The sequence below is a fragment of the Streptomyces sp. S.PB5 genome (genome assembly GCF_030403745.1).
Lineage (GTDB): Bacteria > Actinomycetota > Actinomycetes > Streptomycetales > Streptomycetaceae > Streptomyces.
In genome coordinates this window covers 223897-280012 of sequence record NZ_JAQMWP010000015.1, presented here as the reverse complement: position 1 = coordinate 280012, position 56116 = coordinate 223897, and the positions used below count along the sequence as shown (strand labels likewise).

The window sequence follows — 56116 nt, the reverse complement described above, 5'->3', positions numbered from 1 at the left end:
CTGGCCGACGACGGCAGCGGTGACGTGGTGGTCCGGCTGCACGAGGCGCACGGAGGCCGGGCCAGGGCCACCCTGACCGCGGGCTTCGAGGTCGCGGACGTGGTGGCGACGGACCTGCTGGAGCGCCCCCTGGCCGAGGAGGCCGTGACACGCGACGGCGACCGGGTGGCCCTGCGCCTGCGCCCCTTCGAGCTGGCGACGCTCCGCTTCCGGAGGGCAGAATCCGGGGCGTGACCATCACCGCACGGGAACTCAACCGAGCCACGCTCGCCCGACAGCTGCTCCTGCGCCGGGAGCCGCTGTCGGTCGGCGACGCGACGAGGCGCATCCTCGCCCTCCAGGCGCAGCAGCCCGCCTCGCCGTATCTCGCGCTGTGGAACCGGATCGACGGCTTCGACCCGGCCGACCTGGACGCCGCCTTCACCGACGGCACGCTGGTGAAGGCGACCCTGCTGCGGATCACCCTGCACGCGGTCCACTCGGACGACTACCGGATGGTCAGGGAGGCGATGCGCCCCACCCTGTACGCCTCCCGCCTGGGCAACCGCTTCGCCGCCGCGGGCCTCACCCCGGCGGACGCGGCCGAACTGGAGCCGGGGCTCATGGAATTCGCCGGCCGGCCCCGCTCGAACGGCGACATGACGGCGTGGCTCGCCGAGCGGGTGGGCGAGGAGAAGAAGGACGGGGCCTGGTGGGGCCTGCGGTCGTACACACCACTGGTGCACGTCCCTACGGGCGGCCCCTGGTCGTTCGGGTACGCACCGGCGTACGTCGCGTCGGCCGCGGGCCGCTTCACCGGCGAGCCCCCGGCCGAGGAGGAGGCACTGCAGGCTCTGATTCTGCGCTACCTGGAGGGGTTCGGGCCCGGGTCGGTCGCGGACGTGGCGCAGTTCGCGACGGTGCAACGGGCGCGGGCGAGGACGGCGTTGCGTGCGCTCGGGCCGACGGTGGAGGAACTGAAGGGCCCGGGCGGCACGACGCTGTACGACCTCCCCGGCGCCCCGCGCCCACCGGCCGACACCCCGGCCCCGCCTCGCCTCATGCCGATGTGGGACAGCACCCTGCTCGCCCACCACGACCGCGGCCGGGTGATCCCGTCCGACTACCGCCGTCTGGTCACCCGCACCAACGGCGACGTACTGCCGACGCTGCTCGTGGACGGGTACGTGGCCGGGGTGTGGCGCCCTGTGGAGGGCGGCATCGAGGCAACGGCCTTCCACGACCTGTCCGATGAGGCATGGGAGGGCCTGGCACGGGAGGCCCGTGCACTGGGGGCGCTGCTGGCCGGCCGTGAACCGACCGTCTACAGCCGCTACGCCCACTGGTGGAAGAAGCTGCCGGAGGCGGCGGTGCGTACGCTTCAGCTCTAGCCGCCCAGCCGGCTTCGGAGCCACTGCTCCACTTCCCCCACGTGCGCCGCCGCGGCCGCCCGGGCCGCCTCCGGATCACGCGCCGCCAACGCCCGGTGGATCGCCGTGTGTTCGCGCCGCGTCCGCTCGAACGCCCCCTCTTCCTGATACGCCCGCCACACCCGGGCGCGGAACGTACGAGACGACAGCCCCTCCAGAACCGCCGCCATCGTCTCGTTGCCCGCCGCCGTCACGATCTCCCGATGGAAGGCGAGGTCGTGGGCGAGGATCTCCTCGGGATCGTCCGTGGCGTTCATCGCCGTCAGATGCTTCTCCACCTCGGCCAGCTGATCCGGAGTGATCCGGGCCGCCGCCATGGCCGTCGCCGTCGACTCCAGGATCCGCCGCACCTCCAGCAGTTCCACCAGCTGAGGCCCCCGGGACAGATCGGCGACGACACCGAACGTCTCCAGCAGATCCCCGGCCTCCAACTGCGTGACATAGATGCCCGAGCCGTGCCGGGCCTCCAGCACCCCCATCACGGTGAGCGCCCGGATCGCCTCCCGCATCGAGCTGCGCGAGATCCCGAGCTGCACCGCGAGATCCCGCTCGGTCGGCAGCCGCTGCCCCGGCTCCAGCCGCCCCTCGCCGATCATCGCCTTGATCTGTTCGATGGCGCGCTGCGTCACGGTGCCCTTCTGCGGGGCTGTCTCGTCGTCCACGCCATTCCTCCACTCACCGGTGGCGGAAGTCTAGCCAGCGATGTGGTCGGACCACTATGGCCCAAACTCCGGAAAAATCGGCGCCGGAGGGTGTTCTTCCGGCAGAGTGGTCTGATAAGTATGCGGTCATCTGCTCGAACACGTTCAACGAGGAGCCGCCTGATGCCCGGCAGGACCGCCCGCGAGCACGGCACCGCGGTCCGCGTCGTCGCGGCACCCTCGCCGCGGGCGGCGGGATCGTGCAGACCGGGTACGTCGGCGCCATCAGCGCCGACCAGGGCGACAACATGGTCATCGCCCGCGTGACGACCGGCCGAGCCCAGGACTGACGAGCCCGTTCCCATGCCCCCGACCGAAAGGCCCTCAGTGTCACCGACCCCCGGCGCCGCCTCTCGCGTCATCGCGCTCGACACCTACGACATCCGATTCCCCACCTCGCGCGAGCTCGACGGCTCCGACGCGATGAACCCGGACCCCGACTACTCGGCCGCGTACGCCGTCCTGCGCACCGACGGGGCCGACGGACACGAGGGGCACGGCTTCAGCTTCACCATCGGGCGGGGCAACGAGGTCCAGGTGGCCGCCATCCACGCGCTCAGGCACCACGTGGTCGGACGGTCCGTCGACGAGCTGTGCGCGGATCCGGGGACCCTCAACCGCGACCTGACCGGCGACAGCCAGCTGCGCTGGCTCGGACCCGAGAAGGGGGTGATACACATGGCGATCGGCGCCGTCATGAACGCCGTATGGGATCTGGCGGCCAAGCGCGCCGGCAAGCCCCTGTGGCGGCTGCTCGCCGAGGCCGACCCGGAGTGGCTGGTCGCCCAGATCGACTTCCGCTATCTCACGGACGCCCTCACACCCGAGGAGGCGCTGGAGATCCTGCGCAAGGGAAGGGCGGGCGCGGAGGAACGCACGGCCCGGCTGCTGGAGCGCGGCTACCCCGCCTACACCACCTCCCCCGGCTGGCTCGGCTACAGCGACGAGAAGCTGACCCGCCTCGCCACCCAGGCCGTCACCGACGGCTTCCGGCAGATCAAGCTCAAGGTCGGCGCGGACCTGGAGGACGACCTACGGCGCTGCCGCGTCGCCCGTTCCGTCGTCGGCCCGGACATCCGCGTCGCCATCGACGCCAACCAGCGCTGGGACGTCGACGAGGCCATCCGCTGGACCAAGGCCCTCGCCGAGTTCGACCCGTACTGGATCGAGGAGCCCACCAGCCCCGACGACGTCCTCGGCCACGCCGCGATCCGCGAGGCCGTCGCCCCCGTGAAGGTCGCCACCGGCGAGCACGTCCAGAACCGGGTCGTCTTCAAACAGCTCCTGAAGGCCGGCGCCCTCGACGTCCTCCAGATCGACGCGGCCCGTGTCGGCGGCGTCAACGAGAACCTCGCGATCCTGCTGCTCGCCGCCAAGTACGGCGTACCGGTCTGCCCCCACGCGGGCGGAGTCGGCCTGTGCGAACTCGTCCAGCACCTGTCGATGTTCGACTACATCGCGGTCACCGGCACCACCGAGGACCGGGTCATCGAGTACGTCGACCATCTGCACGACCACTTCCTCGATCCGGTGGTGATCAGGGAGGGGCACTACACGGCACCCACCGCGCCGGGCTTCTCGGCCGCCATGAAGGCCGAGTCGATCGCGCGGTACACGTTCCCGGACGGCGCCTTCTGGGCCGCCGACCTCAAGACCTCGGACAAGAAGGGGCATGCGGCATGAGTGACTTCGAGGGTCTCAAGGCGCTGGTGACGGGAGGCGCCTCCGGCATCGGCCGGTCCACCGCCGAACTCCTCGCGGCACGCGGCGCCCGGGTCGCCGTCCTCGACCTGGACCCCTCGTCGGTGACGGAACCGCTGCTCGCGTTCAAGGCCGACGTCACGGACGACGCCTCGGTGCGCGCGGCGGTCGCCGCGGCCGTCGCGGAGCTCGGCGGTCTCGACGTACTGGTCAACAACGCGGGCATCGGGGCGCAGGGCACCGTCGAGGACAACGACGACGCGGAATGGCACCGGGTCCTCGACGTCAACGTCGTGGGCATGGTCCGCACGGCCCGCGCCGCCCTTCCGCACCTGCGGGAGTCCTCGCACGCCGCGATCGTCAACACCTGCTCGATCGCCGCCACCGCGGGCCTGCCGCAGCGCGCCCTGTACAGCGCGACCAAGGGTGCCGTGTACTCGCTGACCCTCGCGATGGCCGCCGACCACGTCCGTGAGGGCATCCGCGTGAACTGCGTCAACCCCGGCACCGCGGACACCCCCTGGATCGGCCGTCTCCTCGACAAGGCCCCCGACCCCGCCGCCGAACGCGCCGCCCTGGAGGCCCGCCAGCCCACCGGCCGCCTGGTCTCGGCCGACGAGGTCGCCGGCGCCATCGCGTATCTGGCGAGCCCTCTCTCCGGCGCCACCACCGGCACCTCCCTCGCCGTCGACGGCGGCATGCAGGGCCTGCGCCTGCGCCCGGCGGGCCGGTGAGCACCCCGGCCGGCCTGGGCTTCGGCGCGGCAGGCATAGGCAACCTGTTCACCGAGGTCGGCGAGGAGCAGGCGTACGAGGCCGTGGCCGCCGCCTGGCACCGCGGCATCCGCTACTACGACACCGCCCCGCACTACGGCCTCGGCCTCTCCGAACGCCGCCTCGGCGCCGCCCTGCGCGAGCATCCACGCGAGGAGTACACGATCTCGACGAAGGTCGGCCGCCGCCTGGAGCCGACCGACGCCGGCGGCGACGACCTGGCGAACGCCTTCGCGGTCCCCGCCACGCACCATCGCGTCTGGGACTTCACCGAGGACGGCATACGACGCACCCTCGACGCCAGCCTGGAACGGCTCGGCCTCGACCGTGTCGACGTCGTCTACCTCCACGACCCCGACGAACACGCCGAAGCCGCCTTCCGCGAGGGCTACCCGGCCCTGGAGAAGCTCCGCGCGGAGGGCGTGGTCGGGGCGATCGGCGCCGGCATGAACCAGACGGAGATGCTCACCCGCTTCGTCCGCGACACCGACGTCGACGTGGTGCTGTGCGCGGGCCGCTACACCCTGCTGGACCACAGCGCGCTGACGGATCTGCTGCCGGCGGCCGTGGCACGCGGTACGGCGGTGGTCGTCGGCGGTGCCTTCAACTCGGGCCTGCTGGCGGACCCGCGCCCGGGGGCGACGTACGACTACGCCCGGGTCCCGGCCGAACTGCTGGACCGCGCGCTGCACCTGAAGTCGGTGGCCGACCGCCACGGCACGACCCTGCGGGCCGTCGCCCTGGCCTTCTGCGCGGCGCATCCGGCGGTGACGAGCGTCCTCGTCGGCGCCCGCTCGGCGGCCGAAGTACACGACTGCGCCGACCAGTTCACGGCCGAGGTGCCCGCCGCCCTCTGGCAGGAGCTGCGGGACACGGGATCACTGCCGCCTGGGGAGCCGTCATGAGAGTCGCCCTGCACACCAAGGTCCGCGCCGACCGCGTCGCTGAGTACGACGCCGCCCATCGCGAGGTCCCGAAGGAACTGACGGACGCGATCCGCGCGGCCGGCGCGAGCTCGTGGACGATCTGGCGCAGCGGCACCGACCTTTTCCATGTCCTGGAGTGCGAGGACTACGCCCGTCTGCTCGCCGAGTTGGAGAAACTCCCGGTCAACGTGGCGTGGCAGGCCCGTATGGCGGAGCTGCTGGAGGTGGTCCACGACTACTCGGACGAGGGCGCGGAGGCGGGCCTGCCGGTCGTATGGGAGCTGCCGTGACGGTCGACGCGCACCACCACGTCTGGGACCTGTCCGTCCGGGACCAGGACTGGATCGAGGAGGGCAGTCCGATCCGGCGCGACTTCACGGTGGCGGACCTCGCCGCCGAGGCGCGGGCGGCCGGGGTCGACCGCACGGTGCTCGTCCAGACGATCACCGTCCCCGAGGAGACCCCGAAACTCCTGTCCCTCGCCGCCGGCCACGACCTCATCGTCCTGCCCCACCAGTTGCCGGTGAGCGTCAAGGCGGCCGCGTCTCTGCCTCAACTCGCCTTCGTCCTCGACCACGTGGGCAAGCCGCCCATCGCCTCCGGAGCCCTCGAACCCTGGTCCACCGACATCCACGCCCTCGCCGCGCACCCCGACACCGTCTGCGAACTCTCCGGCATGGTCACCGAGGCCGACCCCGCGGGCTGGACGGTCGACGACCTGCGCCCTTACGCGGACGTCGTGTTGGACGCCTTCGGCCCGGACCGGCTGATGTTCGGCTCGGACTGGCCGGTCTGCACGTTGGGGGTGTCCTACGGTGAAGTGCTGTCCACGGCAAAGGAGTTGACCAGAGGTACCGGCGCGGTCGGACAGGCTGACCTCTTCGATGGCACGGCCACCCGGGTTTACGGCCTTTGAACGTCCCCGCCCTGGCCGCACGGACCTGAAATCTACGTCTCGTTCCGCCAAGCCTCGTGCTTTACGGAACCCGGCCGCGAAGTTAGCTTCCACCCCAACACCGGGGAATCGGGGGCGAGATGGCAGACGGGCAGCCCATCATTCAGGGCTCGGGCGCGAACAAGAACAACACCGAGGACAGCGCGACGCAGCTGATCAACCAAGCCCAGGGGAACGCGGACGGCACAGGCCTGTATCTCTTCGGCGCTCCGTCCGACCGGGAGTCCCGGGGCGGAGACGGTCTCTACAGCGTCTCCTTCAGGGGCAGTGCCGTGCGAGGGTACAGCTACGACGGCGACGGGGTGTACGGGGCGTCGGGCAGGAACGGGGCCGGTGTGCACGGCGTGTCCTCCAGGGGGACCGCGGTGTTCGGCGAGGACAGGGGCAGCGGTACCGGTGTCCAGGGGAACTCCCCAGGCGGCGTCGGGGTCCGTGGGTCCGGCTCGGGAGCCGGTGTGATCGGTGAAGCCTCCGATGCCGGCGGCTTCGGGGTCGAAGGCATCAACCGGCAAGGCCTGAACGGGGGGTACGGCGTCCTCGGCTACGCACGCACCGGAGTCTGGGGCGACGGAGCGATCGGCGTCATCGGCCGGGGCCTCACCCAGTACGGCATCGGCGTGGAGGGCGACGCGCTCGGCGAGGGCGGCATCGGCGTGTTCGGCGCCACGTCGGCGAACGCGGGCGGCATCGGCGTGTACGCCACCGCGCCGAACCCCGGATCGACCGCGCTGCAGGTCCGCGGTTCCGCGGTGTTCAGCTCCGGGGGCCGCGCCACGATCCCGGCGGGCAGCGACCGCGTCACCGTGACGGGGCCGACGCTCGGACCGGCGAGCATGGTCCTCGCCACCGTTCAGCAGGACAAGCCGGGTATCGCGGTACGCGCCGCCGTCCCCGACCCGGCAGCCGGTTCTTTCACCGTTCTCCTCACCCAGGCATCCACCACAGAAACGGCAGTGGCATGGTTCGTGATCAACTAGACGGCGTGCCGGAACCCATCGGTCCCGGCCAGACCCGTTCCGGGCCGGAGCCCGTTTCCGCACCGGCGGAGGCGCTTCCTCCCGCGGACATCCCGACGGCGCTGGTACCGCTGTCGGACACCCTCCACCCCGTAGACGTCAAACCCTCCGCGCCTTCTCCGTCAACCGGGTAGGCGGCAGATACTCCCGCACATACGCCCGCTCCCAACACGCCCCCGTCTCCCGCAGTTCGCGCCAGCTCGTGTACCGGTACCGGAACAGACGGGCGCGGATGTACCGGGGCGGTGCGTCGGGTGGGAACGGTGAGCGACGCAGGAGCCTCAGGGTGGCTCGGTCGTTCTCCAGCAGGCGTTCCACGAACGTCCCGAACCATGATCCCGCATAGGCGGGCGACAGCGCGGCGAACCACATCAGCCAGTCCAGGCGCAGATGGTACGGCGCGAACTGGCGCGGCCAGCGCCGGGGATCGCCGGGCTTGCCCTTGAACTCGTACTCGCGCCAGTCCGAGTCCTCGCGCGGCACCTCGTCGGCCGTGCCCTCGACCACCACCTCGTACCGGTAGCGGCTGACGCTGCCGAAGGCGCCGTAGGTGTTGACCAGGTGGAGCGGGTCGAAGGAGCGGTTCATGATCTGGCGGCGGGAGATCATGTTCGTGACGGGGCGGTAGCTGAGGCAGACGATCAGCGCGGCGACGGCGAGGACGACGGCCTCGTACCAGAGCGGGGCGTCGGCCGTGTCCGGCGCCTCGCCCGGGAGGTCCAGCGCCGGGACCGCGAGCACGATGGTGATCCAGTTCAGCCAGGAGAAGTTGCCCGACAGGACCAGCCACAGCTGGGTGAGGATCATCAGGGACGCGGCGGCCGTGGCGATCGGCTGGGGGGTGAACAGCAGGACGGGGACCACGAGTTGGGTGAAGTGGTTCGCGGCCGCCTCCACCCGGTGCAGCGGCCGGGGCAGATGGTGGAAGAACCAGCTCAACGGGCCCGGCATCGGCTGCGTCTCGTGGTGGTAGTAGAGGCACGTCAGCTTCCGCCAGCACGCGTCGCCCCGCATCTTGATCAGCCCCGCCCCGAACTCCACCCGGAACAGGATCCAGCGCAGCAGGAACAGCACGACGATCGGCGGGGCCACCTCGTCGTTGCCGAGGAAGACCGCGAGGAAGCCGACCTCCAGCAGCAGGGACTCCCAGCCGAAGCCGTACCAGGTCTGGCCGGCGTTGACGATCGACAGATACAGCACCCACGGCACCACCCACAGCAACATCCCCGCCCACAGCGGCAGTTGTGAGTCGACGCCCACCAGCAGCGCCGCCGACACCGCGCAGCCCGACCATGCGCAGACCGCGAAGAAGCGGTCCGAGTAGTGCAGTTGGAACAGGCTCGGCGCCGCCCTGAACGGCGTGCGCTCCACATGGCGGGGAATCGGCAGCATGCCGCGCGAACCGAGCAGCGCCCGGAACTGCAGCGCCGCGGTCAGGAACGCGACGAGGTACACGCCGGCCAGAGCCCGCTGGAAGACCAGCCGGCTCAGCCAGTACTCGGGTGCGGTGAACCAGTCCACGGCCAGGTGCTCCTCCCTCCAGTGTCGCGCCGGAACCCTATGTCACGCTCCGTGTACCGTGCCTCCGCTTGCGTAACCCGAGTGAGTGACGCAGACAATGGTGGCGAACGGCCCGGCACGAGGCGGGAGAACACGGTGCGTCCATCCACCGGAACCTTCGTCACGGCCTGCACGCTCTCGGCGGCACTGATCGTCGCCGCCTGCGGCGGCAACGGCGACGAGAGCACGGCATCCAGCGGAGAACTCCTCCTCCAGCCCGTCGCGGCCCAGGGACCCGACCCCTTCACGGACTCGACGGCCACCCGGACGACGACGGCCGCGGCCACACCCTCGCCCGTCACCCGGACGCAGCAACCGGCGCGACCGCGCGTGCGGTCCGTCTCCGGCGGGACGCCCGGGCTGTACGGCGGCACCGTCCGGTCCGGCAGCTGCGATGTGAACCGGCAGATCGAACACCTGGCCGCCGACCGCGCCAAGGAGGCGGCCTTCGCGCGGGTCGAGGGCATCCGGCGGGACCAGGTCTCCGCCTATCTGCGCTCCCTCACCTCCGTCGTACTGCGCGCCGACACCCGCGTCACCAACCACGGCTACCGGGACGGACACGCCACGGCCTTCCAGTCCGTCCTGCAGACCGGCACCGCCGTCCTCGTCGACAACCGGGGCGTCCCGCGCGTGCGCTGCGCCTGCGGCAACCCGCTGACGCCCGCCCGGGCGACGGGCGACGGGCCGGCGACGAGGGGGCGGCCGTGGGCCGGGTACCGGCACGGGCAGGTGGTCGTGGTGGCCCCGACGGTCCGGGTGATCACCCACATCACGATCATCGACGTCGTCGACAACACCTGGATCGAGCGGCGCTGCGGGCACGACACGCGACACGACCACGTCGTACCACGACCGGTCCCGGTGTCACCGACGCCGACGCCGACGCCGAATCCGACAGCGACACCCGCATGGACGGTGAGCCCGTCCGCGAGCGAGTCCGGCGTGAGCCCGAGCACGGGCGAGAGCACTTCCCCGGCCCCGCAGAGCTCGGCACCGGACAGGCTCTCGACGGTCACGGCACCGCCCCCGACGACCGCACCGGAGACCGCGACCGTGCCCGACGGGCCCACGGTCGAGGACCCGTCGGGCGCCGAGGAGGAGCCCGTCCCCGACAGCGGCTCCGAAACTGGCTCCGACATCGGACCCGAGACCGTCCCCGACACCCCCGACGTACCCGACGGCGGCGGCCTGATCCCGGACAGTCCCGACGGCCCCGACGAGCCGACGACCACCGGCAGCATCTTCGACAGCCCCACCGACGTACGGGAAAGCTGACCCCCACCAGTCGAAGAATCATACAAATCCTGGCAAGGTGGCCCCATGGTTGATCGGGGAGCGAGCGCCTCGTCACTCCCGGACGACTGGCCCGCCCAACCGGACCCGATCCTGGCGCTCAACCGCATGGGCAGCTTCGACTGGGACCTGGACACCGGTCTGTTCCACATGGACGCCCAGGCCCACGAGGTCTTCGACCTGCGCCCCGACGAATACGACGGCCACCCCGAGACCCTCGCGATCCGGGTGCCGCCCCCGGAGGGGTACCGGCTGGACGCCCTGGTCTCCCAGGCGATGAAGGACGGCAGCGAGAACTACGGCACGTACTTCCGCATCCGCTGCCGCAACGGCACGCTGCGCTGGACCCACACCCAGGGCTACATCCGGCGCGACGAGACGGGCCGGCCACGCCGGATCGTCGGCATCGTGCGCGACGCCACCCAGGAACTCGACGACCTCAAGGCCCGCCGCGACCAGGCCGGCCAGGACGCCGCCCGGCAGGAGCAGACCAACGTCGTCCAGCTCACCACGGCCGCCCTGGCGTACGCCCGCACGGTCGAGGACGTCATCGACGTGCTCAAGGACACCCACGGCCTCACCCACCTCGGCGCTACGAGCCTGGTGATGGGCTTGGTCGAGGCGGGCCGCATCCGGCTGATCGCCGAGGGCCCGGCGGGCAGCTTCGTGCCCGGCACCGATGTCACCCGGATCGACGAGCCGTACCCGATGAGCGAGGTCGTGCGCACCCTGACCCCGCGGTTCATCGAGTCGCCGGAGGAGTTCGCCGCCGGCTATCCGCTGCTGTGGCCCCACATCACCGGCCTGAACATCACCTCGGCCGCCTACCTGCCGCTGATCGCCCAGGCCAGACCCATCGGCGCCATGGGCCTGCTCTACAGCGACCGGCACGGCTTCTCGCCCGAGGACCGCAACGTCCTGGTCGCCCTCGGCTCCAGCATCGCCCAGAGCCTGCAGCGGGCCATGTTCTACGAACAGGAGAAGGACCTCGCCAGCGGCCTCCAGCAGGCCATGCTGCCCCGCAGCATCCCCAGCGTGCGCGGCGCCGACGTCGCCGTCCGCTACCGCGCCGGTTCTGCCGCGGGCTCCCTCGGGCGGGACATCGGCGGCGACTGGTACGACCTCATCCCGCTGCCGGGCGGGCGGGTCGGTGCCGTCATCGGTGACGTCCAGGGCCACGACACCCACGCCGCCGCCGTCATGGGCCAGCTGCGGATCGTCCTGCGCGCGTACGCCGCCGAGGGCCACACCCCGGCCACCGTGATGGCCCGCGCCTCCGTCTTCCTCCACGAACTGGACACCGACCGCTTCGCGACCTGCCTGTACGCCGAGGCCGACCTCGCGACCGGAGTGGTCCAGGTGGTCCGGGCGGGCCACATCGACCCGCTCGTACGGCAGCCCGACGGCAGCTGCCGCCGCGTCCCCGTCGAGGGCGGACTGCCGCTCGGTCTGTCCGCGGAGTTCGGGAGCCTCGAATACCCCGTCGGCACGGTCGAGCTCGACCCCGGCAACACCCTGCTGCTGTGCACCGACGGGCTCGTCGAACAGCCCGGCGCCGACCTCGACGACGGCATGCAGACCCTCACCGCGCTGATCGCCGCGGGCCCGGCCGACGTCCGCGACCTCGCCGACCTGCTCATCGAGGTCGCCGAGGAACGCGGCGGCGACGACGATGTCGCCCTGCTCCTGCTGCGCCGCCGCAGCCTGGACACCCCGCAGTCCGGCGGCCGGCTCCAGCAGCACGTCGCCTCGGGCGACCCGGACGCGCTGTCCGAGGCCCGCCACATGATCCGCGCCGCGGTCCGCGCCTGGGGCGCCCGGGACCGGGCCGACGAGATCGAGCTGGTCGCCGACGAACTGATCACCAACGCCCTCATGCACACCGAGGGCGCCGCCATCGTCACCCTGCGGGTCCTGGCCGGCTCCGACCGCCGCCTGCGCGTCGAGGTCGAGGACTCCTCCAGCGCCCTGCCCCGCCGGCGCGAGGCGGGGGAGTCGGGCGTCTCGGGCCGCGGCCTGCTCCTCGTCGACCTGCTCACCGACGTGTGGGGCGTGGAGGCGCGCGGCGGGGGCAAGTGCGTGTGGTGCGAGTTCACGGTCCCGGACCGGGGCTGAACCCGCCCGCCTCAGGTGGCACTCTGGACGTATGCCGGAACTCCCCGAGGTCGAAGCGCTCAAGGACTTCCTCACCGAGAACCTGGTCGGCCATGAGATCGTCCGGGTACTGCCCGTCGCGATCAGCGTCCTGAAGACGTACGACCCGCCCCTCACCGCCGTAGAGGGCCGCGAGGTCGTCGCCGTGCACCGGCACGGCAAGTTCCTCGACCTTCAGACGGACGGCGGCCCGCATCTCGTGACCCACCTCGCCCGGGCGGGCTGGCTGCACTGGAGGGACCGGCTCCCCGACGGCCCGCCCAAGCCCGGCAAGGGCCCCCTCGCGATGCGGGTGGCCCTGGAGACGGGCGAGGGCTTCGACCTCACCGAGGCCGGCACGCAAAAGCGCCTCGCCGTGTACGTCGTCCAGGACCCGCAGGAGGTCCCGGGCGTGGCCCGCCTGGGCCCGGATCCGCTCGCGGACGGCTTCGACGAGGCGGCCCTCGCGGCGCTCCTCAAGCCCGAGAGGCGGCAGCTGAAGGGCGCCCTGCGCGACCAGAGCCTGATCGCCGGGGTGGGCAACGCCTACAGCGACGAGATCCTGCACGCGGCGAGGATGTCCCCCTTCAAACTCGCCGCGTCCCTCACCCCGGAGGAGACCGCACGCCTCTACGAGGCCCTGCGCGCCACCCTCACCGAAGCCGTGGAGCGCTCCCGCGGGGTGGCGGCCGGCCGCCTGAAGGCGGAGAAGAAGAGCGGTCTGCGCGTCCACGGCCGCACCGGCGAGCCCTGCCCCGTGTGCGGCGACACCGTCCGCGAGGTCTCCTTCAGCGACTCCTCCCTCCAGTACTGCCCGACCTGCCAGACGGGCGGCAAGCCGCTCGCCGACCGCCGGCTGTCGCGGCTGCTCAAGTAGCGGGGTCAGCCGTGCTCGGTGCGGTGCCCGAACGTCACCGGCGCCCCCGTGAACGCGTCCAGCAGGACCCGGTCGCCGAGCTCGCGATCCAGCTTCACCGTCACCTTCTCCATGAGCAGTTGGGAGGTGCACGAACCGTCGTTCGCTCCGGTGATCGCCGCGGACAGCACCACACTGCCGGCGGTCTCCAGCGCGCGCACGACGGGCCCGTCGTCGCAGGCCCCGTGCCCGGCGAGGACGGTGACGGACCGGCCGTCCGCGCCGGTCCTGACGAACTGTTCGAGCGGCATCAGCCAGTCCGTCGGGGTCTCCCGGGCGGGCCCGATCGGTGACTTGGGCAGTTCCGAGGGGGCGAGGGCGACCCGCTTGAGCGGAGTGTCGTAGCCCTTCAGCGTGAACAGCCAGGCCGGGACGGTGGCCGGACCCCGGCTGGTGACGAGGGTCGTCCTGCCCAACTCCACCTTGGTCACGGTCAGGTGGGGCCCCTTGTGGCCACCGGGCGCGATGGTGTCGTACGCCTCCTGCGCACCCATGAGCGGCAGGGTGAGTGAACCGCCGCTCCGCCATTCGACCTTGCCCGTTTCCGGGGAAGTGGTGGGCAGTTCACCGTCGAGGACGAAGCTGTGGTTGCCGTAGGCCATCTTGTCGGCCTCGTTGCGGAAGGCGTTGTCCGGGAGCTGGACCACGTCCGCCATGGGGTAGTAGCCCTCGCGCCAGACCTCGGCGGCCCGGGAGCCGTCCCAGGCGTCGGCCACCTTCTGGGCGCGGGATTCGGAGTCGCCGATCCGGGCCCGTGAGCCGTGCTCGCTGCCGCAGCCGGCCATGGCCAGGGCGAGTGGTACCAGCAGCAGAGCGACCGTGCGTGTGATGCGTGTGCGCATGTGTTCCCCCAGGACCGAGCGATTGTCGCTCCTGAGACGCGGGGACCGTGCCGCGCGTTCGTTCTCAGCGGGAGTTCAGTGTCACCAGGTGCTCGCCGTCGGTGGTGCGGACCTCGTAACGGGCGATCTGGTCGGGGTGGTAGGACGAGGCGCCGTTCATGGTGAGCGCGCGGGCGTCGTGGCGCGGGACGTTCCAGGTGGCGACCGTCTCCTCGGAGCCGTCGTGGCCGACGATCACCAGGAGACAGGTACGGGGGCCCGCTCCGTCCTTGACCTTCAGCTCCACCTGGGTGCCCGCGGTCTCGTCCTCGGCCGTGACCTGGGCCCAGACGCCGGAGCGGGCGTCGGTCGCCTCGATCTGCAGCGCGCTGTCACCGCTCCGGGCGACCATCACGATCCCGGGGCCGGCCACCGCGAACGCCACGGTGGCCGCCACGGCGCACAGGAACCGCCTGCGGCCGGCCCGATGACGCGCCCCCACCTCGGAGAGCAGCCGGTCCAGCATCCGGGGGCCGGGCTTGGCCAGCGGGCTGACGAACTGCGGGGTGGAGCGCCGGTACAGCATCAACTGCCGGGTGATGGGGCCGAACTCGGTGACGTCTGCCGCGCACCGAGGGCACTCCATGAGGTGATCCTCGAAGCGGAAGGCGTCCGCCTCGTCCAGCACGCCGAGCGCGTACGCGGCGACGTCGCGATGCCTCTCCTGGGACCTCATGCGGAATCCTCGTGCCGTTGGGTGCGGATGGGGTTACTCCTTGCTCCCACCGGTACGCACCGGACCGCCGAATCACTCAAGGCACACACAGAATCGCAACCTATGGATTCGGAGCGGCCCGGCACGAGGATTGGTCCCGTTCGAAAAAAGTCCGGGACCGCCCGTCCGAGGGCCGCACGCGGCTAGAAGAGATGGATGGCGAGGTGCCCCAGCGGCAGCCCGAGCTGCCACGCCTTCGTCCACACCTGCGGCCCCTCGTCCTCGCCGAGGCCCGCGCCACCGCCCGGTACGGCGTTGAGATCGGGGGCGAGGAGCTCGGTCTCCTCCAGCCACTGCCAGGCGATCTCGGCCAGGTCCAAGTCGGGCGCGGGCGCCCCGGATTCGATCGCCTCGGCCGCGAGCCGCGCCATGCGCTCGCGCACCCAGTCCTGCCAGGGCTGGTCGTACGCCGTCAGCGACAGCCAGGTCTCCAGCTGCGAGACGACCCGGATCCCGGAGAGCTCGCCGTCGGTGTCGGACAGGAAGATGGTCAGTGCCAGGGCGTCGCGCCCGGCACGGAACTCGAAGGACGTCGGCGGCATCAGGTCGCCGGTCCGCAGCAGCTCGTCGGCGATGTACTCGGCGTACAACCAGGCCATGGGGACGGTGAGTTCCCCGCCGCCGGCGCCGTCCGTGCTCTCTTGACCTCTGTGCTGCATCCCTTCCTGCCTTCCTCCGGTGCGTGCGCGTCGCCCGTTACCGGGCCCCAGTGCGGAACACGGATGAAGACAGCCGATTACTCAACCATGGTCGTCAGCAAGGCGCTTTACGAAGCCTTTGCTGCATCATGAGTTTCATCGCAGGTCGGCCGCGTATCCGGGCAGTACCCGGCGCAGGGCGCGCAGCGCGTAGTACGCGCGGGACTTCACGGTACCGGGCGGAATCCCGAGGGTTTCCGCGGCCTCCGCCACACTCGCCCCCTGGAAATACACCAGCACCAGGACTTCACGGTGCTCCGGAGTGAGAGTCTTCACAGCCTCGCGGACATCGAGGGCCGCGGCCGCCCGCTCGGCGTGATCGGCGCAGACCCGCGCGTTCTCCAGGATCGCGTCCCCGACCTCCGGCGGCCGCGCCTGCCGGGCCCGCCGCGCGTCGATGGCGAGCCGCCGTCCCACGGTCAGCAGCCAGGGGCGTACGGAGTCGAAGTCGTCGGCGCGCAGGGCCTCAGGATGCTGCCAGGCCCGTACGAGGGTCTCCTGGACGAGGTCCTCGGCGCGCTGTCGGTCGCCGTCGCAGAGCCTCAGCAGCAATGCGAAGAGCGGCCGGCCGTGCTCCCGCTGCAGTGCGGCGAGCTCGTGCTCGGCGGTCGTCCCGTTGGTGATCGTGGTTCCGGCCGTCATGGCCGTATGGCATCGCAGGGCGACCGTGAGGGACAGGGCACGTACCCGGATCTGCGGCGGACGGTCGATCGCGTCGACGAACGGTACGACGAACGGTTCCCTCCACATCGTCCATCGGGCGAATGAAGGTGCCCGGACCGTTTGCGGCTGTGTTCATCTTCGTACTTATTTGTGCGTAAATATGATCACAGTGGGGTGAGCTGATGATTGCACGCAGACGACAGGTGGCCCTGGCCCTCACGGCCCTCCTGGCCGCGGGCGCCGCCTGCCAGGCCCAGCACAGGGAACCACCCGAGCGTCCCGGCCGCCCGGCCCCGTCCGCCGACGGGCCCCGCGGCTTCACACTCGTCGCCTCCGGCGACGTCCTTCCGCACAGCTCCGTCATCGACCGCGCCCGCTACGACGCGGGCGGCACCGGCTACGACTTCCGCCCGATGCTCTCCGGCGTCGAACCGCTCGTCTCCCGTGCCGACCTGGCGCTGTGTCACATGGAGACGGTCTACGGCGCGAACGGCGACTACACCGGATACCCGGCCTTCAAGTCCCCGCCCGAGGTCGCGAAGGGCCTCGCCGCCACCGGCTACGACGGCTGCTCCACCGCCTCCAACCACAGCCTCGACGACGGCGCCGACGGCATCCGCCGCACCCTGGACGCCCTCGACCGTGAGGGCGTCCGGCACGCCGGGACCGCCCGCACCGAGCAGGAGGCGCGCACCGTCACGGTCCTGCGCGCGGGCGACGCCGAGGTGGCGCACCTCTCCTACACCTACGACACCAACGGCTACCCCCTGCCGCAGGGGCAGCCCTGGGCCGTCAACCTCATCGACGAGAACAGGATCCTCGCCGACGCCCGCGCCGCCCGGCGGGCCGGTGCCGACGTGGTCGTCGTCTCCGTGCACTGGGGCACCGAATGGCAGGACGCCCCCGACGACCGGCAGCTCACGCTCGCCCGCTCGCTCACCGCGTCCCGCACGAACGGCCGCCCCGACATCGACCTGATCCTCGGCACCCACGCCCATGTCCCGCAGGCGTACGAGAAGGTCAACGGCACCTGGGTCGTCTACGGCATGGGTGACCAGATCGCCGGCGAGATGTACAACCACCAGGGCGTCCAGGACCCGCGCGGCAACCGGTCGAGCATCGGACGCTTCACCTTCGTGCCGCCCGCGAAACCGGGCGGCCGGTGGGAGGTGGGGAAGGCCGAGTTCATCCCGCAGCTCTTCGACATCGACGCGGGCCGGGTGGTGAACCTCAACCGGGCGATCGCCGACGGCGCCGAGTTGAGCGGGGTGCGCGACCGGATCCGGGACGTGGTGCTGAGCCGGGGTGCGGCCAAGGACGGTCTGACGATGGGGAAGTAGTCACTCCACATCGACGTGGTCGAACGTCCGCAGCATCTCCTTCAGCACGCGCGTGCACGCTCTGAGCTCGGCCTCGGTCAGCTCTCCGCCGACCTGGCGGTTCAGGGCGTGCTCGCGCGCGAGGATCGCGGTGATGACGGCCTCGCCGTCCTCCGTGATGCGGATGAGCGAGGACCGCTGGTGCGCGGGGTTGGGGGTGGCCTCGGCCCAGCCGCGGTCCATCGCCTCGTTGGCCATCCGCTGGACGAACTGCCGGGTCAGAGCCATGATCCGGCCCATCTGAGGCACCGTCATGGGCCCGTAGCGGTGCAGCAGGACCAGCACGGAGCGCACCCCCACGGACACCCCCTCGACCTCCTCGCTCTGCTCCAGCTTGCGCAGACCGCGCCGGTAGAGCGCGCCGATCAGGTCGAACACCTCGCTGACCCGATGGCCGAGCTCGTCGGGCGGCAGTGGTTCCTCGATGTCGTTCACCAGGTCATCATGCACCGGACCATCATGACAACCGGGTTGTCAAAGTCTCCAGAAGATGACACCTTGGTTGTCATGACAGTTGCTTCGGAACTGAGTTACTTCTCGTCCCCCGACGGCGAACTCGCCTACCGCGACACCGGCAGCGGCGACCTCGTGGTCCTGCTCCACTCCGGCTACACCGATCACCGCGTCTTCGAGGCGCAGACACCGGCCCTGGTCGCCGCCGGGTACCGGGTGGTCGCGGCGGACATCCGCGGCCACGGCTGGTCCGCCAACGCGAGCGGGCCCTTCCGCTGGGCCGACGACCTCGCGGGCCTGCTCCGGCACCTCGACGCCGGCCCCGCGGTCCTGGTCGGCGTGTCGATGGGCGCGGCCGTCGCGAGCGACACCGTGCTGGAGTACCCGGAGCTGGTCCGGGGGGTCGTCCTCGGCGGCGCCACGGTCAGTGAGTTCCGGTACTCGGACCCGCGGACCCTGCACTTCGTGGCCGAGTCGGCGCGCACCCTGAACGCCGGTGACATCGAGGGCTGGACGAAGGTGTTCCTGGGGGCGGTGGCCGGCGTGAACCGCACCGTCGACGAGGTCGACCCCGCCCTCCTGGACCGGGTGCGGGAGATGGCCCTGCACACCGTCGCCAAGCACACGCCGGGCGAGCGCAACTGGCACGTGCCGATGACCGACACCTGGCCCCGGGTGCCGAAGATCGACGTCCCGGTGCTCATGGTCAACGGCGCCCTCGACTCGCCCGACCTGCTGGCGGACGCCGAGAGGTTCGCCCGCACCGTCCCCGGCGGGCGCTCGGTGCTCATCGAGGACACCTCGCACTACCCGAACATGGAGAAGCCCGAGGAGTTCAACGCGCTCCTGCTGGACTTCCTCCGCGCCCTGGGACCCTCCCATGAGCAAGCAGGCGGGGACCGCCTACGCCGATGACGGTCGGCCGTCACGGTCCCTGCGACCAGGCGGTCCGGTGCTCCCCGCCGACGTCCGTCTCCACGCGGCGCCGGGCGGCTTTGCGGCGGAGAACGCCCCGGGCGACGCCCTCAACCGCCCGGGGAGCGGCCGTGGGGCTCTCCCTTTTTCCGTCCGGCAAACGACGTCACGGAATACGTGGCGAGGCCACGTGGACTGAATGACTGTTCAGGAAGAAGGGGGCGGCAGTAGTTTGACGCGCAACCACTCGTATCGCTCTCGGAGTATCCGGCATGAGCAGCGACAGACGAACCTCGACGCCCCTTCGGACCTTCCGCTTACCGTCCGACGTCACCCGTGACCACCGGCCCCTGGGCGAGGAACTGGTCGCGGCCTGGCAGTCCGACGGCATCTTCCAGATCACCGCAACCGACCCCCAACGGGCGGCCACCGCACGGGCGTTGGCCGCCTCCCGGGCCTTCTGCACCAGACCGCTCCGCGAGAAGGCCACCCATGTCTCCGACCTCACCTACAGCGGCTACGTCGCCTCCGGCGAGGAGGAGACGGCGGGGGAGCGGGACGGCTCGGAGATCTTCACCGTCTGCCCCGACATCCCCGCCGACGACCCCCGCGTCATCGAGCGCCGGCCCTGCCACGGGCCCGCGCCCTGGCCGTCGGCCGCCTACGCCCGCGCCATGAAGGACTACATGGCGGTGGCCGGCGACATCGGCCACCGGCTGCTGCGGCTGGTCGCCCTGGGCCTCGGCCTGGACGACCCCGACCGCTTCACCCGACTCACCGCCGACGGCTGGCACCACATGAGGGTGCTGCGCTTCCCGCCCGCCGACGCCACGTCCGAACGCGGCATCGGCGCCCACACCGACTACGGCCTGCTCGTGATCGCCGCCCAGGACGAGGTCGGCGGCCTCTACATCCGCCCGCCCGTCCCCGGCGAGCAACGCGGCCGCAACTGGCTCCCCGGCGAATCCATGGCCGGCCGCTACGAGCACGACGAACCGTGGACGTTCGTCACGCCGGTCCCCGGCGTCTTCACCGTCTTCCCCGGCGACATCATGCAGTTCATGACCGACGGCGCCCTGCTGTCGACCCCGCACAAGGTCCGGCTGGCCGACCGCGAGCGCTACACCCTCGCCTATTTCCACGAACCTGCCTTCAACGCCGTCGCCCGTCCCCTGGCCCGGCCGGACGGCGACGAGTACCTCCACTACGGCACCCATTTCACCTCGATGTTCCGCAGGTGCTACCCCGACCGCGTCACCACGCGCCGGATGGACGCCGACGGCGGCCTGAAGGTCCTCGACCGGCTGCGCGAGGAGGCGCTGCACGCACCACCGTGACCCGTTACGGCACCACCGTCACCGGCCACCGCCCGGCCTTCACCAGCCGCACCGCGACCGAGCCGACGATCCGGTGACCGGCCTGCTCGGAGGCGCCCACCACCACGGCGTCCGCCTTGAGTTCGTCCGCGGCCTTCACCAGACCGCTGTAGGGGTCGCCGCGGAACGTGTGGAACTCCCAGCGCACGTCGAATATCCCCTTCGTCTGCTCGGTCGCCACCCGGATCTGGGCGACCAGGTCCTCGGCGATCTCGTCGGTCGTCTCCGCGACCGGGGCCCCGAGCGCCGCGCCCGCCGTCATCACCGGCTGCACGTACACGACCGCGAGGAGCGCGTGCTGGCGGCGGGCCAGGCCTCCGGCATATGCCGCGGCTCGAAGGGAGGAGTCGGAGCCGTCCACCCCGACCACGATGACCTTGGGCCCGTCGGTGCCCCGCTCGAACTGGTGCGAGTGCTGTTCCGTCACGGCTGGAGGCTATCGGAATCCCCAGTTCCCGAAGGCGGGCGGGGCCTCCCGACGGGCGAGGCGGCCCGGCAGTTCCTACAGTCGGAACATGAGTGCCACCGTCGAGGCCGCCCCGGCGAAGGACACCAAGGCCCCGGTACGGCGGCCCGGCAGCGGCTTCCTCAGCAGGGTGCCGGAAGGTTTCGCGACCTTCTTCGGCGCCCTCGGCCTGCTGTGCCTGCTCCTCGCCCTCGTCCCGCCGCTGCGCCGGCTGCTGCGCCCCGTGGTCCGCCTCCTGGACCTGCTCATCGTCCCGGTCAGTGCCAACCTCGCCTACGCCGTCTTCCTCTTCCTGCTGGCCGGCGCGACCGCCGCCCGCAAGAAGGTCGCCTGGTGGCTGGTGGTCGTCTACCTCGGCCTGCTGATCCTCGTCGACGCCCTCGGCGTGGCCGTCGGCCTCTACGTCGACTCCATCCCCTCCCTCGTCGTGTGCGCCCTCGCCCTGGCCCTCCTGGTCGTCGCCCGCGGCGAGTTCTACGCCGCCTCCCGCCGCGCCGCCGTACGCCGGGCCGTCCTGGTGCTCTTCGCCGGCCTCGCGCTCGGCATCCTCGCCGGCTGGGGCCTGGTCGCGCTCTTCCCCGGCACCCTGCCCAGCGGCCAGCGCCTGCTCTGGGCCGCCAACCGCGTCTGCGGCGGCCTGGTCTCCGGCCGCTCCTTCGACGGCGACCCGCCCCGCCCTCTGTTCTTCTTCCTCGGCCTCTTCGGCGCCCTCGCCCTCCTCAACGCCGCCGCGACCCTCTTCCGCTCACAGCGCATGGAGGCCGCCCTGCACGGCGACGAGGAGTCCCGCATCCGCGCCCTGCTGGGGGCGTACGGCGACCAGGACTCCCTCGGCTACTTCGCCACCCGGCGCGACAAGGCCGTCGTCTTCTCGTCCAGCGGCAAGGCGGCCGTCACCTACCGCGTCGAGGCCGGCGTCTGCCTCGCCAGTGGCGACCCCGTCGGCGACCGCGAGGCCTGGCCGCACGCCATCGCCGCCTGGCTCGACGCGGCCCGCCGGCACGCCTGGGCGCCCGCCGCCATGGGCGCCTCCGAGGAAGGCGCCAAGGCCTTCGCCCGCGCCGGACTCGGTGCCCTGCAACTCGGCGACGAGGCGATCCTGCACGTGTCCGACTTCGACCTCGGCGGCCGCGACATGCGCGTCACCCGCCAAGCCGTCAACCGGGTCCGCCGCACCGGCGCCCACTGCCGCATCCGCCGCCACTCGGCCCTCACCGACGCGGAGATGGAGGAGGTCGTCGACAAGGCCGACGCCTGGCGCGACACCGAGACCGAACGCGGCTTCTCCATGGCCCTGGACCGCCTCGGCGACCCCGCCGACGGCGACTGCCTCCTCGTGGAGGCCCTCGGCGAGGACGGCAAACTCCTCGCCCTGCTCTCCTTCGTGCCCTGGGGCACCGACGGCATCTCCCTCGACCTGATGCGCCGTGACCGCACCGCCCCCAACGGGGTCATGGAGTTCATGGTCGCCGAACTCTGCGCGCTGGCCCCGAAACTGGGCGTCCGCCGGATCTCGCTGAACTTCGCCGTCTTCCGCTCGGTCTTCGAGGAGGGCGCCCGCATCGGCGCCGGACCGGTCCTCAGACTCTGGCGCAGGCTCCTGCTGTTCTTCTCCAAGTGGTGGCAGCTGGAGGCCCTGTACCGCTCCAACGCCAAGTACCGGCCCGAGTGGTACCCCCGCTTCATCTGCTACGGCGAGACCGGCGCCCTCGCCCGGATCGGCCTCGCCTCCGCAATCGCCGAGGGCTTCGTCTCCGTACCGTCGCTGCGCAAACTCTGGGGAAAGGGGCACCCGAAGGCCGGGCCGCGGCCGGCCACCACCGAAGGCCTGCCGTCGCTGTCGGCGCTCGGCCTCGACGGAGGGGACGAGGCCGGGGCCGGCGGTCCGGATGCGGGTCTGCCCGAGCAGGCCCGCATCCGGCACCGGAAACTGGACCGGCTGCGCGCCGAGGGCATCGACCCCTACCCCGTCGGCATCCCGCCGCGCACCCACACCCTCGCCGAACTCCGCGAGGGCTCCGCCGCCCGGCACGGCACGGCCACCGTCGCGGGCCGGGTCATGCGGGTGCGGGACCTCGGCGGGATCGTCTTCGTCACCCTGCGGGACTGGTCCGGCGACCACCAACTCGCCCTCACCCGCTCGCAGTCCGGCGCCGGCCTCGACCGCTTCACCGCCGGCACCGACATCGGCGACCACATCACCGCCACCGGCACGGCCGGCGTCAGCGACAAGGGTGAACCCACCCTCTTCGTCACCTCCTGGCAGCTCACCGGCAAGTGCCTGCGCCCCCTCCCCGACAAACGCCGCGGCCTGACCGACCCCGAGGCCAAGGTCCGCATGCGCTATGTCGACCTGGTCTCCAGCCCGGCCGCCCGGGACGTGGTCCGCGCCCGCTCCACCGCCGTACAGGCCCTGCGCCAGGGCCTGTTGGAGCGCGGCTACCTGGAGGTCGAGACACCGATGCTCCAGCAGATCCACGGCGGCGCCAACGCCCGCCCCTTCACCACCCACATCAACGCCTACGACCTCGACCTCCATCTGCGCATCGCCCCCGAGCTGTACCTGAAGCGGCTCTGCGTCGGCGGTCTGGAGAAGGTCTTCGAGATGGGCCGCACCTTCCGCAACGAGGGCGTCTCCTACAAGCACAACCCCGAGTTCACGATGCTCGAGGCCTACCAGGCCTTCGCCGACTACGACGTGATGCTCGACCTCACCCGCGAACTGATCCAGGGCGCCGCCACCGCCGCCTTCGGCGCGCCCATCGCCCGCAAGGACGGCACCGAGCACGACATCTCCGGTCACTGGCCGGTCAAGACCGTGTACGGCGCGATCTCCGAGGCGCTGGGGGAGGAGATCGACGCCGACACCGAACTGCCGCGGCTGCACCGGCACTGCGACCGCGCGGGCGTGCCGTACACCGCCGACGACGGCCGCGGGGACGTCGTACTGGAGATGTACGAGCGGCTCGTCGAGGAACGGACCCAGCTGCCCACCTTCTACAAGGACTTCCCGACCGACGTCTCCCCGCTCACCCGGCAGCACCGGGGGGACCCGCGGCTGGCCGAGCGGTGGGACCTCGTCGCCTTCGGCACCGAACTCGGCACCGCCTACTCGGAGCTCACCGACCCCGTCGAGCAACGCCGCCGCCTCACCGAGCAGTCGCTGCTCGCCGCCGGGGGAGATCCCGAGGCGATGGAGCTCGACGAGGACTTCCTCGACGCGCTCGAGTACGCGATGCCGCCCACCGGAGGCCTCGGCATCGGGGTCGACCGGCTCGTCATGTTCCTCACCGGGCTGACCATCCGCGAGACACTGCCGTTCCCTCTGGTGCGCCGCCGCTGACGGTCCGCCCTAGGCCGGGCGAGTGGTTTCCTGCCGCCGCACCGGGCATGTCCTGGTGCGTCGGCCATGGTTCGGGCGACTGATGAGTCATGACGAAGGATCAGTTGCTCACACGGCTGCTCTCCCGCCGCCGGGTCCTGCTCGCCGGCGCCGCCGCGGTCGGGGCGGCCGGCACCGCCGGACTGTTCACGGCGGCCGGCGGCGAGCCCCCGAAGCGGCCCGTGCTCCCCGCCACGGGTCCCCAGGCGAGCCGCCCGCTCAAGCCCTCCGCCTACCGCCTCCAGCCCCTGACCGGTTACGGCCCGCCGCGCGCCGCCCGCAGCCGGACCCTGGTGCGCCACGAGCCGTTCCTGAAGGTGTCCGGGCGCGGCCGCACCATGGTGCTGACCTTCGACGACGGACCCGATCCCCGCTACACGCCCGACATCCTGGACATCCTGGCGGAGTACGACGTGCGCGCGATGTTTTTCGTCTGTGGCGAGATGGCGGTCGACAACAAGGAGCTGCTGGAGCGGATGTCCGACGAGGGCCATGCCGTCGGCAACCACACCTGGTCCCACCCCCTGCTCACCCGGCTCAGCCGCGGCCGGATCCGCTCCGAGATGGAACGCACCTGCGATGTCATCGAGGAGGCGTACGGCGAGCGCCCCCAGTGGTTCCGCGCGCCCTACGGGGCCTGGAACCGCGCCGCCTTCCAGCTCGGCGCCGAGCTGGGCATGGAACCCCTCGCATGGACCGTCGACACCCTCGACTGGACCGCGCCCCCGGCCCGCAGCATCGTCGGCCGGGTCGAGAACGGCGCCGCCCCCGGCGTCGTGGTGCTCTCGCACGACGCCGGGGGCGACCGTTCCCAGAGTGTCCGGGCGCTGCGTGATTATCTGCCGCAGCTTCTGGACTCCGGTTATCACGTCACCGTCCCGAGACGGCATGACGCATAACGTCCGCTCCGCGTCCGTCCGGTCGGGGAAAGCTCAGCGGACCTCGACCAGACGGGCGAAGGAGACCACGTTCCCGGCGTAGCCGTTCTGCTTGGAGAAACCGCCCCCGCAGGTGATGACCCGTAGTTCGGGAGTTCCCTTCGAACCGTAGACACGGTCGCCCGGGAAGTTGTTCTTCTCGAACACCTCGATGCCGTAGATCTCGAACACGGCCGTCTTTCCGTCGTGGCGGCGCACCTCGACGCGATTTCCCTTCTTCAGGGCCCCGAGTCCGTAGAACACGGCGGGGCCCAGTTTGTTGTCGACATGGCCGACGACGACGGCCGTGCCCTTCTCACCCGGAGCGACGGCACCGGTGAACCAGCCCGCCAGGTTCGGGTCCTCGGGCGGCGGCGCGTCCACCCAGCCGTCGGCGTCCAGACCGACGGGCACGACCGGCGCGTCGACCTGGATCGCGGGAATCCGCACCCGCTCGGGCACCGAGTACGGCAGTGGCTTCGCGGACCCGCCGAAGGTGCCGGGAACACGACTGTCCGCCGCAGCGGCGGTCGCCGGCTGCGGCGGACCCACGTCGAACTCTCCCGAACCATTCCGAATGAGAGCGAGGCCGGTCAGCAGCACAAGCGCTATCACGCCCCAAGGAGCGCGCCTCTTCCGCTGCTCCTCCTCTTCGGCCAGATCGGCCAGTTCGGACGCAGACATTCGACTTCCCCTCTCGACGCGGCCGTCGCCCCGTCATTTCGCGCATACGAGAACGCTAGGTACCGCTCGCGCATCCGGCGACGCGACAGCAGCGAACGGGTGGCCGCCATACCGGTGGGTGCGCCATCCGAGTTGCCGTCGGCAGGAAATTTCTGACGGTCCGTGACCTGCGGCAATATCCGATTGTGCGCTTTTCGTTCGGCGTGTCCTCTCACCAGGACGGACCATCGCCGAAATGCGCGCTCCGGCACGGCAACTGAGGGTCTTTCTGGGAGGTGCTTTCTCGCCGATCCACCGGGGACCGTTCCCGGGGCGCCTTCCGCGGAGGATCACATGCGTACCACCCGTGCCCTGGCGGCCTCTGTCGCCGCGGTCGCCGTCGTGGGGCTCGCCGCCCCTACGGCGTCGGCCTGGACCCAGCCCACCGGTGTCAGCGCCGCGCCCAGCGTCATCGCCCGGGGCGGTCAGCTGGTGCTCACCGTCAGCGGTGGCACTGCCTGCGCCGCGATGGGCAGCACCATCAGCTCGAACGCCTTCCCGACCACGCCGCTCATCTCGAAGGACGGCAGCACAGCCACCGCGACGGTGACCGTCAACGCGAACGCCAACCCGGGCGCGTACAGCGTCACCACCACCTGCGAAGGCACGCCGAAGACGTTCAACAGCGTCTTCACCGTCATCGGCGGTGTCCGCGGCGGTCTCGGCGGCAGCAGCTCCGCCGGCGCGACCCCGACCGACATGGCCATCGGCGGCGGGCTCGTGGCCGCGGCCGTCATCGGCGGCGGGCTGTTCTGGATGCGCCGCCGCTCCGAGAAGCGCATCTGAGCTTCCCCTTCGGAGACCGCTGAGCGCACGGACACAGGCCTTCGCCCCGGACCCTGGGAAGGGTGCCGGGGCGAAGGCCTGTGCCGGAGACCGCGGCGGTCAGGCGCCGTCCTCTCCGGTGCGGCGCCGGGAGAAGTGGTACGCCGCCCCGACCGAGCCCACGATCAGTGCGGCACCGAGCCCGATCTCCTTGAGATCGAATCCGGCGATCGTGCCGCCCTCACCGGCGTGCACACCCCGGTTCGGGTAGTAGGGGTACGGGGTGGGGGCCGGGCTGGTGCGCCCGGTGGCGATGGTCAGGTTCGTCGAACCGCTGGCCCCGTCACAGGAGAACGTCACCTTGTACACCGCGCCCGGTCTGGCGTCCCAGTCGACCACCGCCGTCGCCGACGACCGGTTCCCCGGGATGGTGATCGTGTCGAACACCGCCGAGCTGACCGTCGCGGAGCCGACACAGCCGCCGTTGTCCCGGTCCAGCTGCAGGGTGACCTGGCCACCCGCCGCGATCGTCGAGGGCTGCACACTGAAGCCGAACGGCGTGATGTTGTTGTCCCCCTTCGCCGCAGCGGCCGGCGCGGAGAGGGCGAGGGCACTGACGCCCAGCAGAGCGGCCGAAGCTACGCGTATCGCGCGCATGGTGAATCCTCCGGGTCCCCGAGGAGCAGCTTGCGGACCTTTTCCGCTTGCGCCAGAAATGCACCTCGATGACCGGAACGCTAGGAAGGTGCGCACACCTGCGCGAACGCTGTCGGGCGAATGGGGCACTCGTGTAAGCCGCCCGGGGGACGGCGACGGCGTGTCGGCCGTCCCCCGGCGGTCCGTCAGACGAGGGCCTGTCAGCCCTTGATGCCTGTCAGCCCTTGATGTCCGGGAAGAGATTCACGAAGGGCTCCGCCGAGGCCGTGATGCCCCGGCTGTAGGGCGCGTCGAAGTCCCAGATCAGGAAGAGCAGGAAGGCGATCAGCGCGGAGAAGATCCCGGCGAGCACCAGCTCCCGCGCGGTACGCCGGATCTGCAGCGCCAGGACCATGCCGATGGTGACGACGGCCCCGCCGATCAGCCCGAACCACACCACCCCCGGCATCGTCGCCCCCATCGAGTTGATGCGGGAGGTGCGGGCCTGGTCGGCCGCGGCCACCTGATCGACGAGCGGCTGGTAGGCCTGGGCCTGGAAGTCCGTCGTCGGCTCGTAGTCGGTGACGTCCCGGCGGATCCGGTCGAGGAGCACGGTGCCGCGCTCGGTGGCCTCGCCGTCCTCGGCCATCACCTTCCACTCGGTGTTCACCACGTGTCCGACATAGGCGTTGACATCGTCCCGAATGCGGTCACGGACGTCCGGGGGATAGACCCGGACCCGCTCCGAGATCTCGTGCAGGGCCACGGCCTCGGCCTGTACGTGGTCCTGGGCCGCGCTGCGTCCCTCCCATACGCCCGCGATGGCCAGACCCAGGACGATGGCGTACACCACGCCGATCCACATCGTCATGTACTCGATGACGTCCGGGGTCTCGCTGGGGTCCTCGTCATGGGCCGCCGCTTTGTGGCGGATGACCGAGATGAGGACCACCACGGCGCAGGCGGCCAGCATCGCGAGGGTGAGAACAAGCCATTCCGGCAACAGAGGCCTCCAGGGATCAGCGCGGACGCAGCGCGGCGACGGCGGCCAGGGCGGGCACCGTGATGAGCAGGACGAAGGTGAGCGGCGAGGTGCCGCTGTCGGCGGCCCGCCGGGGCGCCGGGGCCTTGTAGGCCGGGTAGTGCACGGGGGTTGCGGCGGGGCTTGGGGTGGGCTCCGCCGGTGGTGTGGGGGTCGGAGTCGGTGGCGGGGCCGGGGCGGGTGGTGCGGGCGCGGGTGCGGGGGGTGGGGGCGGTGTCGGTGTCGGTGTCGGTGTCGGCCGAGGCTGGGGTGGCGTCGGTCGCGGAGCGGGCGGGGGTGGCTTCGGGGGCGGCGTCACGGTCGGCCGGGGCACCACGGTCGGGGGTGGCTTCGGTGTCGGGGTGGGCGTGCACGTGGGTGTGGGCGTCGGTGTGGGTGTGGGGGTCGGCGTGGGTGTCGGGCACGGCGAGGGCGTCGGCCAGGTCAGGCTTCCGGCGGCCGCCACCGCCGTGATGCCGTCCGGCCCGGTCGAGACGGAGGCGCAGGCATCCGCCGTCGCCGTGCCCGCCGGTGCGCCGACGGCCAGCCATGTCAGTGTCAAGAGCAACAACACCCGTATGGCCGGGGCGTATTGGGTCGGTTCGGGTCGCTGCACGACGCAGATCATGAACCGAGAACGCGCCGCCACGTGCCCGGGTACCGGGGGATTGCCCCGAACGAGTGATCGGCCCGCTGCACAGTTCCCGGAAAGAAAAATGTGCCCCCGTTGAACACAACAGCCACTTCCGTCCGTACCCATGGCCGTGCGGCGGCGCAGTAGGGCGCTGCAACACCAGTACGACTATGGGGAGTTGACGATGAAGACCTCCTGGCGGAGCGCCTCACTCGCGGCGGGCGCCGCGGCGGTGCTGGCGCTGACGACGGCGTGCGGCCAGGAAGCCGGCCCGTCTGCGAGCAGCCAGAACGTGGGCGCGACGGCCGCGGCCGGTGACTACGGCAGCGCGGGCAACGCCGGTACCGGCATCGGATCCGGTCTGGGCAACGGCGTCGCCAGCCCCTCGGCCTCCGCGTCCCGGGCCACTCCCGCGGGCAAGCTGGCCGTCGTGACCAATCCCGAGCTCGGCAAGGTGCTGACGGACAGCGGCGGGCTGACCCTGTACCGCTTCGACAGCGACACCGCCGAGCCGCCGAAGTCCAACTGCGACGGCGACTGCGCGACCACCTGGCCGCCGGTGCCCGCGGACGACGTCACGGCGGGCGAGGGCATCGACAAGTCCCTGCTCGGCGAGGTGACCCGCAGCGACGGCAGCAAGCAGCTGACGATCGGCGGCTGGGCGGCGTACCGCTACGCGAAGGACGTCAATGCCGGGGACGTCAACGGCCAGGGTGTGGGCGGCAAGTGGTACGCGCTGGCCGCCGACGGCAAGAAGGCTGGCGGTGGCGGTGGCGGTGACGGTGGCGGCGGTGGCGGTGCCGAGGCGGCCGGCCTGCCCGGGCTGTCCACGCGCAACGACCCGGAGCTCGGCGAGATCGTCATCGACAAGAACGGCCACACGGTCTACCGCTTCATGAAGGACTCGCCCTGGCCGATGAAGACGGCGTGCACCGGCGAGTGCCTGGACAAGTGGCCGGTCATCACACCGGTCGACGCCAAGGACACCAAGGGCATCGACCTGAAGGGCTCCGGGCCCCGGGGGCAGGGCTACGTGATCTTCGACCGGCCCGACGGACTGAAGCAGCAGACCATCGACTGCGTGCCGATCTACACCTTCTCCGGTGACAAGAAGCCCGGGGACACCAACGGTCAGGGCGTGGGCGGCCAGTGGTTCGTCATCCGGCCCGACGGCAAGCCGGTCGGCGCGTCGCAGTAGTACAGGTCAACTCCCCAGGGCTGACCGCCCACCCCACCCGTCGTCCGAGCCGCGGAAGGGAGGTCCGAGGACCCCAGCGGAGTGCCCGACGGCACCCATCGCGCGCGCGACCCACGGCCCGCCCCCTGTGCACCGCACACAGGGGGCGGGCCGGTTTGCCTTGTTTCAGCGGGAGTTGGGCATGCTCCACGAGGCACGTGCCGCAGGCAGTGACCGGGAACGGACGGTCATTTTCCGGTTCCGCTCGCTCCTTTGGCGGGCGATCAGTAGCCTCTGCTCGAACACTGGATCGCCTACGCCTTGGAGAGACAGATGGAGCGACCCGCCTGGGCCCCACGGAGCATCGACATCTCGGTGCCCAGCGTCTCGCGCATCTACGACTTCTATCTGGGCGGTTCGCACAACTTCGAGGTCGACCGCGAAGCGGCCCGCAAGGCCATGGGGTTCATGCCGGGACTCCCCAAGATCATGCAGGCGAACCGGGCGTTCATGCGCCGCGCGGTGCGCTTCGCGGTGGACGAGGGCATCACCCAGTTCCTGGACATCGGTTCGGGTATCCCGACCTTCGGAAACGTCCACGAAGTGGCCCAGGACGCCAGCCCCGGCGCCCGGGTCGTCTACGTCGACCACGACCCGGTCGCGGTCGCCCACAGCGAGGCCGTCCTCGCCGGCAACGCGGACGCGGGCGTGGTCGCGGCGGACCTCCGCAAGCCCCAGGAGATCCTCGCGAGCCCCGAAGTACAGCAACTGATCGACCTGAAGCGGCCGGTGGCGCTGCTTCTCGTTGCCATACTGCACTTCGTGGAAGACCAGGACGACCCGTACGGAGCGGTGGCCGAGCTGCGCGACGCACTCGCGCCCGGCAGCCTGCTGCTGCTCACACATGCCTCGTACGAGGGAATCCCGCTGCCGCCGGAGCGGGCCGCCGGCACGGTCGACGTGTACAAGGACATCCGCAACCCGCTGATCATGCGCTCGCGCGAGGAGATCGCGCGGTTCTTCGAGGGGTACGACATGGTGGAACCGGGACTGGTGCCGATGCCGCGCTGGCGGCCGGAGTCGGAGACCTGGGACCCCGACGACGAGGATCCCTGGGCCTTCTCAGGGTTCGCCGGCGTGGGGCGTACCGCGTGATCGCCGAGCCGGACGGGCCGGAGGACAGACTGCGCCGGTTCGCGACGATCTGGAGCCGGGCGGTCTTCCCGGTGACCACGACGTCCTCGACCCGGCCCGAGTTCGAGGAGCAACTCCTGCCGCTGGCACGCCGGTTGAGCGAGGCGCTGCGGGCCAGGACCTTCGACGCGGACGAGGGGCGCGCGGTCGGCGCCGCGCTCGTCACGGTGCACTGCACCGACCCGGAGGCGCTCAGCCGCACCCTGGACTGCGTCGACGCCTATCTGGTGCTCTACTGCGGCGCCGACGGCGACCAGGAGGACCTGCGGGTGCGCGCCTCGCGTCTCCAGCACGCCATGGCCGCCGGATTCGCCGGTGCCCTGCGCGAGCGGACGCTGGTCGAGCAGGAGGCCATCTCGGCCGCCGCGCTCAAGGCACAGGGCGTGGTGGCGCAGGCGCTGCACGCCAGCGAGGCCCGCTTCCGCGCGGTCTTCGAGGGCGCCGCCATAGGGATCGGCATCGCCGACCTCGAAGGCAACATCCTCCAGGTCAACGAGGCGCTGCTGCGCATGTTCGGCATCACCGAGCCGATGATGCGCGGCCGCAACGTCCTGGAGTGGACCCACCCCGAGGACGCGCCCCAGACCTGGACCCTCTACGACGAGCTGGTCCGCGGCGAGCGCGAGCACTACCACCTGGAGAAGGCCTTCTCCCGCCCTGACGGAACGGTCCTGTGGACCAACCTCACGGTCTCCCTGCTCCGGGACGCGGACGGCAATCCGCAGTACCAGCTCGCGCTGATGGAGGACACCACCGAGCGCCGGCTGCTCAACCTCCGGCTGCGCTACGAGGCCACGCACGACGCGCTCACCGGCCTGCCCAACCGCACGCTGTTCTTCGAGCGCCTGGAGAAGGCGCTGGCCGTCGGCGCGGGCCAGCGCTTCGGGCTCTGTTACCTCGACCTCGACGGCTTCAAGACCATCAACGACAGCCTCGGCCACGCCGCCGGCGACCGGCTGCTCGTCGAGGTCGCCGACCGGCTGCAGTCCTGTGCCACCGCGCCCGGTGAGATGGTCGCCCGTCTGGGCGGCGACGAGTTCGTGGCGCTGACGACCGGACCCGACACCGAGCGCGAGGTCGACGACCTCGCCGCCCGCATCATGAACGCGCTGCTCGCCCCGGTCCGGATCGACGGCCGGGAGCTCACCGTGCGCGGCAGCATCGGCATCGTCGAGGGCCCGGCGGGGGAGCGCAGCGCGGCGGAGGTGCTGCGCAGCGCCGACATCACGATGTACCGGGCCAAGTCGGCGGGCGGCAACCGCTTCGAACTCGCCGACGCCGAGGCCGACGCCCGCGCGATCACCCGGCACGGGCTGACGACGGCGCTCCCGGCGGCCCTGGAGCGGGGCGAGTTCTTCATCGAGTACCAGCCGCTCGTCCACCTCGGCGACGGCAGTGTGCGCGGCGCCGAGGCGCTGGTGCGCTGGCTGCACCCGCAGCACGGCGTCCTCGGCCCCGACCGCTTCATCCCGCTCGCCGAACACACCGGCCTGATCGTCCCGCTCGGCCGCTGGGTGCTGGAGCAGTCGGTGCGGCAGGCGCGCGAGTGGCGAGAACGGCACGCGGACGCGGGTCCGCTGCGCATCAACGTCAATCTCTCGCCCTGCCAGCTCACCCACCCCGGACTGGTGCAGGACACGGTCGACATCCTGGAACGCGCGGGCGTGGAGCCGGACACGCTGTGCCTGGAGGTCACGGAGTCGGCGCTGATCGGCGCCGACGACGACCTGCTGAAACCGCTCAGGCGCCTCGCCGAGATGGGCGTCGACATCGCCCTGGACGACTTCGGCACCGGCTACTCCAACCTCGCCAATCTCCGGCGGCTCCCGGTGAGCATCCTCAAGCTGGACCGCTCCTTCACCCAGAGCATGCAGCAGTTCCCGGCGGACCCCGTCGACCTCAAGATCGTCGAAGGGATCGTCTCCCTCGCCCACAGCCTGGACCTCGCGGTCACGGTCGAGGGCGTGGAGACCGGGGCCCAGGCCGAGCAGTTGCGGATACTGGGCTGCGACACGGCCCAGGGCTGGTACTACGCCCGCCCGGGCCCGCCGGAGCGGCTGCACGAGCTGGCGCTGGTGGACGCGACGGGCTGAGCCTGCACGGCCGTACGGCTCGGCGGAGGAGACCGGTCGTCACGGTCGCGCGTCGGCCGCCACCGCCGTCGCTGCGCGGACGAGCGCTGCCGTGGCCGTGGAGCGGGACTGCTGGGGCCAGGCGATGTGCAGGACGGCCCGTGGCGCGTCCGGGAGCGGCCGGTAGACGACGCCGGGGCGCGGGTAGCGGGCGGCGACGGAGACGGGCAGCAGCGGGATCAGGCCGCCCAGCGGGACGAGCGCGAGCAGTTGGGCGAGGTCGTGGCCCAGCTTGCGGGTGTCGTCGAGGTAGCGGTGCAGCTCCCCGGCGCTCAGGCCGAGGTCGGCGAGCGACAGGTGCTCCCGCGCGGCGAGGGGATGGTCGGCGGCGAGGGCCGCGACGCGCGGTTCGGCGGCCAGGATCTCGGCGTCCAGGCCGGTGCGGTCGTACGGCTCGTAGACCAGCGCGGCGTCGGCCTCGCCCTGCCGCAGGAGCCGTGGTTGCTCCAGCCAGCCGCTCAGCCGGACGACGACCGGCAGGGCGTCCGGCTCGGTCGCGTAGCGGGCCAGGATCGGCTCCAGCAGCCCTCCGTCGCCGTCCGCTTTGACGGCCAGCACCAGCTTGGGATCGGTGGCGGCCGCACGCTGGGCCCGTCGGCCCGCCGCCTGGAGGGCGTCCAGGGCGCCCCGCGCCTCGTCGAGGAGGACACTCCCCGCCGGGGTCAACCGCACGCTGTGGGTGGTCCGTTCGAGCAGGGTGACGCCCAACTCCCGCTCCAGCTGCCGGATCGCCCGGGACAGCGGGGGCGGAGAGATCGCCAGCCGCTGCGCCGCGCGGGCGAAATTGAGCTCCTCGGCCACGGCGACGAAGTAACGCAACAGACGGGAATCCATGCGCCCTCCCCGGATCCGGTCGGTATTGCCCTGAGGGTAACAAGCGCGAGCCGATCGGTCCTTCAGTGCGGGCGCCCCGGGCGGCAGGCTCGACGACGTCAAGTGAGTCCGCATCGCTGGGAGTTGTTGTTCATGATCGTCATCACCACTCCGACCGGACAGATCGGCCGGCAGGTGCTGGAGCACCTCGTCGACCGCGCGGAAGGCGTCCGGGTGATCGTCCGCGACCCGGCCCGCCTGCCCGCGCGGGTGCGTGAACGGGTCGAGGTCGTCGTGGGCTCGCACGCCGATCCCGTCGTCCTCAAGGAGGCATGTCAGGGCGCCGACCGGGTGTTCTGGCTGGTGCCGCCGACGCCGGGCGCGCAGAGCGTCGAGGGGCACTTCCGTGCCTTCACCGAGCCGTTGTGCCGGCTGATCGGGGAGCAGGGCGTCGAGCGGGTCGTCGCCGTGTCCACCCTGGGCCGGGGAGTCGCGCGGAACGCCGGTCAGATATCCGCCTCGCTCGCCACGGACGAGGCGATCGCCGCCACGGGTGTGCCCTACCGGGCGCTGTGCGCGCCGTCCCTGATGGAGAACCTGCTGCGCCAGACCGCCTCCATCCGCGACGAGGGCCTGTGGCGTGAGGCGTACGACGCGGACCGCGTGATGCGTACCTGTGCCACCCGGGACATCGCCGCCGAGGCCGCCCGGCTGCTGCTCGACGGCTCCTGGAGCGGACAGGAGGACGTCCCGATGGTCGGTCCCGACGACCTGACACCGGAGGGCATGGCGCGGGTCGTCTCCGAGGTGCTGGAGCGGCCCGTGCGCGTCCAGCGGATCAGCAGCGCCGAGCAGCGGGCGGCGCTCATCCGGTTCGGGGCCTCCGAGGCCTGGGCGCAGGGGCTCGCCGACATGGTGGACGCGCTGAACGAGCTGGGCTTCTACGGCGTGGACGCGCCCAGCACCCCCGAGTGCGCCCCCACCGGGTTCCGGCAGTGGTGCGAGGAGGTGCTCAAGCCGGCCGTCCTGGCCTGACGCTCACCGCTCCAGCAGCATCCGCTGCAACTCCCTGGCCGCCCGCGGCGGAGCCACGTCGCTGCGGTGCGCCAGGGCGATGGTGCGGTGCAGCCCGGGCCGGGCGAGAGGCGTGACCCGCAGCCCCCGTCCCGACCGCGCCGCCACCATCCGCGGTACGACCGCCACGCCAAGGCCCGCCCGCACGAACCCCAGCACCGCGTCCATCTCGCCGCCCTCCACCGCGAAGTCCGGCTCGAACCCCTCGGCGCGGCAGGCGGCGACGGTCAGCTCCCGCAGGTCGTAGCCGTGCCGGAACATCACCAGACGCTCGCCCTCCAGATCGGCGATGCGTACGGTCCGGCGGCCGTCGCCCGGCTGGGGCGCCTCCGGGGACGAGACGACCACCAGGTCCTCCCGCAGCAGCTCCACCGTCGTCAGCGCCGGGGACGGGGTCGGCAGCGGGAGGACGACCAGGGCGAGGTCGAGAGCGCCGCGCGCGAGTTCCCGTACGAGATCGTGGGAGCCGCCCTCCTCGATCATGAGGTGGATGCCGGGATAGCGGTCGTGGTAGGCGCGCAGCACGTCCGGCAGCAGACCCGTGCACAGGCTCGGGGTCGCGCCCAGCCGGACCCGGCCGCTGCGCAGCTGCACCAGTTCCTGCACCTCGTGCCGGGCCGTGTCCGCGTCGGCGAGGATCCGCCGGGCCAGCGGCAGCAGGGCCTCGCCGGCGTCGGTGAGGGTGATGTTGCCGCGGGCCCGCAGGAACAGATCCGCCCCGAGTTCCCGCTCCAGCGCCTTGATCTGCTGGGACAGCGAGGGCTGCGCGACATGGACCAGATCGGCGGCGCGGGTGAAGTGCCGGGTCTCGGCGACCGCCACGAAGTACTGGAGCTGCGTGAACTGCATGGTCGTACGATAGATGCTCGATAGCCAGTGCCTATCGAATCAAGCTGTTCCATGTCTTGGACCGATGGGGCCGAACGGCCCTAGCGTTCATGGACATGGCTCTGGCAACGCGGACGGACCGACGGCCGTCCATGGCACGCACGGTGTGGGACAGCTCCGTCGGCAAGAAGACCGTGATGGCGGTCAGCGGGCTGATCATGCTGCTGTACCTGGTCGTCCACATGATCGGCAATCTGAAGATCTTCTTCGGGTCAGGGGAGTTCAACCACTACGCACACTGGCTGCGCACGGTCGGCGAGCCCTTCATGCACTACGAGTGGACGCTGTGGATCATCCGCGTGGTGCTCGTGGTCGCGGTCGTCGCGCACGCCACCTCCGCGTACCAGCTCAGCCGCCGCGACATCAAGGCCCGCCCCACCAAGTACGTGCACAGGAAGCCGCGGGCGAGCTACGCCACGCGCACCATGCGCTGGGGCGGCATCATCCTCGGCCTGTTCATCGTCTGGCACATCCTCGACCTGACGACCGGCACCGTGCACCCGGGCGGCTTCCAGGAGGGCCACCCGTACCAGAACGTCGTGGACACCTTCTCCACCTGGTACGGCAACGTCATCTACATCGTCGCGATGCTCGCCCTCGGCCTGCACGTCCGGCACGGCTTCTGGAGCGCCGCCCAGACCCTCGGCGCGGGCAGCCGCAGCCGCGACCGCGCCCTGAAGGCAACGGCCGACGTCCTCGCACTGCTGCTCACGGCCGGCTTCATCGCCGTACCCGTGGGCGTCATGACCGGAGTGGTGAGCTGAAGATGACCTCCTACGTGGATTACGCGCACGGCGAGCCCCTCGTCGACACCAAGGCCCCCTCCGGCCCCGTGGGCGAGCGCTGGGACAAGCGCCGTTTCGAGGCCAAGCTGGTCAACCCCGCCAACCGGCGCAAGCACACGGTGATCGTGGTGGGCACGGGTCTGGCCGGCGGCTCCGCGGGCGCCACCCTCGCCGAACAGGGCTACCACGTCGTCCAGTTCTGCTACCAGGACTCCCCGCGCCGGGCCCACTCCATCGCCGCGCAGGGCGGTATCAACGCGGCGAAGAACTACCGCAACGACGGCGACTCCGTCCACCGGCTGTTCTACGACACCGTCAAGGGCGGCGACTTCCGGGCCCGGGAGTCGAACGTGCACCGGCTGGCGCAGATCTCCGTCGAGATCATCGACCAGTGCGTGGCACAGGGCGTGCCGTTCGCGCGGGAGTACGGCGGGCTGCTCGACACGAGGTCCTTCGGCGGCGTACAGGTGTCGCGGACCTTCTACGCCCGGGGCCAGACGGGTCAGCAACTGCTGCTGGGCGCGTACCAGGCGCTGTCGCGGCAGATCGCCGCCGGGAACATCGAGATGCACCCGCGGACCGAGATGCTCGATCTGATCGTCGTCGACGGGCGGGCGCGCGGGATCGTCGCGCGGGACCTCGTCACGGGGAAGATCTCCACGTACTTCGCCGACGCCGTCGTGCTCGCCAGCGGTGGTTACGGCAACGTCTTCTACCTGTCGACGAACGCCATGAACTCCAACGCCACCGCCGTCTGGCGGGCGCACCGGCGCGGCGCCTGGTTCGCCAACCCCTGCTTCACCCAGATCCATCCGACGTGCATCCCGCGCACCGGCGACCACCAGTCCAAGCTGACGCTGATGAGCGAGTCGCTGCGCAACGACGGCCGGATCTGGGTGCCGAAGGCCAAGGGCGACGACCGGCCGGCGAACAAGATCCCCGAGGACGAGCGCGACTACTACCTGGAGCGCATCTACCCGTCCTTCGGCAACCTGGTCCCGCGTGACATCGCCTCGCGCGCCGCCAAGAACGTCTGCGACGAGGGGCGCGGTGTCGGGCCGGGCGGACAGGGCGTCTACCTCGACTTCGCCGACGCCATCGAGCGGATGGGCCGCAAGGCCGTCGAGGCCAAGTACGGCAACCTCTTCGACATGTACCAGCGGATCACCGACGAGGATCCGTACCGGGTGCCGATGCGGATCTACCCGGCCGTGCACTACACGATGGGCGGGCTGTGGGTCGACTACGACCTCCAGACCACCGTCCCGGGCCTGTTCGCGATCGGCGAGGCCAACTTCTCCGACCACGGGGCGAACCGGCTCGGTGCGTCGGCGCTGATGCAGGGGCTGGCGGACGGGTACTTCGTGCTCCCGGCGACGATCAACGACTACCTCGCACGTCATCCGCACCAGGAGGCGGTGACCGACGAGCACCCCGTCGTGCAGGAGGTGCTGGCGGAGACGGAGGACCGGCTCAACCTGCTCCTGTCCGTCGACGGCGACCGCACACCGGACTCCTTCCACCGTGAGGTCGGCGAACTGATGTGGGAGTTCTGCGGCATGGCCCGCACCGACGCCGGGCTGCGCAAGGCCCTGGAGCGGATCCCGCAGATCCGCGAGGAGTTCTGGCGGCGCATCAAGGTGCCGGGCACCGGCGAGGAGTTCAACCAGTCGCTGGAGAAGGCCAATCGCATCGTCGACTACCTGGAGCTCGCCGAGCTCATGTGCCTCGACGCACTGCACCGCGCAGAGTCCTGCGGCGGCCACTTCCGCGAGGAGTCACAGACCCCGGACGGGGAAGCGGCCCGCAAGGACGAGGAGTTCGCCTACGCGGCCGCCTGGGAGTTCACCGCCACCGGCGAGGCTCCCACCCTGCACAAGGAAGACCTGGTCTTCGAGTACGTCCACCCCACCCAGCGGAGCTACGCATGAAGCTCACCCTGCGCGTCTGGCGGCAGAAGAACGCCGACGCCGACGGCGCCATGTCCACGTACGAGGTGGACGGCATCTCCTGCGACATGTCCTTCCTGGAGATGCTCGACACCCTCAACGAGGAGCTCATCCTGCGGGGTGAGGACCCGGTCGCCTTCGACCACGACTGCCGGGAGGGGATCTGCGGCGCGTGCTCCCTCGTCATCAACGGCGACGCCCACGGGCCGGAGCGCACCACCACCTGTCAGCTGCACATGCGGTCCTTCAAGGACGGCGACACGATCGACATCGAGCCGTGGCGGGCGTCCGCGTTCCCGGTGATCAAGGACCTGGTCGTCGACCGGTCGGCCTTCGACCGGATCATCCAGGCCGGCGGGTACATCACCGCGCCGACCGGTGCCGCGCCGGAGGCCCATGCGACGCCGGTGCCCAAGCCCGACGCCGACTTCGCGTTCGAGCACGCGGAGTGCATCGGATGCGGGGCGTGCGTCGCCGCCTGTCCCAACGGCGCGGCGATGCTGTTCACCTCCGCCAAGGTCAACCACCTGAACGTGCTGCCGCAGGGGGCGCCCGAGCGGGAGACGCGGGTGCTGGACATGGTGGCGCAGATGGACGAAGAGGGCTTCGGGGGCTGCACGCTGGCGGGGGAGTGCGCGACCGCCTGCCCGAAGGGCATTCCACTGGTCTCCATCACCGGGATGAACAAGGAGTGGCTGCGGGCCACCCGGAAGACGGCCAAGCGCTGAGCCGTACAAGGACGTTCGCCGGAAGGTGCGGACGGGCGGGGCCGGGAGTGGTGCTCTCCGGCCCCGTCTCGCATGCGCGGCGACCCCGTCCTGGAGTGCGTGCTCGACGGGACGGAGACGCGCCACTGGCTCGGAGGTTGCGTCCCGGCGACGTGACGGTCGGCCGACCGTTCCGTTCAACAAGCTCACATCCCGGCTCTCGCCTTCGGTCATGTACCGGCCAGCCGGCATCGGAAGAACAGGTACGCGCAGGCCGTACCCGACCCGGCCTGTTCTTCCGCTCAGGCCGACCCGGCCCGTGACCTGGAGTGAGCCATGACCGCCGTATCCGCTCTGGACTCCCCGCCCCTCGCCGCTCCCACCCGCTACACCGTCTCCCTCGCCCGCGACGAGTCCGACGTACGCGCCGCCCAGCGGCTGCGGCACGAGGTGTTCGCCGGAGAGATGGGCGCCCTGCTGTCCTCCCCGCAGCCGGGCCACGACATCGACCCCTTCGACGCCTACTGCGACCACCTGCTCGTCACCGACACCCTCACCGGGCAGGTCGTGGGGACGTACCGGTTGCTGCCGCCGGAGCGTGCCGCGGTCGCCGGGCGGCTGTACTCGGAGAGCGAGTTCGACCTCTCCCGCATCGACTCGCTGCGCCCCGGACTCGTCGAGGTCGGCCGCTCCTGCGTGCACCCCGACCACCGGGACGGCGCCGTCATCTCGCTCATCTGGGCCGGCATCGCCCGCTACATGGTCGACCGCGGGCACGAGTGGCTGGCCGGCTGCTGCTCCGTCCCGCTCGCCGACGGCGGCGCGCTCGCCTCCGCGACCTGGGACCGGGTGAAGGACAAGCACCTGGCGCCCGAGGAGTACCGCGTACGGCCGCTGCTGCCCTGGATCCCGGGCGGGCCCGCCCCCGCCGGCCGCACCGAACTGCCCGCCCTCCTGCGCGGCTACCTCCGCCTCGGCGCCTGGGTCTGCGGCGAACCCGCCCACGACCCCGACTTCGGGGTCGCCGACCTGTACGTGCTGCTGTCGATGCGCCGGGTCAACCCGCGCTATCTGCGGCACTTCCTCTCCCTCGTACCGGCCTGATGAGCGTCTGGCTGCCCAGCGCGCCCTGCACCCCGGGGGTGTGCGTGGAGCCGACGGGGTCGGGCACGGCCGTACCGCGTGCCGTGCTGCGGCTGGCGGCGGTCCTGACCCTGGTGCTGGCCGGGGTCCTGCTGTCGCCGCTCGGCGGGCTGATCCCCGCCGGGCTGGTGAGGCGGTGGTGCCGGTGGATCGTACGGGCCGCAGGGGTCCAGGTCCGGGTCACCGGCACCGCCGCGCCCACCGGCGGGCTGCTCCTGGTCGCCAACCACATCTCCTGGCTCGACATCCCGCTGCTCGCCGCCGTGCGCCCGGCCAGGATGCTCGCCAAGCGGGAGATCCGGCAGTGGCCGGTGGCGGGCGCACTGGCCGCCCGGGGCGCCCTGTTCATCGACCGGGAGCGGCTGCGGGCCCTGCCGGACACGGTCGCCCGGATCGCCCGGTCCCTGCGCGACGGGCACGCGGTCGCGGTCTTCCCCGAGGGCAGCACCTGGTGCGGCCGCGCCCACGGCACCTTCCGCCGGGCCGTCTTCCAGGCAGCGCTCGACGCCGGGGCCCCCGTCCAGCCCGTGCACCTGCGCTACCGCCTCGACGGCGGTACGGCGGCCAGCACCGCGCCCGCCTTCGTCGGCGAGGACACCCTGCTCGCCTCGGTGTGGCGGGTGGTGTCGGCGCGCGGTCTGGTGGCCGAGGTGGAGGTGCGGGACGTCATCCCGGCGGGCGTCCATGCCGACCGGCGGTCCTTGGCGGAGGCAGCGCAGCGACAGGAATGCCTCGGCGGCGCACATCACCCGTGCTCCGCCGTGATGGTCGGCACGAAGGCATCCTGATTCACTCCAAGTGAGTGTGTGCGCTGCTGTGTTCGGGGACCATCCCGACATGTCCGTTGCACCTGTGCCCACTTGGCCCGTCTGTGGCGAAGGTGACTGTCATGGGGTCGTGGTCCGGGAACGGGGACGCTGTCTCGCCCACGTCACCGCTCCGGACCGGCAGATCGCCCTGCTGTCGGCCTCTGCCGGGAGCCGCGCTGACTACAGAGGTGTGCCCTTCACGCCGGAACTCCTGGCCGAGTTGCGGCGCTGGACCCAGGGTGTGCTCTACGAGGCCCGGTTCGACCAGGCCGTGTTCTCGGGCGAGGCCGACCTGAGCGGCTTCGTGTTCTCGGGGCGGGCCGACTTCACGGACGCCCGCTTCCAGGGATCGGTGGACTTCGGCAGGGCACGGTTTCGCCATGGGGCGGATTTCCTCAGGACGGTTTTCGAGGAGGACGCTGGTTTCGACCGATCCGAGTTCGAGGACTCGGTGGACTTCATGCGGGCGGAGTTCCGCTCGACGCTGTCGATGACCGGAACCTGTGTCATGGGGATCCTGGACCTGTCCCGGGTGCGTTGCTCGGGCTCCATGGAGGCCACGCTCGTGTGCACGCACGAGGCACGGCTCGGTGGCGCAGTCATGGAGCAACCAGTGCACCTGCAACTTGCCGTGCCGCGTCTCTACTGCCGGGAGACGTCGTTCCTGGCCTCCTCCGCCTTGCTGCTGCGGTTCGCAGAGGCCGATCTGACGGACGCGCATCTCGCAGCCCGGCTGTCCTTGTTCCACCACTACGGACTGTTCCTGCTGCCCGACCGTACCGCCATGGACGAAACGCGGCTCCAGCCGTACATACCCGACCGGTTCGGAGCCCCTGAACTGGTCTCCATACGAGGAGTGGATGTCTCGCACCTTACGCTGGTCGACATGTGGTTGCGGCGGTGTCTGTTCTTCGGAGCACACCACCTCGATCAGATCCGCATCAGTGGTGAGTGCTATTTCGCCTACCCGTACCGGGACTGGGGCGTGCACGGCGGCGTGCCGCTGCGCTGGGCCCGGCGCCGGACGATCGCCGACGAGCACCTGCTCAGACACGGCGTCGAACGCAGCGCCCGTAACCGTGGGGCCTGGCGCGAGATCACCGACGATCTCCCAGGGACCGTCATGGAGCCCGCGCACGTGGCCCAGCTCTACCGCCAGCTGCGCAAGGCCCTGGAGGACAACAAGGACGAGCCCGGTGCCGCCGATTTCTACTACGGCGAGATGGGTGCGGCCTGAAAGCCGCTCCGGTCCAGTGAAGACATTCCAGAGGAAGGAGGTCTTCCCCGCCAAGTGACCAAGATGGCGGGCCCCCGGCGAGGCGTGCAGGACCGGTAACGGACCTGTGCGAAGCCCTCGTAACCGAAGCTCCAAGACCATGCAGGCTGCTGCGAGGCACAGGGCCAAGGGGGAGAGCTGAAGGGTGAACGCAAGTGAACCTCTGATGAGGTCCCGTAACCGTAGATGCCGGAGCAGTGCAGAACGCCGGCACAGGGCTACTGCTGCGAAGCAAACACGGCACGTCGGTCCCATTTACGTCGTGCGTGGTCACCGTGGCCCCGGGATATAGGAGGCACCCGACCCAGCTCGCATCTGGACGGAGCGGAACAGGACAACCCCGTAGAGGTCCGGTCGCATGACCGGTAGGCCGACGGAGACGGAAGCTCAACTCCTCTGCGGGCGAAGGAAGGCTCGAGAAGCAAAGGCCGCTGGGGCGAAAGCCCAGGGGAAAGGGCGGACGACGGCACCTCAGCCGCCGCCTATAACCCGGCGGATACCAGCCAGGTGGCTGGGCGCGAAAGCGAGCTGACGCGGGCCTGGTGGACCTTTGAAGATGCCAACGCAATGAGACCGAAAGTCAGGAGACCGGAGTGGACGCGGAGGTGGTTGACGTGACCGTCGCGACGGAATCTGAGACAGCCGACGTGACGATGGCCCTGAGCGACGCCGAGCAATGGCGCAGTACCGACTGGGCCAAAGCGGAGGCGGACGTCCGGCGACTGAGGCAGCGGATCTTCAAGGCGGCACGTGAAGAAGACCCGAAGAGGGTTAGAAATCTGCAGAAGTTGATGCTGAGGGCACGAAGCAACACGATCGTTTCGATCCGCCGAGTGACTCAGCTCAGCGCTGGACGCCGCACCCCCGGAGTCGACGGGACGGTCGTGGTCGACGAGCGGCAACGAGGACAACTCCTGCGGGAGCTGACCGAGGAGCCGCGGTTCAGGCCACTGCCGGTGCGGCGGGTGCATATCCCGAAGGCGAACGGCAAGAAGCGACCACTGGGCATCCCCACGATCCGGGACCGAGTGGAGCAGGCCAGGGTGAAGAACGCCCTGGAGCCGGAATGGGAGGCACGTTTTGAAGGGCGAAGCTACGGCTTCCGGCCCGGACGAGGGTGCCATGACGCGATTGGCGCGATATTCCAGACACTCGCCCGCAAGGGCGCCAAGAAGGTCTGGATCCTGGACGCTGACCTGTCCAGCGCGTTCGACCGCATCGACCATGACCGCTTGCTGGATGCCATTGGCGACTTCCCGGCCTGCCGGGAGATCAGAGGATGGCTGAAGGCCGGGGTAATGGAGAACGGCAGGTTCGCCCCCACCGAGGAGGGGACGCCGCAGGGCGGGGTGATCAGCCCCCTGCTGCTCAACATTGCACTCCATGGCATGGAAATCGCTGCTGGATACGATCCGAGCCTCACGCAATTACAGAGGTCTCGGAGGAACATCCCGACGCTGGTCCGCTACGCCGACGACTTCGTCGTCATGTGCGCGACGGAGGCGGAAGCATGGCAGATCAAGGAGAAGCTCACCGACTGGCTGATGCCGAGAGGGTTGACCTTCAACGACGAGAAGACCCATGTGGTCCATGCGTCGGAAGGTTTTGACTTCCTCGGATTCAACGTCAGGAGGTACGACGAGAAGCTCCTGATCAAGCCCAGTAAGGCAGCGGTGCAGAAGGTCAAGAGGGAGATCACTGACCGATGCGAGCGTATGGCAGCGGCCAGAACAACGGATCTGATCCGAAATGTGAACCCTCTGATCAAGGGTTGGGCCACCTACTACCGAAGCGCCGTATCCAGCGAGACGTTCAACAAGCTGGATTGGTGGCTGTACAAGCGGGCGTACAGGTGGGCAAAGAGACGGCACGCACAGAAGTCGCGCAGCTGGGTCAAGAGCGCATACTTCGGCCGCTTCAACCCAACCCGGCAGGACAACTGGGTCTTCGGCGACATGGAGACCGGTGCCTTTATGGGCAAGTTCGGATGGACGAACATCCAGCGCCACGTGATGGTGAAGGGTGCAGCGTCCAAGGACGACCCGGAACTGGCGGAGTACTGGCGGGAGCGAACGCGTAAGCGCAAACACCCGCAGGCAGACGGCAAGTTCGCCGTCAATCTCGCAGCCAGGCAGAAGGGACTCTGTCCGCTGTGCGGACTTGACCTGATCGATGGAGCGACGTACGAACCGGACTCGGTCCGCGACTGGGCCAATTGGTTCCACGCCAGCTACCGGACGATTCACAAGCATCATCTGATCTACCGCTCACGCGGCGGGTCAGATCAGGCGTCCAACCAAGCCCTGGTCCATTCCGACTGTCATCGGAGGCATCACGCGTCCCATGACTACGGTCAAACGCAGAATCAAGTGCTACCCAAGGGGTCTGCTTGAGCCGTGTGCCGCGACGAGTGGCACGCACGGTTCTGAGGGGGGCCTCGTCCCGAGAGGGGCGGGGCCTACCCGACAGATGCGCCGTCTTGACCACACCGAGACGACGCGGGCCGAACGCTGGCTGCTCCACGCCTACTGGCTGGCGTCGGGCTATGGCTTGCGGGCTTCGCGTGCCCTTGCCTGGCTGCTGCTGGCGATGTGCACCACGGTGGTCCTGACGCTTGGGCTGGGGCTGCCGGACCGCAGCCCCCACGACACTGTCACGGGCAGTCTGCCCCGTGACGGTGGCCAGGTCACTCTTGAGGTCGACACGCCATCCCCCGAGCTCACACTTCCTGTCGATGAACGGTTCACTTCCGAGCGTCTTGAGAAGACGCTGCGCATTGTTCTCAACTCAGTGATCTTCAGGTCCAGCGGGCAGCAACTGACTCTCTGGGGCACTTACATCGAGATGGTGAGCCGTTTCACGGAACCGGTGTTCCTCGGACTCGCCGTGCTCGCCATGCGCGGACGGATCAAGCGGGGCTGACGAACCTCCGGGCCAGATACGGCGCCGTGGCGCTCCCCTCTGTCCGGGCTACCTCCGCCGGAGGCCCCGTCGCCATGATCCGGCCGCCCTCGCCGCCGCCCGGGCCGAGGTCGATGACCCAGTCCGCGCCGGCGACGACGAACATGTCGCGCTCGACGACGATGACGGTGTGCCCGGATTCGACGAGGCCGTGGAGCTGGCGCATCAGGACCTCGACATCGGCGGGATGGAGTCCGGTGGTCGGTTCGTCGAGGAGGTAGAGGGTGTGGCCGCGGCGGCCGCGCGGCAACTCGCTGGCGGGCTGGCCCAGGCGCAGATAGCCGAGACCGACGTCGACGAGCGTGCCGAGGCTGCGGGCGACGGCCGGGGTGTCGGCGACGTAGGAGCGGAACGCCGCTGCTGCAGCGAGACGGCCGGCGGCAGCCCTGGGATCTCCCCGACCTTCGGCGCCCCGACCTGGTGGATCAGCCGTCGCGCATAGGGCGCCACCGACTCGAAGTACAGCCGCTGCGCCTCCGCGTAGATCGTACCGAACGCCAACGACGGCTTCCCCGACCCGGGCACCCCCGTGAACACCGCCAGCACACCCCGCGGGATGTCAACGTCCACACCCTTGAGGTTGTGCTCCCGGGCGGCGCGGACACGGACATACGGGGCGTGGGGGTTGTGCATGAGGGGGAGCTCCACCTTCCTGAGTATTTTAATATCGACTGGAATTGACGCTGCGAAGATCACACTCGGCCGGGATCCTATGGGTCCGTACTGGGAAGCGTCGCAGAGGACCGCCTGTGCAGTTCATGGCGCCCTCTCAGGGGAGGACGTCGGGGTGGGGACTTCCACGCAGGAACGCCGAGAACGCTACTTTCAGGCCATCTCGGTTCACTCGGATGCGACACCGGCCAGAACACCCGACCAGCCCAAGGCAGGCCCGACCCGGAGCAGGGGCAGAGGCGGGGGAGAACGCAATCCGCCCACGGAAGCGACCAGACGACTCTGCGCGGCCGCGCACGCACGCCCGGATCGGCTGGAGCCGGTCACCAAGGTATGGCGGCACCTGAGTACTCATGGCTGGGGCCTGGACTCGGTGCGCGCGCTCACGGCCGACGAACGTCCGCGGCGGGGCAGACCGGCGACGTGCCCGCCCTTGGGCGAGCCACTCGCCCGCTGGGCGATCGGAAAGGTACTCCTGTCGCGCCTGCGCGTGGTGCCTTCCTACGGTTTCGATCTCGCTCCCGTCCTGGCTCACTGCCTCGCGGCTCGCAGGCAGTGGCGCGTGCGCCGGGCCGTGCTGGCGCTCGGCCTGGGCTGGATCGCGTACCGCTTCCCGTTGGGCGTGGCGCTGTGGGCGTTCACTGTCGTGCTCGCGCTGCTGGTCACCCGGCCTCCGCGGCGCACACTGTGGCGCTCGCGACGCCGCTGGCTGAGCCGGGCCTGGGGCGGTGTACTCGTACTGGTGCTGCTCCCGCTGCTGGTCATGACACTCCGGCTCACCAGCCCTGCGGGCAAGGAGACGCTGAGCGCTCTGGTGTACGTCACGCTGGCCTACCTGGGCGTGCGGACCGTGGACCGGTTCGTCGCGCTCGTCTACGCGCTGCTCTGCGACCGGGGCGGTCGTAGCCCGTGGACGGGACCACGCCTGCGCGGCCGGATCGCCGCTGTCGAGCGAGCACAGCACGGCGACGCCCTTCCATACGAACTCCAGGCGGGGTACTGGAGGTTCATCGGAGCCGGCAACGCCCTGTGGCGCCGGTCCACGATCAGTATCAAGCTCCAGGGTGAGAAGGACGACGAGGACGACGACGTCCGCAAGGACTTCGTTCCTTTCAGTCCTGACGAGTTGCTCACGGCCGTGAGTGAGGACCTGGAGGATCTGCGGATCGCCGTGCATCCGTTCCAGCCACTGCCGTGCGAGGTCCGCCACGTCCGTGGCGGACCCTCCCGGCGCTGGGCCCGCCTGCCGAAGAGTTCCGCCGGGGACGAGGCCGGCGAGGATGCCGTGTGGGGGCGGGCTCCGGACGAGAAGGGCTCCGGGATCGTCGTCCGCCGGTACTTGTCCGCGCAGGTCCGCACCTGGTCCGGCCAGCTGGTTATCACCGTGCTGGCATCGGCGGTGATCGAGGGGCAGGAACTGCACTTCGTCATACGCCCGCATGTCCTGCCGCCCCTCTTCGACGAGGTCGACGAGTCCGGGGACCCCGAAGTCCTGTGGCGGTTCGCCACATTCGCGCAGGTCCCGGTTCAGGCCGTGTGCGATCTCGTGGCCCTCGGATACGGGTGGTGGCGCTTCCTGAAGTGGTGGGCGCGGGAGAACGAGGCGACGGCGTCTGGCGAGGAACTGGCCCAGGTGCCGAGGCGGCCGCTGCCGGTGAGCCTACGAGAGCGGTACTCGCCCGTCTACACGGACGACATGCATGTGTCCGAGGACGCGATACGGCATGTGGCGATCGTCCAGCAGTCCATGTTCTCCACGGTCGAGGAGTTCCTCGAACTCCAGGGAGTCGATGTCACGGACTTCAAACGTCAGGCGCAGAAGATCATGACGATCATCCACGCCGGCGACAACAACATCATCCAGGCGGTCACCGCGGGACGGGACGTCCACGACGTACACCAGAAGGCGGACTCCGCGCAGGAACGGCAGTCGGGTCGGCAATCGGATGACGACGAGGACGAGAGCGACAAGGCGACGGAGAAGGGTGACGGGAAATGAACCGATTTCGACGCGAGGGCGGTTGGCGCAGCAGGGCAGGCCGGCGCCAGGTCTCCTCGAACACGACGACGGGCGACAACAGCAACGTCCAGTCGGTGACGGCGGGCAGGGACGCCAGTCGGATCAGCCAATCGGTGACGCAGTCTTCGGGTGGTGATCGGGCGATGGCCGAAGTCCGCGCCAGTCTCAGGGAGTTCCGGGACGCCCTGTACCGGCTCGACGCCGGCGAGGACCGGGATGCCGGCCTGCGCGCGGTCGACCGCATCGAGCGGGCGCTCGGCGACCCGGACGGTGGGCGCGACACCATCGAGAGCGCGGCCGACACGATCGGTGTCATGGGCCGGACCGTGGCGGCGCTGGCAGGCGCGGCGACCGCAGTGCAGCAGGCCGTGGCGGCACTGTTCTGACGCCCGGCCCGGCGCACCCTACGCGAAAGGGGGAATCCTCACCCCGTCCACGATCCGGGCCAGCCGCCGGTAGGAGTCCAGCAGTGCGTCACGGTCGTACGTGCTGGTCGTGACCAGGAGCTCCTGGGCGCCCGTCTCCTTCAGGACCGTCTCCAGCTCGTGGGCGACCTGTTCCTCGGTGCCGGCGATGTGGCCGGTGAGGCCGGACTCGTAGAAGCCGCGCTCCTTGGCGGTCATGGCGAGGGACTCGACGAGGTCGGCGGGCGGCAGGGGAGGGAAGGTGCCGTGGGTGCGGGAGTACGCCATCGACCAGGCTTCCGGGATCAGCAGGCGGCGGGCGTCCTCCGGGGTGGCGGCGACCGCGACGGTGCCGGAGATGACGACGTACGGCTCGGCGGCCCAGGGGGAGGGGCGGAACAGGGTGCGGTAGTGGTCGATGCCGCGCTGCATCCTGTCGCGGTTGCGGAGGTCGCCGATGACCATCGGCAGGCCCGCGCGGGCCGCGATCGCCGCGCCCTCGCCCATCGCGAGGACGAACGGCGGGACCGTCAGGCCCTCCGCGGGGCGTGCGTGCACCCCGGTCGGTGAGGTGCCGCGGAACCAGTCGAGGAGTTCGTCGAGCTGGGCGGAGAAGTCGTCGGCGTCGTCCTTGTCGCGGCCGAGCGCCTTGCGCACACCGTCGGTGAAGCCCACCGAGCGGCCGAGCCCCATGTCGATGCGCCCGGGGAAGAGTGACTCCAGGACGCCGAACTGTTCGGCCACGACCAGCGGCCGGTGATTGGGCAGCATCACCCCGCCCGTCCCGACCCGGATCGTCCGCGTGGCCCCGGCCACCGCGGCGGCCAGCACGGTCGGAGCGGAACCGGCGACACCGGGCACGCCGTGGTGCTCCGAGACCCAGAACCGGTGATAGCCGAGCTCCTCGACCTGCTGCGCGAACCGCACGGTGTCCCGGAGCGCCTCGGCGTTCGTATGGCCCTCGCGGGTGCGGGAGCGGTCGAGGACGGAGAACCGGGTGGCGGAGATCAGCGAGGTCACACGGGGTTCAACGCCGGGAGCGCCCCGGCATTCCCGGCGTCACCCGATGTCAGTGCGCGGACACCGCGTGTTCGTGTTCGCACGCGTCGTCGATGCCGTAGGTGTCCCACGCCGGGAAGGGGTCCGTGGCGGGCGCGCTCTCGCCCGGAGCCATCAGGCATCCGGCGAGCGCCCTGTGGAGCTCCGCCGAGTCCAGCTGCGTCCCGATGAAGACCAGTTCCTGCGCGTACGGCGCCTCGTCGTCGCGGGCCGCCGACGGCTCGAAGCGGGCCACCGAGCCGGCCTGCGACCACAGGCCCGTCACGTGCGGGCGGCTGGACAGGGTGAAGAAGCCCTTCGAGCGCAGCACGCGGCCGTACGTGCCGCTGTCGAGGTCCTCCGTCACGAACGTCCACAACCGGCCGGGGTGGAAGGGGAGTTCGGAGCGGAAGACCGTGGAGGAGACGCCGTACTCCTCGGTCTCCGGGATGTGCTCGCCGTTGAGTTCCCGGACCCAGCCCGGCGCCTGCTGTGCGCGGTCCAGGTCGAACAGGCCGGTGCCCAGCACCTGGCCGAGGTCCACGCGCGCGTGGCGGGCGTCGACGATCCGGGCGACCGGGTTGAGACGGCGCAGGGCCGCCCGCAGCCGGGTCGCGGACTCGGTGTCGACCAGGTCGAGCTTGTTGAGCACGATGACGTCCGCGAACTCGATCTGGTCCACCAGCAGATCGCTGACCGTGCGCTCGTCGTCCTCGAACGGCGCCAGGCCGCGCTCGGCGAGCTCGTCGCCGCTGTCCAGCTCGGGCAGGAAGTTGGCCGCGTCGACGACCGTGACCATGGTGTCGAGGCGGGCGACGTCCCCGAGGGTGGCCCCGTCGTCGCGGGCGAAGGCGAAGGTCGCGGCCACCGGCATGGGTTCCGAGATGCCGGACGACTCGATGAGCAGATGGTCGAAGCGGCCCTCCCGGGCCAGCCGGTCCACCTCCTCCAGCAGGTCGTCGCGCAGCGTGCAGCAGATGCAGCCGTTGGTCATCTCGACCAGGCGTTCCTCGGTCCGCGACAGCGCGGCCTCGCCGCCCCGCACCAGCGCGGCGTCGATGTTGACCTCGCTCATGTCGTTGACGATCACGGCGACCCGCAGGCCCTCGCGGTTCGCCAGCACATGGTTGAGCAGCGTGGTCTTGCCCGCCCCGAGGAACCCGGACAGGACGGTGACCGGCAGACGGTCGTAGGACATGGCGCGCTCAGCCCTCGGGACGCAGCAGGCCGCGCTCGTAGGCCCTGACCAGGTTCTGCGGTACGAGGTGACGCACGCCGTCGATCGTGACGGGCACCAGCGACGGCGTGGCCGCCTTCCACTGGGCGCGGCGGTGACGGGTGTTGCTGCGGGACATCTTCCGCTTGGGGACAGCCATGACGGGACCTCCTCGGTGGGACGGGTGGCGTGCACCGAGGACGCTATATGAAAATGGATCCCATTAACAATTGAGGGTCTCGTCCGGCGTGAGGGTCTCGTCCGGCGTGAGCGGCCCGCCCGGTTCTAGGGTGGGTCGCGTGACCGACAGCAGCAGACGGCCTCTCGCCGTGTTCGACCTGGACAACACCCTCGCCGACACCGCCCACCGGCAGCGCTTCCTGGAGCACAAGCCCCGCGACTGGGACGGCTTCTTCGCCGCCGCGCCCGAGGACCCGCCGATCCCGCAGGGCGTCGCGCTGGTCCTGGAGAGCGCCGAGGAGTGCGAGATCGTCTACCTCACCGGGCGGCCCGAGCGGTGCCGGCGGGACACCGTCGCCTGGCTCGCCGCGCAGGGTCTGCCCGAGGGGCGGATCCACATGCGGCGCGACAACGACCGCAGGCCCGCCCGGCGCACCAAGCTGGAGATCCTCCGCCGTCTCGAGCGCACCCATGAGATCCGGGTGCTGGTGGACGACGACGAGCTGGTCTGCCAGGACGCCGAACGGGCCGGGTTCACCGTCGTACGGGCGCGGTGGACCGCCCCTTCCGCCGCGCTGGAAGCTGCCCAGGAGCGGGAGGGGCGGACCTGAGAACCGTCAGGATCCACGGACCGTCAGGATCCGAGGCCGTCAGGCTCCGAGGACCGTCAGTCGGACTCCTCCAGGCGGAAGCCGACCTTCAGGCCCACTTGCCAGTGCGCGACCTGGCCGTCCTCGATCTGACCCCGCACCTGGGTCACCTCGAACCAGTCGAGATTGCGGAGGGTCTGGGAGGCGCGGCCGATGCCGTTGCGGATCGCCTGGTCGACGCCGTCGGGCGAGGTGCCGACGATCTCGGTCACCCGATAGGTGTGATTCGTCATGGATCCACCGTGCCCCAGGTGACGGCGGAGCGCGAGACGTACGTCATCGCACCGTGCTGAGCGACAGCGCGAACCGTCCCTCGCCGTCCGTCCACCAGTGGGACAACTCGAGTCCCGCGGCGGACAGTTCCGCGCGCACACCCTCCTTCCGGAACTTCGCCGAGATCTCGGTGTGCAGCTCCTCGCCGGCCGCGAAGTCGACGGCGAGGTCCAGCGCGGGGATCTTCACGGTCTGCGCGGTACGCGACCGCAGCCGCATCTCGATCCACTCGTTCTCCGCGTCCCAGAGGGCCACATGGTCGAAGGCGCCGGGGTCGAAGTCGGCGCCCAATTCCCGGTCGACGACCGTCAGGACGTTCTTGTTGAACGCGGCCGTCACCCCGGCCGCGTCGTCGTACGCCCTGACCAGCACCTTCTCGTCCTTGACGAGGTCCGTGCCGAGCAGCAGGGCGTCGCCGGGGGAGAGCAGGGCGCGGATCGAGGCGAAGAACTCCGCCCGCTCGGGCGGGAGCAGATTGCCGATCGTGCCGCCGAGGAACGCCAGCAGCCGGGGCCCCGGCGTCTCGGGGAGCGTGAGCTCGGCCGTGAAGTCGGCGATCAGGGCATGCACGTTCAGGCCCGGCCGCTCCTCGATCAGCGCGTGCCCGGCCTGGGTGAGGGCGCTCTCGCTGACGTCGACGGGCACGTAGGTGTGCAGACCGGTCAGCGCGTCGATGAGGTACCGGGTCTTCTCCGAGGAACCCGAGCCGAGTTCGACGAGGGTGCGGGCGCCGGAGGCCGCCGCGATGGCGTCGGCGCGCGCGACGAGGATCTCGCGCTCGGCGCGGGTGGGGTAGTACTCGGGCAACTCCGTGATCCGGTCGAAGAGTTCGCTGCCGTGGGCGTCGTAGAACCACTTCGGCGGGAGGGTCTTCGGGGTGCGGGTCAGGCCGCTCAGGACGTCGGCACGCAGGGCGGCCTCGGTGGCGTCCTCGGGCAGGGTGCGGGTGAGAAGGAACGGGCTCACGTACGGGGCTCCTTCAGTGGTTCCACGGACGGTTCCTTGAGGGGCGTCAGCAGCACGTCGGTGCGGCTCGCTGCGAGGAGGGTGCGGTCGGGGACCTCCTGCCAGTGCGGATCGTCGTCGTAGGGCTCGGAGGCGACGACCGTGCCGCGCGGGCAGGTCAGGTACCACAGGGTGTCGCCCCAGGTGGTCGCGGTGATGGTGTCGCCGTTGGTGAGGAGGAGGTTGAGCCGGGAGCCCGGGGCCGCCTCGGCGACCTCCAGGACCGTGTCGGCCAGCGCCTGGCCCTCCTCGTCACCGCCGCGCAACCGGGCCAGGACGAGAGCCCACACGAACGCCGAGTCGTTGCGGGCCTCCATCGACAGCAGATCGGCGGCGGGCAGGGTCTGGGCCAGCGGCGCCAGAGAGCGGGGCCAGCCCTTGACCGCGCCGTTGTGGCTGAACAGCCAGGGACCGCTCGCATAGGGCGCCGCCGCTGCCTCGGCGTCCGAGCCCGCCAAGGTGGCGTCCCGGACCGCCGCGAGCAGCGCGCCCGACCGGACGACCCGGGCCAGGTCCGCGAAGGACAGGTCCGCCCAGATGGGCCCGGCCCGGCGGTAGCGCGCCGGGACCGGGTCGTCCTCGGCGTACCAGCCGACCCCGAAACCATCGGCGTTGACGGTGCCGTACCGCTGGTGTCTGGGCGCCCAGGACTGGCGGTACAGGCCGTGCTGCGGCTCCACGAGGAGTCTGCCGAGCGGCTCCTCGGGGCCCAGGTACGCCAGATGACGGCACATCAGACGCCCTCCGCGGAACGGGCGGTGCGGAAGCCGGAGAAGATCTGCCGCCGGATCGGGTAGTCCCAGTTGCGGAACGTGCCGCGGCAGGCCACCGGGTCCACGGCGAACGAACCGCCGCGCAGCACCTTGTACTCGGGGCCGAAGAACACCTCCGAGTACTCCTTGTACGGGAACGCCTCGAAGCCCGGGTAGGGGAGGAAGTCGCTCGCCGTCCACTCCCACACATCGCCGATCAACTGGCGTACGCCGAGCGGGGATTCGCCCTGCGGGTAGCTGCCCGCCGGGGCCGGGCGCAGATGCCGCTGGCCGAGGTTGGCGTGCTGCGGCTCCGGGTCGGCGTCGCCCCACGGATAGCGCATCGAGCGGCCCGAGGTGGGGTCGTGGCGGGCGGCCTTCTCCCACTCGGCCTCCGTGGGCAGCCGGCGCCCGGCCCAGCGGGCGTAGGCGTCGGCCTCGTACCAGCTGACGTGCACCACCGGCTCGTCGGGCGGTACGACCTCGGTGACGCCGAAGCGGCGGCGCAGCCACTGGTTGCCGTCCCGGCGCCAGAACAGCGGGGCGTCGATGCCGTGCTCCCGGATGTGCGCCCAGCCGGCCGGGGTCCACCACCGGTCGCGCCGGTAGCCGCCGTCCTCGATGAACTCCTGGTACGCCTCGTTGGTGACCGGAGCCGTGTCGATGAAGAAGGGCGCCACCTCCCGCCGGTGCGCCGGGCGTTCGTTGTCCAGCGCCCAGGGCTCGTCGGAGGTGCCCATCGTGAACGGGCCGCCGGGGACCAGGACTTCGGCCGGGCCGGTGTGCAGCGGCGCCGGGTCCGGGTCGGGGGCGGTCAGGGCCTGGGGGCCCTTGCGGAGCTGATGGGTGATCAGCATGGTCTCGTCGTGCTGCTGTTCGTGCTGCGCGATCATCCCGAAGGCGAAGCCCGCCTCCGTGAGCCGCGTGCCGTGGAACGCGGTGGACTCCAGCAGGTCCAGGACCCGACCGCGGACCTCCGCCGCGTACCGGCGGGCCTCGGCCGGTGGCAGCAGCGGCAGCTTCGGGCGTTCCGCGCGCGGGTGCTCGAAGGCGTCGTACAGGCCGTCGATCTCCGGGCGCATGGCCTCCCGCCCGGCGACCCCCCGCAGCAGCCAGAGCTCCTCCTGGTTGCCGATGTGGGCGAGGTCCCAGACCAGCGGGGACATCAGCGGGGAGTGCTGGGCGGTCAGGTCGGGGTCCTCGACGCAGCTGGTCAGCAGGGTCGTGCGGTCGCGGGCCGTGGTGAGGGTGGTCAGCGCCCGTACGCGGAGCGTCTCGGCGTCGGTTCCGGGCGTCTCGGCGACGTCGGTCATGAGCGGAGGTCCTTCCCGTGGAGCCGGTCCAGCAGATCGTCGGCGGGGCAGCGGCCCTGGAGGACGTAGCGCTCCAGGTACGCGGTGACGGCGCCCGTGACCTCTTCGGTCGCACCGAGCCGGGGCAGGGCGTCGAGCGCGGCCGTGAAGCACTGGACGGCCACGTCGTGCAGTTCCGGGTCGGCGAGGCCGGTGCGCGCCGCGTCCAGCCACAGCGGGTTGTGCGGGGCGGGCAGCCCCAGGGCCCGCTCGGCCAGCGGCTTCACCGCGCGGTAGGCGGTCTCGGCGGCCTCGGGGTCGTCGAAGAGCGCCGCGGTCACGGCGAGCGGCACGATCCAGCCGTCGTCCCCGGGCTGGGCGTCGATCATGCGCAGCTCGATGTGGCCGCGCGGTCTGACCGGCGGGAAGAGGGTGGTCAGGTGGTAGTCGAGGTCCTCGCGGGTCGGGGGCCTCGGGCTCGCCGAGCGGGTCCACTCGCGGAACGTCATGCCGTCCGGGACGTCCCAGGCGCGGCCGTCCCGGCGGATGCACATCACCGGGGAGTCGAGCACATGCCGGGCCCAGGTCTCGCGGGGGTCGCCGTCCAGTGGGGGAGCGCCCGCGCGGCCCGCGCCGATCTCCATCCACAGCAGCTGCCGGGTGGAGAGCCAGCCGGTGGGTTCGCCCCCGGCCAGC

54 protein-coding genes and 1 pseudogene (2 of these 55 running past the window's edge) are annotated in these 56116 nt (G+C 70.9%); 32 read left to right on the top strand and 23 right to left on the bottom strand.

What is annotated here, in order from left to right:
- Together PH203_RS34825 and PH203_RS34820 are read left to right on the top strand one after the other, a co-directional pair.
- Positions 1–234: part of a glycoside hydrolase family 38 C-terminal domain-containing protein coding region (locus tag PH203_RS34825; RefSeq protein ID WP_289925308.1), annotated on the top strand (this coding region is incomplete at its 5' end). Its footprint begins 2020 nt before the window's first position; the window shows 234 of its 2254 annotated nt.
- Entirely contained in the window at positions 231–1370 is a 1140-nt protein-coding gene (locus PH203_RS34820) for a winged helix DNA-binding domain-containing protein (RefSeq protein ID WP_289925304.1), read from the top strand. The genes PH203_RS34825 and PH203_RS34820, both read left to right, overlap by 4 nt.
- On the opposite strand, the gene PH203_RS34815 is transcribed toward PH203_RS34820, so the two are convergent.
- The gene (locus tag PH203_RS34815) at positions 1367–2071 is read right to left on the bottom strand and encodes a FadR/GntR family transcriptional regulator (RefSeq protein WP_289925302.1); all 705 of its coding nucleotides are present in this window, start codon (positions 2069–2071) and stop codon (positions 1367–1369) included. The two genes, PH203_RS34820 and PH203_RS34815, sit on opposite strands and share 4 nt — an antisense overlap.
- Positions 2072–2437: 366 nt before the next feature.
- On the opposite strand from PH203_RS34815, the gene PH203_RS34810 reads away from it, so the two are divergent.
- The 6 genes from PH203_RS34810 (at position 2438) to PH203_RS34785 (ending at position 7442) form a co-directional block, all read left to right on the top strand.
- The gene (locus tag PH203_RS34810; protein WP_289925301.1) at positions 2438–3793 is read left to right on the top strand and encodes an L-fuconate dehydratase; all 1356 of its coding nucleotides are present in this window, start codon (positions 2438–2440) and stop codon (positions 3791–3793) included.
- The gene (locus PH203_RS34805; protein WP_289925300.1) at positions 3790–4545 is read left to right on the top strand and encodes an SDR family oxidoreductase; all 756 of its coding nucleotides are present in this window, start codon (positions 3790–3792) and stop codon (positions 4543–4545) included. The genes PH203_RS34810 and PH203_RS34805 overlap by 4 nt, the downstream gene beginning before the upstream one ends.
- A complete protein-coding gene (locus PH203_RS34800) occupies positions 4542–5489 on the top strand; it encodes an aldo/keto reductase (protein WP_289925298.1) in 948 nt (315 codons plus the stop codon). The genes PH203_RS34805 and PH203_RS34800 overlap by 4 nt, the downstream gene beginning before the upstream one ends.
- Positions 5486–5800 (top strand): L-rhamnose mutarotase, encoded by a 315-nt coding sequence (locus PH203_RS34795; RefSeq protein ID WP_289925297.1) that lies wholly within the window; start codon positions 5486–5488, stop codon positions 5798–5800. Before PH203_RS34800 ends, PH203_RS34795 begins: the two co-directional genes overlap by 4 nt.
- Positions 5785–6426 carry an amidohydrolase family protein gene (locus PH203_RS34790; protein ID WP_289925296.1) on the top strand — a complete coding sequence of 214 codons (642 nt, stop codon included), beginning with the start codon at positions 5785–5787 and terminating at the stop codon, positions 6424–6426. Before PH203_RS34795 ends, PH203_RS34790 begins: the two co-directional genes overlap by 16 nt.
- A 119-nt stretch (positions 6427–6545) precedes the next feature.
- The gene (locus PH203_RS34785) at positions 6546–7442 is read left to right on the top strand and encodes a hypothetical protein (RefSeq protein WP_289925295.1); all 897 of its coding nucleotides are present in this window, start codon (positions 6546–6548) and stop codon (positions 7440–7442) included.
- Between the two features lie 138 nt (positions 7443–7580).
- Here the strand turns inward: PH203_RS34785 and PH203_RS34780 are convergent, their stop codons facing one another.
- Positions 7581–9002, bottom strand: coding sequence for a lipase maturation factor family protein (locus PH203_RS34780; protein ID WP_289925293.1), 1422 nt, complete (start codon positions 9000–9002; stop codon positions 7581–7583).
- 135 nt (positions 9003–9137) lie between these two features.
- Between PH203_RS34780 and PH203_RS34775 the strand changes: the two genes are divergently transcribed.
- From PH203_RS34775 to PH203_RS34765, 3 genes are read left to right on the top strand one after another with little or no spacing between them, the layout of a single operon-like run.
- Entirely contained in the window at positions 9138–10319 is a 1182-nt protein-coding gene (locus tag PH203_RS34775; RefSeq protein WP_289925292.1) for a DUF6777 domain-containing protein, read from the top strand.
- Positions 10320–10364: 45 nt separating this feature from the next.
- Positions 10365–12452, top strand: coding sequence for a SpoIIE family protein phosphatase (locus PH203_RS34770; protein WP_289925290.1), 2088 nt, complete (start codon positions 10365–10367; stop codon positions 12450–12452).
- Between the two features lie 31 nt (positions 12453–12483).
- Entirely contained in the window at positions 12484–13347 is an 864-nt protein-coding gene (locus tag PH203_RS34765) for a DNA-formamidopyrimidine glycosylase family protein (RefSeq protein ID WP_289925289.1), read from the top strand.
- Positions 13348–13352: 5 nt separating this feature from the next.
- Here the strand turns inward: PH203_RS34765 and PH203_RS34760 are convergent, their stop codons facing one another.
- The 4 genes from PH203_RS34760 to PH203_RS34745 form a co-directional block, all read right to left on the bottom strand.
- On the bottom strand, positions 13353–14228 hold the full coding sequence (locus PH203_RS34760) for a hypothetical protein (RefSeq protein ID WP_289925287.1): 876 nt from the start codon (positions 14226–14228) through the stop codon (positions 13353–13355).
- 64 nt (positions 14229–14292) lie between these two features.
- Positions 14293–14943: a zf-HC2 domain-containing protein gene (locus PH203_RS34755; RefSeq protein ID WP_289925286.1), complete on the bottom strand. Its 651-nt coding sequence runs from the start codon at positions 14941–14943 to the stop codon at positions 14293–14295.
- Positions 14944–15125: 182 nt separating this feature from the next.
- Positions 15126–15641, bottom strand: coding sequence for a hypothetical protein (locus PH203_RS34750; protein ID WP_289925285.1), 516 nt, complete (start codon positions 15639–15641; stop codon positions 15126–15128).
- Between the two features lie 135 nt (positions 15642–15776).
- The gene (locus tag PH203_RS34745) at positions 15777–16322 is read right to left on the bottom strand and encodes a sigma-70 family RNA polymerase sigma factor (RefSeq protein WP_289925284.1); all 546 of its coding nucleotides are present in this window, start codon (positions 16320–16322) and stop codon (positions 15777–15779) included.
- Positions 16323–16525: 203 nt separating this feature from the next.
- Here PH203_RS34745 and PH203_RS34740 point away from each other — a divergent pair, with 203 nt between their 5' ends.
- Positions 16526–17683 carry a CapA family protein gene (locus PH203_RS34740; RefSeq protein ID WP_289925281.1) on the top strand — a complete coding sequence of 386 codons (1158 nt, stop codon included), beginning with the start codon at positions 16526–16528 and terminating at the stop codon, positions 17681–17683.
- On the opposite strand, the gene PH203_RS34735 is transcribed toward PH203_RS34740, so the two are convergent.
- The gene (locus PH203_RS34735; RefSeq protein WP_289925323.1) at positions 17684–18157 is read right to left on the bottom strand and encodes a MarR family transcriptional regulator; all 474 of its coding nucleotides are present in this window, start codon (positions 18155–18157) and stop codon (positions 17684–17686) included.
- A gap of 72 nt (positions 18158–18229) precedes the next feature.
- Here PH203_RS34735 and PH203_RS34730 point away from each other — a divergent pair, with 72 nt between their 5' ends.
- Together PH203_RS34730 and PH203_RS34725 are read left to right on the top strand one after the other, a co-directional pair.
- Complete coding sequence (locus PH203_RS34730; RefSeq protein WP_289925280.1) at positions 18230–19090, top strand: alpha/beta hydrolase; 861 nt, start codon at positions 18230–18232, stop codon at positions 19088–19090.
- 272 nt (positions 19091–19362) lie between these two features.
- Positions 19363–20427, top strand: coding sequence for a 2OG-Fe(II) oxygenase family protein (locus tag PH203_RS34725; protein ID WP_289925279.1), 1065 nt, complete (start codon positions 19363–19365; stop codon positions 20425–20427).
- Between the two features lie 4 nt (positions 20428–20431).
- Here PH203_RS34725 and PH203_RS34720 read toward each other — a convergent pair whose 3' ends face one another.
- Entirely contained in the window at positions 20432–20893 is a 462-nt protein-coding gene (locus PH203_RS34720; RefSeq protein WP_289925277.1) for a universal stress protein, read from the bottom strand.
- Between the two features lie 88 nt (positions 20894–20981).
- Between PH203_RS34720 and lysX the strand changes: the two genes are divergently transcribed.
- Together lysX and PH203_RS34710 are read left to right on the top strand one after the other, a co-directional pair.
- Positions 20982–24275 (top strand): bifunctional lysylphosphatidylglycerol synthetase/lysine--tRNA ligase LysX, encoded by a 3294-nt coding sequence (gene lysX, locus PH203_RS34715; protein ID WP_289925276.1) that lies wholly within the window; start codon positions 20982–20984, stop codon positions 24273–24275.
- A gap of 89 nt (positions 24276–24364) precedes the next feature.
- Positions 24365–25213 carry a polysaccharide deacetylase family protein gene (locus PH203_RS34710; RefSeq protein ID WP_289925275.1) on the top strand — a complete coding sequence of 283 codons (849 nt, stop codon included), beginning with the start codon at positions 24365–24367 and terminating at the stop codon, positions 25211–25213.
- Between the two features lie 33 nt (positions 25214–25246).
- Here PH203_RS34710 and PH203_RS34705 read toward each other — a convergent pair whose 3' ends face one another.
- On the bottom strand, positions 25247–25915 hold the full coding sequence (locus PH203_RS34705) for a class F sortase (protein ID WP_289925274.1): 669 nt from the start codon (positions 25913–25915) through the stop codon (positions 25247–25249).
- 333 nt (positions 25916–26248) lie between these two features.
- On the opposite strand from PH203_RS34705, the gene PH203_RS34700 reads away from it, so the two are divergent.
- The gene (locus PH203_RS34700) at positions 26249–26740 is read left to right on the top strand and encodes a hypothetical protein (RefSeq protein ID WP_289925272.1); all 492 of its coding nucleotides are present in this window, start codon (positions 26249–26251) and stop codon (positions 26738–26740) included.
- A 99-nt stretch (positions 26741–26839) separates the two neighbouring features.
- Here the strand turns inward: PH203_RS34700 and PH203_RS34695 are convergent, their stop codons facing one another.
- The 3 genes from PH203_RS34695 to PH203_RS34685 all read right to left on the bottom strand — a co-directional run bounded on the left by PH203_RS34695 (position 26840) and on the right by PH203_RS34685 (position 28503).
- Complete coding sequence (locus PH203_RS34695) at positions 26840–27376, bottom strand: hypothetical protein (protein WP_289925271.1); 537 nt, start codon at positions 27374–27376, stop codon at positions 26840–26842.
- Between the two features lie 217 nt (positions 27377–27593).
- Positions 27594–28328, bottom strand: a complete 735-nt coding sequence (locus PH203_RS34690) for a DUF4239 domain-containing protein (RefSeq protein WP_289925322.1) — start codon at positions 28326–28328, stop codon at positions 27594–27596.
- 46 nt (positions 28329–28374) lie between these two features.
- Positions 28375–28503 carry a hypothetical protein gene (locus tag PH203_RS34685; RefSeq protein ID WP_289925270.1) on the bottom strand — a complete coding sequence of 43 codons (129 nt, stop codon included), beginning with the start codon at positions 28501–28503 and terminating at the stop codon, positions 28375–28377.
- Positions 28504–29194: 691 nt separating this feature from the next.
- Between PH203_RS34685 and PH203_RS34680 the strand changes: the two genes are divergently transcribed.
- The 3 genes from PH203_RS34680 to PH203_RS34670 all read left to right on the top strand — a co-directional run bounded on the left by PH203_RS34680 (position 29195) and on the right by PH203_RS34670 (position 33474).
- Positions 29195–30208: an SCO0930 family lipoprotein gene (locus tag PH203_RS34680; protein WP_289925268.1), complete on the top strand. Its 1014-nt coding sequence runs from the start codon at positions 29195–29197 to the stop codon at positions 30206–30208.
- Positions 30209–30520: 312 nt separating this feature from the next.
- The gene (locus PH203_RS34675) at positions 30521–31342 is read left to right on the top strand and encodes an SAM-dependent methyltransferase (protein ID WP_289925266.1); all 822 of its coding nucleotides are present in this window, start codon (positions 30521–30523) and stop codon (positions 31340–31342) included.
- Entirely contained in the window at positions 31339–33474 is a 2136-nt protein-coding gene (locus tag PH203_RS34670) for an EAL domain-containing protein (protein ID WP_289925264.1), read from the top strand. The genes PH203_RS34675 and PH203_RS34670 overlap by 4 nt, the downstream gene beginning before the upstream one ends.
- 39 nt (positions 33475–33513) lie before the next feature.
- Here the strand turns inward: PH203_RS34670 and PH203_RS34665 are convergent, their stop codons facing one another.
- Entirely contained in the window at positions 33514–34347 is an 834-nt protein-coding gene (locus PH203_RS34665) for a LysR family transcriptional regulator (RefSeq protein ID WP_289925262.1), read from the bottom strand.
- 132 nt (positions 34348–34479) lie between these two features.
- Here PH203_RS34665 and PH203_RS34660 point away from each other — a divergent pair, with 132 nt between their 5' ends.
- The gene (locus PH203_RS34660) at positions 34480–35361 is read left to right on the top strand and encodes an NAD(P)H-binding protein (protein WP_289925261.1); all 882 of its coding nucleotides are present in this window, start codon (positions 34480–34482) and stop codon (positions 35359–35361) included.
- Positions 35362–35364: 3 nt separating this feature from the next.
- Here PH203_RS34660 and PH203_RS34655 read toward each other — a convergent pair whose 3' ends face one another.
- Positions 35365–36249, bottom strand: coding sequence for a LysR substrate-binding domain-containing protein (locus tag PH203_RS34655; protein ID WP_289925258.1), 885 nt, complete (start codon positions 36247–36249; stop codon positions 35365–35367).
- Between the two features lie 131 nt (positions 36250–36380).
- Here PH203_RS34655 and PH203_RS34650 point away from each other — a divergent pair, with 131 nt between their 5' ends.
- The 8 genes from PH203_RS34650 to PH203_RS34615 all read left to right on the top strand — a co-directional run bounded on the left by PH203_RS34650 (position 36381) and on the right by PH203_RS34615 (position 45879).
- On the top strand, positions 36381–37052 hold the full coding sequence (locus PH203_RS34650) for a succinate dehydrogenase (RefSeq protein ID WP_289925321.1): 672 nt from the start codon (positions 36381–36383) through the stop codon (positions 37050–37052).
- A 2-nt stretch (positions 37053–37054) separates the two neighbouring features.
- Entirely contained in the window at positions 37055–39004 is a 1950-nt protein-coding gene (locus tag PH203_RS34645; RefSeq protein WP_289925257.1) for a fumarate reductase/succinate dehydrogenase flavoprotein subunit, read from the top strand.
- On the top strand, positions 39001–39750 hold the full coding sequence (locus PH203_RS34640; RefSeq protein ID WP_289925256.1) for a succinate dehydrogenase/fumarate reductase iron-sulfur subunit: 750 nt from the start codon (positions 39001–39003) through the stop codon (positions 39748–39750). Before PH203_RS34645 ends, PH203_RS34640 begins: the two co-directional genes overlap by 4 nt.
- A 315-nt stretch (positions 39751–40065) precedes the next feature.
- Entirely contained in the window at positions 40066–40833 is a 768-nt protein-coding gene (locus tag PH203_RS34635) for a GNAT family N-acyltransferase (RefSeq protein WP_289925255.1), read from the top strand.
- Positions 40833–41660 carry a lysophospholipid acyltransferase family protein gene (locus PH203_RS34630; RefSeq protein WP_289925254.1) on the top strand — a complete coding sequence of 276 codons (828 nt, stop codon included), beginning with the start codon at positions 40833–40835 and terminating at the stop codon, positions 41658–41660. The genes PH203_RS34635 and PH203_RS34630 overlap by 1 nt, the downstream gene beginning before the upstream one ends.
- 109 nt (positions 41661–41769) lie before the next feature.
- Entirely contained in the window at positions 41770–42918 is a 1149-nt protein-coding gene (locus PH203_RS34625; protein WP_289925253.1) for a pentapeptide repeat-containing protein, read from the top strand.
- Positions 42919–43550: 632 nt separating this feature from the next.
- Positions 43551–45350, top strand: a complete 1800-nt coding sequence (gene ltrA / locus PH203_RS34620) for a group II intron reverse transcriptase/maturase (protein ID WP_289925251.1) — start codon at positions 43551–43553, stop codon at positions 45348–45350.
- A 76-nt stretch (positions 45351–45426) separates the two neighbouring features.
- Entirely contained in the window at positions 45427–45879 is a 453-nt protein-coding gene (locus tag PH203_RS34615; protein WP_289925250.1) for a hypothetical protein, read from the top strand.
- Here PH203_RS34615 and PH203_RS34610 read toward each other — a convergent pair.
- A pseudogene (locus PH203_RS34610) lies at positions 45866–46261 on the bottom strand (ABC transporter); the annotation flags it as partial. The gene PH203_RS34615 and the pseudogene PH203_RS34610 overlap by 14 nt on opposite strands.
- An 891-nt stretch (positions 46262–47152) precedes the next feature.
- On the opposite strand from PH203_RS34610, the gene PH203_RS34605 reads away from it, so the two are divergent.
- Together PH203_RS34605 and PH203_RS34600 are read left to right on the top strand one after the other, a co-directional pair.
- Positions 47153–48589: a hypothetical protein gene (locus PH203_RS34605; RefSeq protein WP_289925249.1), complete on the top strand. Its 1437-nt coding sequence runs from the start codon at positions 47153–47155 to the stop codon at positions 48587–48589.
- A complete protein-coding gene (locus PH203_RS34600; RefSeq protein ID WP_289925247.1) occupies positions 48586–48996 on the top strand; it encodes a hypothetical protein in 411 nt (136 codons plus the stop codon). The genes PH203_RS34605 and PH203_RS34600 overlap by 4 nt, the downstream gene beginning before the upstream one ends.
- Positions 48997–49014: 18 nt before the next feature.
- Here the strand turns inward: PH203_RS34600 and PH203_RS34595 are convergent, their stop codons facing one another.
- Genes PH203_RS34595 through rpmF form a run of 3 tightly spaced genes read right to left on the bottom strand, consistent with a single transcriptional unit; the run spans position 49015 to position 51428 of the window.
- Positions 49015–50034, bottom strand: coding sequence for an LLM class flavin-dependent oxidoreductase (locus tag PH203_RS34595; protein WP_289925245.1), 1020 nt, complete (start codon positions 50032–50034; stop codon positions 49015–49017).
- 49 nt (positions 50035–50083) lie between these two features.
- Entirely contained in the window at positions 50084–51250 is a 1167-nt protein-coding gene (locus tag PH203_RS34590; RefSeq protein ID WP_289925244.1) for a GTP-binding protein, read from the bottom strand.
- Positions 51251–51257: 7 nt separating this feature from the next.
- Entirely contained in the window at positions 51258–51428 is a 171-nt protein-coding gene (gene rpmF / locus PH203_RS34585; protein WP_289925242.1) for a 50S ribosomal protein L32, read from the bottom strand.
- Positions 51429–51567: 139 nt separating this feature from the next.
- On the opposite strand from rpmF, the gene PH203_RS34580 reads away from it, so the two are divergent.
- Positions 51568–52059: an HAD family acid phosphatase gene (locus PH203_RS34580; protein WP_289925239.1), complete on the top strand. Its 492-nt coding sequence runs from the start codon at positions 51568–51570 to the stop codon at positions 52057–52059.
- Between the two features lie 56 nt (positions 52060–52115).
- Here the strand turns inward: PH203_RS34580 and PH203_RS34575 are convergent, their stop codons facing one another.
- The 5 genes in view from PH203_RS34575 to egtA are tightly spaced (at most 43 nt apart) and all read right to left on the bottom strand, a layout consistent with a single transcriptional unit that may run on beyond the window.
- Complete coding sequence (locus PH203_RS34575) at positions 52116–52331, bottom strand: dodecin (RefSeq protein ID WP_289925238.1); 216 nt, start codon at positions 52329–52331, stop codon at positions 52116–52118.
- 43 nt (positions 52332–52374) lie between these two features.
- Entirely contained in the window at positions 52375–53337 is a 963-nt protein-coding gene (gene egtD, locus PH203_RS34570) for an L-histidine N(alpha)-methyltransferase (RefSeq protein ID WP_289925237.1), read from the bottom strand.
- Positions 53334–54110 (bottom strand): ergothioneine biosynthesis protein EgtC, encoded by a 777-nt coding sequence (egtC, locus tag PH203_RS34565; protein WP_289925235.1) that lies wholly within the window; start codon positions 54108–54110, stop codon positions 53334–53336. The genes egtD and egtC overlap by 4 nt, the downstream gene beginning before the upstream one ends.
- On the bottom strand, positions 54110–55441 hold the full coding sequence (egtB, locus tag PH203_RS34560) for an ergothioneine biosynthesis protein EgtB (RefSeq protein ID WP_289925234.1): 1332 nt from the start codon (positions 55439–55441) through the stop codon (positions 54110–54112). Before egtB ends, egtC begins: the two co-directional genes overlap by 1 nt.
- Positions 55438–56116, bottom strand: partial view of an ergothioneine biosynthesis glutamate--cysteine ligase EgtA gene (gene egtA, locus PH203_RS34555; RefSeq protein WP_289925233.1) — the 3' portion only. 617 nt of this gene lie beyond the right edge of the window; only the last 679 of its 1296 coding nucleotides appear in the window; its start codon lies off the right edge, out of view — the gene reads right to left on this strand; its stop codon occupies positions 55438–55440. Before egtA ends, egtB begins: the two co-directional genes overlap by 4 nt.

Excerpts from the sequence above, each read along its gene's own strand:
- PH203_RS34615 (WP_289925250.1), top strand. The coding sequence starts at position 45,427 with ATGCGCCGTCTTGACCACACCGAGACGACGCGGGCCGAACGCTGGCTG.
- PH203_RS34645 (WP_289925257.1), top strand. The coding sequence starts at position 37,055 with ATGACCTCCTACGTGGATTACGCGCACGGCGAGCCCCTCGTCGACACC.
- PH203_RS34695 (WP_289925271.1), bottom strand. The coding sequence starts at position 27,376 with ATGCGCGCGATACGCGTAGCTTCGGCCGCTCTGCTGGGCGTCAGTGCC.
- PH203_RS34730 (WP_289925280.1), top strand. The coding sequence starts at position 18,230 with ATGACAGTTGCTTCGGAACTGAGTTACTTCTCGTCCCCCGACGGCGAA.
- PH203_RS34710 (WP_289925275.1), top strand. The coding sequence starts at position 24,365 with ATGACGAAGGATCAGTTGCTCACACGGCTGCTCTCCCGCCGCCGGGTC.
- PH203_RS34745 (WP_289925284.1), bottom strand. The coding sequence starts at position 16,322 with ATGACGGCCGGAACCACGATCACCAACGGGACGACCGCCGAGCACGAG.
- PH203_RS34765 (WP_289925289.1), top strand. The coding sequence starts at position 12,484 with ATGCCGGAACTCCCCGAGGTCGAAGCGCTCAAGGACTTCCTCACCGAG.
- lysX (WP_289925276.1), top strand. The coding sequence starts at position 20,982 with ATGAGTGCCACCGTCGAGGCCGCCCCGGCGAAGGACACCAAGGCCCCG.
- PH203_RS34640 (WP_289925256.1), top strand. The coding sequence starts at position 39,001 with ATGAAGCTCACCCTGCGCGTCTGGCGGCAGAAGAACGCCGACGCCGAC.
- PH203_RS34655 (WP_289925258.1), bottom strand. The coding sequence starts at position 36,249 with ATGCAGTTCACGCAGCTCCAGTACTTCGTGGCGGTCGCCGAGACCCGG.
- PH203_RS34755 (WP_289925286.1), bottom strand. The coding sequence starts at position 14,943 with ATGAGGTCCCAGGAGAGGCATCGCGACGTCGCCGCGTACGCGCTCGGC.
- PH203_RS34705 (WP_289925274.1), bottom strand. The coding sequence starts at position 25,915 with ATGTCTGCGTCCGAACTGGCCGATCTGGCCGAAGAGGAGGAGCAGCGG.
- PH203_RS34675 (WP_289925266.1), top strand. The coding sequence starts at position 30,521 with ATGGAGCGACCCGCCTGGGCCCCACGGAGCATCGACATCTCGGTGCCC.
- PH203_RS34785 (WP_289925295.1), top strand. The coding sequence starts at position 6,546 with ATGGCAGACGGGCAGCCCATCATTCAGGGCTCGGGCGCGAACAAGAAC.
- PH203_RS34660 (WP_289925261.1), top strand. The coding sequence starts at position 34,480 with ATGATCGTCATCACCACTCCGACCGGACAGATCGGCCGGCAGGTGCTG.
- PH203_RS34630 (WP_289925254.1), top strand. The coding sequence starts at position 40,833 with ATGAGCGTCTGGCTGCCCAGCGCGCCCTGCACCCCGGGGGTGTGCGTG.
- PH203_RS34750 (WP_289925285.1), bottom strand. The coding sequence starts at position 15,641 with ATGCAGCACAGAGGTCAAGAGAGCACGGACGGCGCCGGCGGCGGGGAA.
- PH203_RS34665 (WP_289925262.1), bottom strand. The coding sequence starts at position 34,347 with ATGGATTCCCGTCTGTTGCGTTACTTCGTCGCCGTGGCCGAGGAGCTC.
- egtB (WP_289925234.1), bottom strand. The coding sequence starts at position 55,441 with ATGACCGACGTCGCCGAGACGCCCGGAACCGACGCCGAGACGCTCCGC.
- PH203_RS34805 (WP_289925300.1), top strand. The coding sequence starts at position 3,790 with ATGAGTGACTTCGAGGGTCTCAAGGCGCTGGTGACGGGAGGCGCCTCC.
- PH203_RS34770 (WP_289925290.1), top strand. The coding sequence starts at position 10,365 with ATGGTTGATCGGGGAGCGAGCGCCTCGTCACTCCCGGACGACTGGCCC.
- PH203_RS34725 (WP_289925279.1), top strand. The coding sequence starts at position 19,363 with ATGAGCAGCGACAGACGAACCTCGACGCCCCTTCGGACCTTCCGCTTA.
- PH203_RS34760 (WP_289925287.1), bottom strand. The coding sequence starts at position 14,228 with ATGCGCACACGCATCACACGCACGGTCGCTCTGCTGCTGGTACCACTC.
- PH203_RS34690 (WP_289925322.1), bottom strand. The coding sequence starts at position 28,328 with ATGCTGGCCGCCTGCGCCGTGGTGGTCCTCATCTCGGTCATCCGCCAC.
- PH203_RS34740 (WP_289925281.1), top strand. The coding sequence starts at position 16,526 with ATGATTGCACGCAGACGACAGGTGGCCCTGGCCCTCACGGCCCTCCTG.
- PH203_RS34795 (WP_289925297.1), top strand. The coding sequence starts at position 5,486 with ATGAGAGTCGCCCTGCACACCAAGGTCCGCGCCGACCGCGTCGCTGAG.
- egtC (WP_289925235.1), bottom strand. The coding sequence starts at position 54,110 with ATGTGCCGTCATCTGGCGTACCTGGGCCCCGAGGAGCCGCTCGGCAGA.
- PH203_RS34635 (WP_289925255.1), top strand. The coding sequence starts at position 40,066 with ATGACCGCCGTATCCGCTCTGGACTCCCCGCCCCTCGCCGCTCCCACC.
- PH203_RS34600 (WP_289925247.1), top strand. The coding sequence starts at position 48,586 with ATGAACCGATTTCGACGCGAGGGCGGTTGGCGCAGCAGGGCAGGCCGG.
- PH203_RS34790 (WP_289925296.1), top strand. The coding sequence starts at position 5,785 with ATGGGAGCTGCCGTGACGGTCGACGCGCACCACCACGTCTGGGACCTG.
- PH203_RS34680 (WP_289925268.1), top strand. The coding sequence starts at position 29,195 with ATGAAGACCTCCTGGCGGAGCGCCTCACTCGCGGCGGGCGCCGCGGCG.
- PH203_RS34575 (WP_289925238.1), bottom strand. The coding sequence starts at position 52,331 with ATGACGAATCACACCTATCGGGTGACCGAGATCGTCGGCACCTCGCCC.
- PH203_RS34650 (WP_289925321.1), top strand. The coding sequence starts at position 36,381 with ATGGCACGCACGGTGTGGGACAGCTCCGTCGGCAAGAAGACCGTGATG.
- rpmF (WP_289925242.1), bottom strand. The coding sequence starts at position 51,428 with ATGGCTGTCCCCAAGCGGAAGATGTCCCGCAGCAACACCCGTCACCGC.
- PH203_RS34590 (WP_289925244.1), bottom strand. The coding sequence starts at position 51,250 with ATGTCCTACGACCGTCTGCCGGTCACCGTCCTGTCCGGGTTCCTCGGG.
- PH203_RS34700 (WP_289925272.1), top strand. The coding sequence starts at position 26,249 with ATGCGTACCACCCGTGCCCTGGCGGCCTCTGTCGCCGCGGTCGCCGTC.